66 protein-coding genes, 4 tRNA genes and 1 riboswitch (2 of these 71 only partly in view) are annotated in these 53,670 nt (G+C 58.3%); of the genes, 51 read left to right on the forward strand and 19 right to left on the reverse strand.

Annotated elements, in window-relative coordinates; genetic code table 11:
* From CTT34_RS00785 to typA, 5 genes are all read right to left on the reverse strand, one after another.
* On the reverse strand, positions 1-19 hold the start of the coding sequence (locus CTT34_RS00785; RefSeq protein ID WP_159340648.1) for a branched-chain amino acid ABC transporter permease. Its footprint begins 986 nt before the window's first position; the window shows 19 of its 1,005 coding nt (coding positions 1-19); the start codon lies at positions 17-19; its stop codon lies off the left edge, out of view.
* A 16-nt stretch (positions 20-35) separates the two neighbouring features.
* A complete protein-coding gene (locus tag CTT34_RS00790; protein ID WP_159340649.1) occupies positions 36-764 on the reverse strand; it encodes an ABC transporter ATP-binding protein in 729 nt (242 codons plus the stop codon).
* Between the two features lie 105 nt (positions 765-869).
* Positions 870-1,640 carry an ABC transporter ATP-binding protein gene (locus CTT34_RS00795; protein ID WP_159340650.1) on the reverse strand — a complete coding sequence of 257 codons (771 nt, stop codon included), beginning with the start codon at positions 1,638-1,640 and terminating at the stop codon, positions 870-872.
* 51 nt (positions 1,641-1,691) lie between these two features.
* Entirely contained in the window at positions 1,692-3,131 is a 1,440-nt protein-coding gene (locus CTT34_RS00800; RefSeq protein ID WP_159340651.1) for a sodium-dependent transporter, read from the reverse strand.
* A 283-nt stretch (positions 3,132-3,414) separates the two neighbouring features.
* A complete protein-coding gene (gene typA, locus CTT34_RS00805; protein WP_159340652.1) occupies positions 3,415-5,241 on the reverse strand; it encodes a translational GTPase TypA in 1,827 nt (608 codons plus the stop codon).
* Between the two features lie 163 nt (positions 5,242-5,404).
* Here typA and CTT34_RS00810 point away from each other — a divergent pair, with 163 nt between their 5' ends.
* The 48 genes from CTT34_RS00810 (at position 5,405) to CTT34_RS01045 (ending at position 41,304) form a co-directional block, all read left to right on the forward strand.
* Positions 5,405-6,388, forward strand: coding sequence for a biotin--[acetyl-CoA-carboxylase] ligase (locus CTT34_RS00810; protein ID WP_159340653.1), 984 nt, complete (start codon positions 5,405-5,407; stop codon positions 6,386-6,388).
* Positions 6,385-7,224, forward strand: coding sequence for a type III pantothenate kinase (locus CTT34_RS00815; protein ID WP_159340654.1), 840 nt, complete (start codon positions 6,385-6,387; stop codon positions 7,222-7,224). The genes CTT34_RS00810 and CTT34_RS00815 overlap by 4 nt, the downstream gene beginning before the upstream one ends.
* Positions 7,225-7,350: 126 nt before the next feature.
* Positions 7,351-7,434: transfer RNA gene (locus tag CTT34_RS00820), tRNA-Tyr, on the forward strand.
* A gap of 106 nt (positions 7,435-7,540) precedes the next feature.
* A tRNA-Gly gene (locus CTT34_RS00825) sits at positions 7,541-7,614 on the forward strand.
* A gap of 15 nt (positions 7,615-7,629) precedes the next feature.
* A tRNA-Thr gene (locus CTT34_RS00830) sits at positions 7,630-7,704 on the forward strand.
* Between the two features lie 148 nt (positions 7,705-7,852).
* Positions 7,853-7,928 (forward strand) — tRNA-Trp (locus CTT34_RS00835).
* A 72-nt stretch (positions 7,929-8,000) separates the two neighbouring features.
* Positions 8,001-8,384, forward strand: a complete 384-nt coding sequence (gene secE / locus CTT34_RS00840) for a preprotein translocase subunit SecE (RefSeq protein ID WP_159340655.1) — start codon at positions 8,001-8,003, stop codon at positions 8,382-8,384.
* Positions 8,385-8,392: 8 nt separating this feature from the next.
* Positions 8,393-8,926, forward strand: coding sequence for a transcription termination/antitermination protein NusG (gene nusG, locus CTT34_RS00845; RefSeq protein WP_159340656.1), 534 nt, complete (start codon positions 8,393-8,395; stop codon positions 8,924-8,926).
* A 122-nt stretch (positions 8,927-9,048) separates the two neighbouring features.
* Complete coding sequence (gene rplK, locus CTT34_RS00850) at positions 9,049-9,480, forward strand: 50S ribosomal protein L11 (RefSeq protein WP_139527863.1); 432 nt, start codon at positions 9,049-9,051, stop codon at positions 9,478-9,480.
* A gap of 2 nt (positions 9,481-9,482) precedes the next feature.
* Positions 9,483-10,175 (forward strand): 50S ribosomal protein L1, encoded by a 693-nt coding sequence (gene rplA, locus CTT34_RS00855; protein ID WP_159340657.1) that lies wholly within the window; start codon positions 9,483-9,485, stop codon positions 10,173-10,175.
* A gap of 298 nt (positions 10,176-10,473) precedes the next feature.
* Complete coding sequence (gene rplJ, locus CTT34_RS00860; protein WP_044628843.1) at positions 10,474-10,980, forward strand: 50S ribosomal protein L10; 507 nt, start codon at positions 10,474-10,476, stop codon at positions 10,978-10,980.
* 112 nt (positions 10,981-11,092) lie between these two features.
* Positions 11,093-11,464: a 50S ribosomal protein L7/L12 gene (gene rplL, locus CTT34_RS00865; RefSeq protein WP_139527866.1), complete on the forward strand. Its 372-nt coding sequence runs from the start codon at positions 11,093-11,095 to the stop codon at positions 11,462-11,464.
* A 361-nt stretch (positions 11,465-11,825) separates the two neighbouring features.
* Complete coding sequence (rpoB, locus tag CTT34_RS00870; RefSeq protein WP_159340658.1) at positions 11,826-15,902, forward strand: DNA-directed RNA polymerase subunit beta; 4,077 nt, start codon at positions 11,826-11,828, stop codon at positions 15,900-15,902.
* A 10-nt stretch (positions 15,903-15,912) separates the two neighbouring features.
* A complete protein-coding gene (gene rpoC, locus CTT34_RS00875) occupies positions 15,913-20,127 on the forward strand; it encodes a DNA-directed RNA polymerase subunit beta' (protein ID WP_159340659.1) in 4,215 nt (1,404 codons plus the stop codon).
* A 193-nt stretch (positions 20,128-20,320) separates the two neighbouring features.
* Complete coding sequence (gene rpsL / locus CTT34_RS00880; RefSeq protein ID WP_009098973.1) at positions 20,321-20,695, forward strand: 30S ribosomal protein S12; 375 nt, start codon at positions 20,321-20,323, stop codon at positions 20,693-20,695.
* A 137-nt stretch (positions 20,696-20,832) separates the two neighbouring features.
* A complete protein-coding gene (gene rpsG / locus CTT34_RS00885) occupies positions 20,833-21,303 on the forward strand; it encodes a 30S ribosomal protein S7 (RefSeq protein ID WP_016915771.1) in 471 nt (156 codons plus the stop codon).
* Positions 21,304-21,470: 167 nt separating this feature from the next.
* Entirely contained in the window at positions 21,471-23,594 is a 2,124-nt protein-coding gene (gene fusA, locus CTT34_RS00890; RefSeq protein WP_159340660.1) for an elongation factor G, read from the forward strand.
* Positions 23,595-23,623: 29 nt separating this feature from the next.
* Positions 23,624-24,817: an elongation factor Tu gene (gene tuf, locus CTT34_RS00895; RefSeq protein ID WP_139527870.1), complete on the forward strand. Its 1,194-nt coding sequence runs from the start codon at positions 23,624-23,626 to the stop codon at positions 24,815-24,817.
* A 159-nt stretch (positions 24,818-24,976) separates the two neighbouring features.
* Positions 24,977-25,288: a 30S ribosomal protein S10 gene (gene rpsJ / locus CTT34_RS00900; protein ID WP_009098983.1), complete on the forward strand. Its 312-nt coding sequence runs from the start codon at positions 24,977-24,979 to the stop codon at positions 25,286-25,288.
* A gap of 148 nt (positions 25,289-25,436) precedes the next feature.
* Positions 25,437-26,075 (forward strand): 50S ribosomal protein L3, encoded by a 639-nt coding sequence (gene rplC, locus CTT34_RS00905; protein WP_044628835.1) that lies wholly within the window; start codon positions 25,437-25,439, stop codon positions 26,073-26,075.
* A gap of 15 nt (positions 26,076-26,090) precedes the next feature.
* Positions 26,091-26,696 carry a 50S ribosomal protein L4 gene (rplD, locus tag CTT34_RS00910; RefSeq protein WP_139527871.1) on the forward strand — a complete coding sequence of 202 codons (606 nt, stop codon included), beginning with the start codon at positions 26,091-26,093 and terminating at the stop codon, positions 26,694-26,696.
* The gene (gene rplW, locus CTT34_RS00915; RefSeq protein ID WP_159340661.1) at positions 26,693-26,989 is read left to right on the forward strand and encodes a 50S ribosomal protein L23; all 297 of its coding nucleotides are present in this window, start codon (positions 26,693-26,695) and stop codon (positions 26,987-26,989) included. The genes rplD and rplW overlap by 4 nt, the downstream gene beginning before the upstream one ends.
* A 17-nt stretch (positions 26,990-27,006) precedes the next feature.
* A complete protein-coding gene (rplB, locus tag CTT34_RS00920; protein WP_044628832.1) occupies positions 27,007-27,837 on the forward strand; it encodes a 50S ribosomal protein L2 in 831 nt (276 codons plus the stop codon).
* A 33-nt stretch (positions 27,838-27,870) separates the two neighbouring features.
* Positions 27,871-28,146 carry a 30S ribosomal protein S19 gene (rpsS, locus tag CTT34_RS00925; protein ID WP_009098993.1) on the forward strand — a complete coding sequence of 92 codons (276 nt, stop codon included), beginning with the start codon at positions 27,871-27,873 and terminating at the stop codon, positions 28,144-28,146.
* Between the two features lie 18 nt (positions 28,147-28,164).
* The gene (gene rplV, locus CTT34_RS00930) at positions 28,165-28,497 is read left to right on the forward strand and encodes a 50S ribosomal protein L22 (protein ID WP_044628831.1); all 333 of its coding nucleotides are present in this window, start codon (positions 28,165-28,167) and stop codon (positions 28,495-28,497) included.
* Positions 28,498-28,508: 11 nt separating this feature from the next.
* Entirely contained in the window at positions 28,509-29,213 is a 705-nt protein-coding gene (gene rpsC, locus CTT34_RS00935) for a 30S ribosomal protein S3 (RefSeq protein ID WP_018917731.1), read from the forward strand.
* Between the two features lie 15 nt (positions 29,214-29,228).
* Complete coding sequence (gene rplP, locus CTT34_RS00940; RefSeq protein WP_007112000.1) at positions 29,229-29,642, forward strand: 50S ribosomal protein L16; 414 nt, start codon at positions 29,229-29,231, stop codon at positions 29,640-29,642.
* Positions 29,642-29,833 carry a 50S ribosomal protein L29 gene (gene rpmC, locus CTT34_RS00945; protein WP_027337514.1) on the forward strand — a complete coding sequence of 64 codons (192 nt, stop codon included), beginning with the start codon at positions 29,642-29,644 and terminating at the stop codon, positions 29,831-29,833. Before rplP ends, rpmC begins: the two co-directional genes overlap by 1 nt.
* Before the next feature lies 1 nt (position 29,834).
* On the forward strand, positions 29,835-30,095 hold the full coding sequence (rpsQ, locus tag CTT34_RS00950) for a 30S ribosomal protein S17 (RefSeq protein ID WP_009723897.1): 261 nt from the start codon (positions 29,835-29,837) through the stop codon (positions 30,093-30,095).
* A gap of 50 nt (positions 30,096-30,145) precedes the next feature.
* Positions 30,146-30,517 carry a 50S ribosomal protein L14 gene (rplN, locus tag CTT34_RS00955; protein WP_146803726.1) on the forward strand — a complete coding sequence of 124 codons (372 nt, stop codon included), beginning with the start codon at positions 30,146-30,148 and terminating at the stop codon, positions 30,515-30,517.
* Between the two features lie 14 nt (positions 30,518-30,531).
* Entirely contained in the window at positions 30,532-30,846 is a 315-nt protein-coding gene (gene rplX / locus CTT34_RS00960; RefSeq protein WP_054640903.1) for a 50S ribosomal protein L24, read from the forward strand.
* An 18-nt stretch (positions 30,847-30,864) separates the two neighbouring features.
* Positions 30,865-31,404, forward strand: a complete 540-nt coding sequence (rplE, locus tag CTT34_RS00965; RefSeq protein ID WP_044628828.1) for a 50S ribosomal protein L5 — start codon at positions 30,865-30,867, stop codon at positions 31,402-31,404.
* Positions 31,405-31,414: 10 nt separating this feature from the next.
* Positions 31,415-31,720 carry a 30S ribosomal protein S14 gene (gene rpsN / locus CTT34_RS00970; protein ID WP_044628827.1) on the forward strand — a complete coding sequence of 102 codons (306 nt, stop codon included), beginning with the start codon at positions 31,415-31,417 and terminating at the stop codon, positions 31,718-31,720.
* Positions 31,721-31,752: 32 nt separating this feature from the next.
* Complete coding sequence (gene rpsH, locus CTT34_RS00975) at positions 31,753-32,145, forward strand: 30S ribosomal protein S8 (RefSeq protein ID WP_009723892.1); 393 nt, start codon at positions 31,753-31,755, stop codon at positions 32,143-32,145.
* 9 nt (positions 32,146-32,154) lie between these two features.
* Entirely contained in the window at positions 32,155-32,685 is a 531-nt protein-coding gene (rplF, locus tag CTT34_RS00980) for a 50S ribosomal protein L6 (RefSeq protein ID WP_159340662.1), read from the forward strand.
* A 9-nt stretch (positions 32,686-32,694) separates the two neighbouring features.
* Positions 32,695-33,045 (forward strand): 50S ribosomal protein L18, encoded by a 351-nt coding sequence (gene rplR / locus CTT34_RS00985; RefSeq protein ID WP_044628825.1) that lies wholly within the window; start codon positions 32,695-32,697, stop codon positions 33,043-33,045.
* Between the two features lie 11 nt (positions 33,046-33,056).
* Entirely contained in the window at positions 33,057-33,557 is a 501-nt protein-coding gene (gene rpsE, locus CTT34_RS00990; RefSeq protein WP_044628824.1) for a 30S ribosomal protein S5, read from the forward strand.
* Positions 33,558-33,563: 6 nt separating this feature from the next.
* Positions 33,564-33,746 (forward strand): 50S ribosomal protein L30, encoded by a 183-nt coding sequence (rpmD, locus tag CTT34_RS00995; RefSeq protein ID WP_009723888.1) that lies wholly within the window; start codon positions 33,564-33,566, stop codon positions 33,744-33,746.
* A 3-nt stretch (positions 33,747-33,749) separates the two neighbouring features.
* The gene (gene rplO / locus CTT34_RS01000; RefSeq protein WP_089674586.1) at positions 33,750-34,184 is read left to right on the forward strand and encodes a 50S ribosomal protein L15; all 435 of its coding nucleotides are present in this window, start codon (positions 33,750-33,752) and stop codon (positions 34,182-34,184) included.
* The gene (gene secY / locus CTT34_RS01005) at positions 34,185-35,516 is read left to right on the forward strand and encodes a preprotein translocase subunit SecY (protein WP_159340663.1); all 1,332 of its coding nucleotides are present in this window, start codon (positions 34,185-34,187) and stop codon (positions 35,514-35,516) included. It begins immediately after the preceding gene.
* Between the two features lie 28 nt (positions 35,517-35,544).
* A complete protein-coding gene (rpmJ, locus tag CTT34_RS01010; RefSeq protein ID WP_009099023.1) occupies positions 35,545-35,658 on the forward strand; it encodes a 50S ribosomal protein L36 in 114 nt (37 codons plus the stop codon).
* A 121-nt stretch (positions 35,659-35,779) separates the two neighbouring features.
* Complete coding sequence (gene rpsM / locus CTT34_RS01015; protein WP_159340664.1) at positions 35,780-36,136, forward strand: 30S ribosomal protein S13; 357 nt, start codon at positions 35,780-35,782, stop codon at positions 36,134-36,136.
* 39 nt (positions 36,137-36,175) lie between these two features.
* Positions 36,176-36,562 carry a 30S ribosomal protein S11 gene (rpsK, locus tag CTT34_RS01020; protein WP_009099028.1) on the forward strand — a complete coding sequence of 129 codons (387 nt, stop codon included), beginning with the start codon at positions 36,176-36,178 and terminating at the stop codon, positions 36,560-36,562.
* A gap of 12 nt (positions 36,563-36,574) precedes the next feature.
* Positions 36,575-37,195 carry a 30S ribosomal protein S4 gene (rpsD, locus tag CTT34_RS01025; protein WP_058579838.1) on the forward strand — a complete coding sequence of 207 codons (621 nt, stop codon included), beginning with the start codon at positions 36,575-36,577 and terminating at the stop codon, positions 37,193-37,195.
* Between the two features lie 125 nt (positions 37,196-37,320).
* Positions 37,321-38,316 (forward strand): DNA-directed RNA polymerase subunit alpha, encoded by a 996-nt coding sequence (locus tag CTT34_RS01030; RefSeq protein WP_016915790.1) that lies wholly within the window; start codon positions 37,321-37,323, stop codon positions 38,314-38,316.
* Positions 38,317-38,355: 39 nt separating this feature from the next.
* A complete protein-coding gene (gene rplQ, locus CTT34_RS01035) occupies positions 38,356-38,742 on the forward strand; it encodes a 50S ribosomal protein L17 (protein WP_044628819.1) in 387 nt (128 codons plus the stop codon).
* A gap of 264 nt (positions 38,743-39,006) precedes the next feature.
* On the forward strand, positions 39,007-40,326 hold the full coding sequence (locus tag CTT34_RS01040) for a serine hydrolase (protein ID WP_407071543.1): 1,320 nt from the start codon (positions 39,007-39,009) through the stop codon (positions 40,324-40,326).
* 102 nt (positions 40,327-40,428) lie between these two features.
* Positions 40,429-41,304 (forward strand): DMT family transporter, encoded by an 876-nt coding sequence (locus tag CTT34_RS01045; protein WP_159340666.1) that lies wholly within the window; start codon positions 40,429-40,431, stop codon positions 41,302-41,304.
* Positions 41,305-41,307: 3 nt separating this feature from the next.
* Here CTT34_RS01045 and CTT34_RS01050 read toward each other — a convergent pair whose 3' ends face one another.
* From CTT34_RS01050 to CTT34_RS01080, 7 genes are all read right to left on the reverse strand, one after another.
* Positions 41,308-42,045, reverse strand: a complete 738-nt coding sequence (locus CTT34_RS01050) for a DODA-type extradiol aromatic ring-opening family dioxygenase (protein ID WP_159340667.1) — start codon at positions 42,043-42,045, stop codon at positions 41,308-41,310.
* 56 nt (positions 42,046-42,101) lie between these two features.
* On the reverse strand, positions 42,102-42,509 hold the full coding sequence (locus CTT34_RS01055) for a DoxX family protein (RefSeq protein WP_159340668.1): 408 nt from the start codon (positions 42,507-42,509) through the stop codon (positions 42,102-42,104).
* A 94-nt stretch (positions 42,510-42,603) separates the two neighbouring features.
* Complete coding sequence (locus CTT34_RS01060) at positions 42,604-43,524, reverse strand: LysR family transcriptional regulator (protein ID WP_159340669.1); 921 nt, start codon at positions 43,522-43,524, stop codon at positions 42,604-42,606.
* Positions 43,521-44,135 (reverse strand): thiamine phosphate synthase, encoded by a 615-nt coding sequence (gene thiE, locus CTT34_RS01065; protein ID WP_159340670.1) that lies wholly within the window; start codon positions 44,133-44,135, stop codon positions 43,521-43,523. The genes CTT34_RS01060 and thiE overlap by 4 nt, the downstream gene beginning before the upstream one ends.
* On the reverse strand, positions 44,125-44,934 hold the full coding sequence (thiM, locus tag CTT34_RS01070; protein ID WP_159340671.1) for a hydroxyethylthiazole kinase: 810 nt from the start codon (positions 44,932-44,934) through the stop codon (positions 44,125-44,127). Before thiM ends, thiE begins: the two co-directional genes overlap by 11 nt.
* A 24-nt stretch (positions 44,935-44,958) precedes the next feature.
* Positions 44,959-45,050: riboswitch (TPP riboswitch) on the reverse strand.
* Between the two features lie 49 nt (positions 45,051-45,099).
* A complete protein-coding gene (locus CTT34_RS01075) occupies positions 45,100-45,444 on the reverse strand; it encodes a hypothetical protein (protein WP_159340672.1) in 345 nt (114 codons plus the stop codon).
* A gap of 125 nt (positions 45,445-45,569) precedes the next feature.
* Positions 45,570-45,944: a DUF2237 family protein gene (locus CTT34_RS01080; RefSeq protein ID WP_159340673.1), complete on the reverse strand. Its 375-nt coding sequence runs from the start codon at positions 45,942-45,944 to the stop codon at positions 45,570-45,572.
* Positions 45,945-46,149: 205 nt separating this feature from the next.
* On the opposite strand from CTT34_RS01080, the gene gloA reads away from it, so the two are divergent.
* Positions 46,150-46,683 (forward strand): lactoylglutathione lyase, encoded by a 534-nt coding sequence (gene gloA, locus CTT34_RS01085; RefSeq protein ID WP_159340674.1) that lies wholly within the window; start codon positions 46,150-46,152, stop codon positions 46,681-46,683.
* Position 46,684: 1 nt separating this feature from the next.
* Positions 46,685-47,050: a DUF6164 family protein gene (locus CTT34_RS01090; protein ID WP_159340675.1), complete on the forward strand. Its 366-nt coding sequence runs from the start codon at positions 46,685-46,687 to the stop codon at positions 47,048-47,050.
* On the opposite strand, the gene CTT34_RS01095 is transcribed toward CTT34_RS01090, so the two are convergent.
* The 6 genes from CTT34_RS01095 to CTT34_RS01120 all read right to left on the reverse strand — a co-directional run bounded on the left by CTT34_RS01095 (position 47,047) and on the right by CTT34_RS01120 (position 51,597).
* Positions 47,047-47,721 carry a cupin domain-containing protein gene (locus CTT34_RS01095; protein WP_159340676.1) on the reverse strand — a complete coding sequence of 225 codons (675 nt, stop codon included), beginning with the start codon at positions 47,719-47,721 and terminating at the stop codon, positions 47,047-47,049. The two genes, CTT34_RS01090 and CTT34_RS01095, sit on opposite strands and share 4 nt — an antisense overlap.
* A 147-nt stretch (positions 47,722-47,868) precedes the next feature.
* Complete coding sequence (locus CTT34_RS01100) at positions 47,869-49,050, reverse strand: metal ABC transporter solute-binding protein, Zn/Mn family (protein ID WP_159340677.1); 1,182 nt, start codon at positions 49,048-49,050, stop codon at positions 47,869-47,871.
* 42 nt (positions 49,051-49,092) lie between these two features.
* Complete coding sequence (locus tag CTT34_RS01105) at positions 49,093-49,983, reverse strand: metal ABC transporter permease (RefSeq protein ID WP_159340678.1); 891 nt, start codon at positions 49,981-49,983, stop codon at positions 49,093-49,095.
* Positions 49,967-50,701 (reverse strand): metal ABC transporter ATP-binding protein, encoded by a 735-nt coding sequence (locus CTT34_RS01110; protein ID WP_159340679.1) that lies wholly within the window; start codon positions 50,699-50,701, stop codon positions 49,967-49,969. The genes CTT34_RS01105 and CTT34_RS01110 overlap by 17 nt, the downstream gene beginning before the upstream one ends.
* Positions 50,698-50,853 carry a hypothetical protein gene (locus CTT34_RS01115; protein WP_159340680.1) on the reverse strand — a complete coding sequence of 52 codons (156 nt, stop codon included), beginning with the start codon at positions 50,851-50,853 and terminating at the stop codon, positions 50,698-50,700. Before CTT34_RS01115 ends, CTT34_RS01110 begins: the two co-directional genes overlap by 4 nt.
* A 432-nt stretch (positions 50,854-51,285) precedes the next feature.
* Positions 51,286-51,597, reverse strand: coding sequence for a hypothetical protein (locus tag CTT34_RS01120; protein WP_159340681.1), 312 nt, complete (start codon positions 51,595-51,597; stop codon positions 51,286-51,288).
* A gap of 145 nt (positions 51,598-51,742) precedes the next feature.
* On the opposite strand from CTT34_RS01120, the gene CTT34_RS01125 reads away from it, so the two are divergent.
* Positions 51,743-53,386: a diguanylate cyclase domain-containing protein gene (locus tag CTT34_RS01125; protein ID WP_159340682.1), complete on the forward strand. Its 1,644-nt coding sequence runs from the start codon at positions 51,743-51,745 to the stop codon at positions 53,384-53,386.
* Here CTT34_RS01125 and CTT34_RS01130 read toward each other — a convergent pair.
* Positions 53,335-53,670, reverse strand: partial view of an alpha/beta hydrolase gene (locus CTT34_RS01130; RefSeq protein ID WP_159343674.1) — the 3' portion only. 576 nt of this gene lie beyond the right edge of the window; only the last 336 of its 912 coding nucleotides appear in the window; its start codon lies off the right edge, out of view; it ends in the stop codon at positions 53,335-53,337. The two genes, CTT34_RS01125 and CTT34_RS01130, sit on opposite strands and share 52 nt — an antisense overlap.

A 53,670-nucleotide genomic window follows, 5' to 3' on the forward strand; every position in this document is an offset into this window, starting at 1 on the left:
AAAAAGCCAGTTCGTTCACGCGTTTCTCCCCCGGGCTAGCCGCCCAAAAAGCTTTTGGCGACATCCGGGTCGGCCAGCAGGGCCGCCCCGGTATCCGTAAAGCGGTTCTGGCCTGCCGCCAGGACAAAGCCCTTGTCGGCAATGGCCAGGGCCTGCTTAGCGTTCTGCTCGACCATCAAGATGCCCACGCCTGCGGCGTTGATCTTCTTCACGCGGTCAAAGATCTCATTCATGTAGAGCGGTGATAGGCCCGCCGTGGGCTCGTCCAACAGTAGCAGGCTAGGTTCTGCCATGAGGGCTCGCCCCATGGCGACCATCTGGCGCTGGCCGCCTGAAAGCTCACCGGCAGGCTGGTGACGCTTCTCCACCAGCGGGGGGAAGAATTCGTAGACCTGTTCCAGCATGCGCTTAACGTTTTGCGGCTTCAGGTAGGCGCCCATCTCCAGGTTCTCTTTGACCGAGAGACTGGGGAAGACGTTTTTCTCCTGGGGCACGAAGCCCATACCGCGCTCCACCAGCTGGTTGGGCGGTAAGTTGTGAATCGGCTGGCCGTTAAGCAGGATCTCGCCCTGGTTGACGTTCAAAAGCCCAAATACCGCTTTGAGCATGGTGGACTTGCCCGCGCCGTTGGGGCCGACGATGACGCCGACCTCATCGGCATACAGGGTCATATTGACCCCGTTCAGGATATTCATGCTGCCATAGCCGCCGTGCACGTCGCGTGCTTCAAGCAGTGGCTGGGGTGATGCCTGTGTCGATGACATAAACGCGTCTCAGCAAACGTCGCGCTGGGGTTTCCAGGCGCGATCATGTTGTTATAGCCGTGGGTGGGCTGTTGGTCGTGACAGTGTGAAGCGTATTGCCGGGAGTTAGGCGGCGTCCGAGCCGAAGTAGGCCTCGATGACCGCCGGATCGTTCTGTATCGCTTCGATGTGCCCTTCCACCATGACGCTACCCTGAGCCAGGACGATGACGGGATCGCAAAGTCGCGAAATCATGTCCATGTCGTGCTCGATGACCAGGAAGGTGTAGCCCATTTCGCGGTTGAGCCGCTCGATATTGCCCATCAAATCACCCAGCAGGGTACGGTTCACCCCAGCGGCGATTTCATCGAGCAGAACGATCTTGGCATCGGTCATCATGGTGCGGCCAAGCTCCAAGAGCTTTTTCTGGCCGCCGGACAGATTACCCGCCAGCTCGTTGCGCACGTGGTGTAGCCCGACAAAGTCGATCACCTCCAGCGCGCGGCGGCGCACTTCGGCCTCCTGTTCGCGCACCAGCGATGGCTTGAACCAGGTATTGAACAGGCTTTCGCCGGCCTGCTGAGGGGGCACCATCATCAAGTTTTCCAGCGCGCTCATCTGGCTGAACTCGTGGGCAATCTGGAAGGTGCGCAGCAGCCCTTTATGAAAGCGCTGGTCGGCGCTTAACGAGGTGATGTCTTCGCCATCCAGCAGAATGTGGCCGCTGTCGGGCATCAGCGCGCCGGCGATCAGGTTGAACAGCGTCGACTTGCCGGCCCCGTTGGGGCCGATCATGCCGGTGATCGATCCTTTCTCCACCCGGATGGAGCAATCGTTGATGACGTGTAGCCCACCGAACGCTTTATTAACGTGTTGTACTTCGATAAGCGGTTGCATGGTGTCCTCGTAAGGCAGGCGGCCTCGTCGCCGCCTGCTGTATGGGTATTATTATGAGGGGTTAGAGTGCCGCAGGCGCTGGCCAATCGCAAAAGCCGCCACGATGATCAGCGAGCCGAGTGTCGGAATCAGATACCCCTCGACCTGGGGGATTGTGCGCAGGAACACGAACGATACCGCCGCCGGGCCAACGAAACGCACTAGAAAGCGCCAGAGAGCGAACCAAGTGGGGTGAGTGCCCAGCTCTTTCATGACTTCGCTCTGGGTCAGCGCCCATCCGGCAAACAGGGCAATCATCAGGCCGCCCAGCGGCATGAAGATATTGGTCAGCAGTTCGATGAACTCAAAGGCGCTGCGCCCAAACAGGCTGTGGAAGATCGTGCCTTCCGCCCATACGTTGAAACTCACCACGGTCAGCAGACCCATGGCCCAGGCGGCGACGACCATGATGGTTACGGCCTGGGGGCGGGTCATGTCGAAACGCTCCACCAGGAACGCCGCGACGGGCTCGATCAGTGAGATCGACGAGCTGAGCGCCGCGCCGAGCACCAGGATGAAGAAGACGCCGCCCACCAGCGCGCCAAACGGCATGTCGGCAAACGCCAGCGGCAGCGTCACGAACATCAGCCCAGGGCCTTGGCCCGTTTCCAGCCCTGCGCCAAACACTAGCGAGAAAATCGCCAGGCCTGCGACCATGGCCACGGCCGTATCTACGAACGCCACGGCAATAGCGGTGCGCGTCAGCGAGGCGTCGCTGGACATGTAAGCGCCGTAGGCCATGATCGCGCCCATGCCGAGACTCAAGGTGAAGAACGACTGCCCCATGGCCTGCAGCCAGCCTTCCAAGCTGAGATCGCCAATGTTGAAGGTGAACAGGAAGCTGGCCGCAGCGCCCACATCACCGTTGATGATGCCGTAGATCAGCACCACGATCAGAATGACGAACAGCGCAGGCATCATGATGCGTAGGCCCGATTCGATGCCTTTATGGATGCCCATGCCAACGATTAGCGCAGACCCCGCGATGAACAGCGTATGGTACATCGTCATCAGCCCGGGGGAGGCGAGGAGGGCGTTGAAGCCGTCGCTGATGGTTTGGGCATCGGCGCCGACCAGCGAGCCGGTGAGCATCAGCCAGGTGTAGTGCAGCGCCCAGCCCGCGATCACCGAGTAGAAACTCAAAATCAAAAAGGCAGAGGCGGCGCCCAGCCAACCAATCGACTCCCACGCCCGTGAGGTGCGATGCGTTTTGGTCAAATGCCGCATGCCCATGATCGGGCTTCGACGACTGGTGCGTCCCAGCATGGTTTCGGCGATGAGGATGGGAATGCCTACGGCAAAGATGGTCAGCGCATAGATGAGGATGAACGCACCGCCCCCGTTTTCACCGGTGAGATAGGGAAAGCGCCAGAGATTACCAAGACCGACGGCAGAACCAACCGCTGCCAGCAGAAACGTGCCTTTATGCGTCCAGACGTTATGACCGCTCATGTGAAGGAGTGTCCGTATTAAGGGTGTAAGGATGGGGGTAGGTATCCAAACACTTGTATGAATTATGGCGTGTCAGCAGCCCTAGGGCGCGCTGAGAATAGCGCTACTTTGCGATAGAACGCTGGCGCTTTCCAGCGTGATAGCGTTTAGGTTGCGTTAATGGGCTGGCTTGGCGACGGCGCAGGCCACGCGGCCATAGGCGCTGAAGAAGCAAAAAGAGCGCCACGCTGCGAACTTACACAAAAAAGCCCGCACGGTGGCGGGCTTTGAGGCGGCGGTCAGCTTATTTTTTGCTGGAACGCTTGCGCTCGTTCTCTTTGAGCAGCTTCTTACGCAGGCGGATGAAGCTCGGCGTCACCTCGACCAGCTCATCGGAGTCGAGGAACTCGATGGCTTGTTCCAGGGTGAACTTCACTGGCGGCGTCAGCACGATGTTTTCGTCGTTACCCGAGGCGCGCATGTTGTCCAGCTTCTTACCTTTGGTGGGGTTGACCACCAGATCGTTGGCACGGCTATGGATACCGATCAGCATGCCTTCGTACACTTCGGTACCGTGATCGACGATCAGCTTACCGCGCTCTTGCAGCGTATAAAGCGCGTACGCCAGCGCTTTACCGTCGACCATGGAGACCATGACGCCGTTACGACGCTCGATGGCGGCGTCGGGCTTCAGCGGGCCGTAGTGGTCAAAGCGGCTGGTCAGAATGCCGGTGCCGGAGGTCAGGGTCAGGAACTGGCCACGGAAACCGATCAAGCCACGGGCGGGGATGATGAAGTCCAAACGAACGCGGCCTTTGCCGTCCGGGTTCATGTTGGTCATTTCGCCCTTACGGTAGCCGAGCTCTTCCATGATCGAGCCCTGGTGCTGCTCTTCACAGTCGATGATGACTTCTTCGTAGGGCTCTTGCTTGACGCCGTCGATCTCTTTGATGATGACTTCCGGGCGGCCCACGGCCAGCTCGAAGCCTTCACGACGCATGGTTTCGATCAGCACCGACAGGTGCAGTTCACCACGGCCTGATACCTTGAATTTCTCGGGCGTTTCGCCCTGCTCAACGCGCAGCGCCACGTTGTGGATCAGCTCCTGATCCAGACGGTCTTTAATGTTACGGCTGGTGACGAACTTACCGTCTTTGCCGGCGAACGGCGAGTCGTTGACCTGGAAGGTCATGGAAACGGTCGGCTCGTCGACGGTCAGCGGCGGCAGCGCTTCGACGTTGTTCACGTCGCACAGCGTGTCGGAGATCGCCAGATCTTCGATGCCGGTGATGCAGACGATATCGCCAGCGGTGGCTTCGTCGGTTTGCACACGTTCGAGGCCCATGTGTGTCATCACCTGGCCGACCTTACCCTTACGGGTCTTGCCTTCCTTGGTGATCACGCTGATTTGCTGGTTCGGCTTGACGCTGCCGCGGGTGATGCGGCCTAGGCCGATAACGCCGACGTAGCTGTTGTAGTCCAGGGCAGAGATCTGCATTTGGAAGGGACCGTCGACTTCGACCTTCGGCGGCTCGACGATGTCCACGATGGCTTGGAACATCGGGTCCATGTTGTCGGACAGCTCTTCCGGGTCCATACCGGCAATCCCGTTCAGCGCCGAGCAGTAGATGATCGGGAAGTCGAGCTGCTCGTCGGTGGCACCCAGGTTGTCGAACAGATCGAAAATCTGATCGATGACCCAGTCAGGGCGCGCGCCAGGGCGGTCGATCTTGTTGACGACGACGATCGGCTTCAGGCCTTGAGAGAAGGCTTTCTGGGTCACGAAGCGGGTCTGCGGCATCGGGCCGTCGACGGCGTCGACCAGCAGCAGTACCGAGTCCACCATGGACATGACGCGCTCGACCTCACCACCGAAGTCAGCGTGCCCAGGGGTGTCCACGATATTGATGTGGTAGCCCTTACCATTCCCATCCTGCCACTGAATAGCGGTGTTTTTGGCCAGGATGGTAATACCGCGCTCCTTCTCCTGGTCATTAGAGTCCATGATACGCTCTTGGCCTTCGGCCTTGCGGTCGAGCGTGCCGGACTGGCTTAACAGTTTGTCTACCAAGGTAGTTTTACCGTGGTCAACGTGGGCGATGATGGCAATGTTGCGAAGATTCTCGATCACGACGCGATCCTGCTGGAAAAATAGGGCGGCATTATAGGGTCTGGGGGCGGTCCACTACCAGCGCTGTCTTAAATAAAGCAGCAAGTCAATAACCTAAACGCGGCAGTTTTCGCTGTTGTGACGCTTCCGTTAAGATAGGCGTTTTCCCAGTTGGGGCAAGCACATGACCATCGGTAACCTGATGCGTTTGTTGAGCGATGGCGAGGTTCATTCCGGTGAACAATTAGGCGAAGCGCTGGGCGTTTCCCGAGCCGCCGTGTGGAAACAGCTAAAGAAATTAGAGGCGCTGGGCGTGGAGCTGGTGGCCGTCAAAGGGCGCGGCTATCGGCTCGCGTACCCGCTGGAGCCCCTAGAAGGTGCCAAGATCGTCGAGCGGCTGCCCGCCGAGGCGCGTCATCTACTGACGCGGCTGTTCGTAGAGGATCAGCTGCCTTCCAGCAACGAATATCTGCGCGAGCGCTTCTCCCAAGGGGCTGGGCATGGCGAAGTTTGCTTCGTCGAGTTGCAAACCGCTGGGCGTGGCCGTCGTGGACGCGTGTGGTCGACCCCGTGGGGCCAGAGCTTGATGGTCTCGATGGGCTGGCGCTTCGAGTCTGGCATCAATGCGCTGGAGGGGTTGAGTCTGGCGGTGGGGGTGGTGGTTTCCCAGGTGCTTGAGCAGTATGGCGTATCGCCCAAGCTGAAGTGGCCTAACGACGTGTTGCTGGCTGAAAAGGGGGATGAGCTGGGTAAGTTGGCCGGCATTCTGATCGAGGTGACCGGTGATGCGGCAGGCCCTTGCGAAGTGGTCATCGGTATCGGTATGAATCTCTCGCTACCGGATAGCCTGCGTGCCACCATCGACCAGCCAGTGGCGGCGCTGTTCGATGCGCAGCCGGGTATCTCTCGCAATCAACTGGCCGCGAATATGGTGTCGGGGCTGCTCAACATGTTGGCGGGGTTCGAAGCTGACGGCTTTGCACCCTGGTTGGAGGCTTGGAACCAGCGTCATGCTTATGCGGGGCTGCCGATCCGCGTGATTCAAGGCGAGCGTTTCAGCGACGCCGTCGCCGGAGATGTCGATGAAAGTGGTAACCTCTGGGTTACTGAAAACGGTCACTCGCGACGCCTGTCGGGCGGTGAGATCAGCGTACGTAGGCGCCTATGATTTTGGATTTGGATATCGGCAACACGCTGTCGAAATGGCGGCTAAAGGATGCCGAGAGTAGTGAGATCCGCTCGCGAGGTGCCGTGTGGACGCGGGAAGAGTGGCGTCCCGGGGCAGACATTCCCGACTTGGATGTCGTGGAGGCAGTGCGTATCTCCAGCGTGGCCAGGGCCGCCGTGCTCGAAGAGACTGTTGCGCTGTTACGCCGCCAAGTACGACACGTCTATGTGGCCCGCTCAACGCCGGAAGCGCTTGGCGTCGTCAACGGGTACGACGAGCCAGGGCGTCTAGGGGTCGACCGCTGGATGGGCGCGCTAGCGGGCTATCAGTTGGCGGGAGGGTGTTGCGCGGTGGATTGCGGCAGCGCCATCACCATCGACTTCGTCCTGCCGGGCGGTGTGCACTTGGGTGGCTTTATCATTCCAGGACTGCGGCTGATGAAAGAGAGCCTGAAGCTGGGAACGCGCAATGTCGCCATCGATCCTGAAAGCGAGGCTGATGCGCTGCTGGAACCTGGGCGACGCACGGTGGATGCGGTGAACCACGGCATTTACATGGCGGCCGTCAGTGCCATCAACCGCATTTATAGTGAGGTATGCGATCAGCAGGGCGTGGCGCTGCCGGTGCTGTTGACCGGCGGCGATGCGCGCGTGGTTTCCCGTGGTGTTCAAGTGCCTCACGCGGTGTGGCCCGATATGGTATACGGCGGGTTGGAAGCCTGCTATCCGCTTACGTTTGCCGAGCGGGCGGGAAAGATGTCGGGAGCACCGCGAGTGCCCGAGCCAGTATCGTTAGAAAAAATTCGCGCAGGCCTTGCATTCTCCATGCTGCTTTGACAGAATGCAGCGCGTTCCAGAGCGGAAGCAGCGTTTTAGAAGCGCCGCCTCCAGCAAGCTTTGATAAATAAAGAGTTTGCAGGCTTGACACCGCTTTGGAGGCTGGCATAATGTGCCGCCACAGCTGGAGAGGTTCCCGAGTGGCCAAAGGGAGCAGACTGTAAATCTGCCGCGAAAGCTTCGAAGGTTCGAATCCTTCCCTCTCCACCAGATTGAGCAAGCGTTGAGCTAGTCAGCGTTTGGGAATGAAACGCCGGTAAGCGGGCATTAGCTACTGTTACTCGTGCAGCGGATTGTCATTCTATAGGCAAGTTCGGCGGGCGTAGTTCAATGGTAGAACCTCAGCCTTCCAAGCTGATGGTGCGGGTTCGATTCCCGCCGCCCGCTCCAGTTTGATGTGTTTTGGCTCATGTAGCTCAGGGGTAGAGCACACCCTTGGTAAGGGTGAGGTCGACGGTTCAATTCCGTCCATGAGCTCCATATTGCGAAGAAAGCGAGCGAAGCTCGCTTTTTTTGTCTTTGCCCTCCAATTGAGTGGGGGTGGAAGTAGGGGTTGTCAGGTGGAGGTTTCTCCGCTATCATGGCGCCCGCTGTTGCGTAGGCGTTTGGCTTGCGCACATGACGATACAGGCCAGTAGCTCAATTGGCAGAGCAGCGGTCTCCAAAACCGCAGGTTGGGGGTTCGATTCCCTCCTGGCCTGCCAACCTTCCCCAGGTTGGTATGTCTTTTCTAGAATTCCTTTGTCGCTCGCTGCACCCTTAGGAGTCTCGTTTTTATGAAGCCTAGTTCCGTAAAACATGGCGCAGAGGTGCAACAGACGCGCCATGACGGGCTCAAGTGGGCGGCGGTTGTGGCGCTGCTTGTCGTTGCAGTCGTTGGTAATACCTATTTCGCCGATGTTGGCCTGCTCTACCGCGTCTTGGGTGTGGTGGTGTTGTGTGCGCTTGCGGGTTTGATCGCCTTAACAACCACCAAAGGTCGCGACTTAGTCGAGCTGGCCATCAGCGCCAAGAAAGAGATTCAGCGCGTTGTATGGCCGACCCGTCCTGAAACCATTCAGACCACCGCTATTGTGCTGGTGGCTGTGTTGGTGGTGGGTCTGATGCTGTGGTTGATCGATACTCTTCTTGGCTGGGCGATGTCCGGCGTCATTGGTTAGGAGCATTCATGTCCAAACGTTGGTACGTCGTCCACGCTTATTCCGGCTTTGAAAAGCATGTCATGCGCTCGCTGATCGAGCGTGTGAAGATGTACGGCATGGAAGATCGCTTTGGCGAAATCCTGGTGCCGACGGAAGAAGTGGTCGAGATGCGCGACGGCAAGCGCCGCAAGAGTGAGCGTAAGTTCTATCCCGGCTATGTATTGGTCGAGATGGAAATGGTGGATGAAACCTGGCACTTGGTGAATGAAACGCCGCGAGTGATGGGTTTTATCGGTGGCACCAAAGAGAAGCCCGCCGCAATTACTACTCGCGAAGCCGAAGCAATCTTGCGTCGCGTGAAAGACGGTACCGACAAGCCGCGGCCTAAAACGATGTTTGAGCCGGGTCAGTCTGTCCGCGTTATTGATGGTCCGTTTGCTGACTTCAACGGTGTTGTTGAAGAAGTGAACTACGACAAGAGCCGTCTGCAGGTCAGTGTGCTGATCTTTGGGCGTGCGACGCCTGTTGAGCTTGAGTTCTCACAGGTAGAAAAAGAGTAATTTTAAGATGTTGCAGGGTGGTGCGCAGTGCGTGCCACCCTGGATTCATGTAAAGCAGCCCAGCGCTGCTTTACGCGTACCGGGGAGCCGTCAGGCGCTATCACCCAACTGGAGTATTTACCATGGCCAAGAAAGTACAGGCTTACATCAAACTGCAGGTTGCTGCAGGTAAAGCCAACCCGAGTCCGCCCGTAGGCCCCGCGCTGGGTCAGCACGGCGTGAACATCATGGAATTCTGTAAGGCGTTTAACGCTGCCACTCAAGAAATTGAGCCGGGTCTGCCGACGCCTGTCGTGATCACTGTTTACTCTGACCGCAGCTTCACGTTCGTCACCAAGACGCCGCCTGCTGCCGTGCTGCTGAAAAAAGCAGCGGGCATCAAGTCAGGTTCTGGTGAGCCGAACAAGAAGAAAGTTGGTACCGTGACTCGCGAGCAGCTCGAAGAGATCGCTAAAACCAAAGAGCCGGATATGACGGCTGCTGATCTCGATGCCGCAGTGCGCACCATCGCTGGTAGCGCTCGTAGCATGGGCTTAAACGTGGAGGGTCTCTGATCATGGCTAAACTGTCTAAGCGCGCGAAAGTCATTCGCGAGAAAGTAGACCCGAATAAAGCATACTCTTTGGAAGAAGCCGTTGCGCTGCTGTCCGAGCTGTCGACTGTCAAATTCAAAGAGTCTCTGGACGTTGCGATCAACCTGGGTGTCGATCCGCGTAAATCTGACCAGGTTGTACGTGGTGCCACCGTTATGCCTAACGGTACTGGCAAAGACGTACGCGTAGCGGTCTTCACCCAGGGTGCTAACGCTGATGCTGCTAAAGAAGCCGGCGCTGACATCGTGGGTATGGACGATCTGGCTGAGCAAGTCAAAAAAGGCGTGATGGATTTCGACGTCGTTATCGCTTCTCCGGATGCGATGCGCGTTGTGGGTCAGCTGGGCCAAATTCTTGGCCCGCGCGGCCTGATGCCGAACCCGAAAGTAGGCACTGTAACGCCTGACGTGGCGACTGCGGTCAAGAACGCCAAAGCGGGTCAGGTGCGTTTCCGTACCGACAAGAACGGCATCATCCACACTACCCTGGGTAAAGTGGACTTTGACGCAGCTTCCGTTCAGGGCAACCTGGAAGCGCTGGTAGCTGACCTGAAGAAGCTCAAGCCGAGCTCCTCTAAAGGTATCTACTTTAAGAAAATCACCCTGTCCACTACCATGGGCCCGGGTCTGACCATCGACCACTCTGCGCTGGTATAAGCGAGTCGTCGGCAGGTTTTTAGTAAGTACCGAGCAAGAACTTTGCGGTCCCTCGTCTGGCTCAGCCGGTCGAGGCGCCGTCAAAGACCGCAGGTGCCGCCAGATCTACTGAAGATTGGGCGGCTTAATCGCCTTAGAGCGCCTGCGCAGATGGTGTGGCCGCCAGTTGGTTAACGCTTTTCGCAAGCCGCTTTCTGGTGAGCACCATCCCCTAAGGCTTCCAAGGTGAGCAGTATGTCTTGGAAGAGATGGTAACCACCGGAGCCTTTATGGGTTCCGGCACGAAGGAGTGATCACTGTGCCACTAGCACTTGAAGGCAAGAAAGCGATTGTTGCCGAGGTCAGTGAAGCGGCCAAGGGCGCACTCTCCGTCGTAGTTGCCGATTCTCGTGGCGTTACGGTCAGCAAGATGACCGATCTGCGTAAGCAGGCCCGTGAGAACGGTGTTGAGCTTCGTGTTGTTCGTAACACGCTGGCTCGCCGCGCACTCGAAGGCACTCAGTGGGAGTGTCTGAACGAGAGCTTTGTTGGTCCTACTCTGTTGGCTTTCTCTACCGAACACCCGGGCGCTGCCGCTCGTCTGTTCAAAGAGTTCGCTAAAGACGAGAAGAACTTCGAAGTCAAAGCGCTGGCCTACGAAGGTGAGCTGATTCCGGCTGCTGACATCGATCGTCTAGCAACCCTGCCGACTTACGACGAGGCCATTGCCAAGTTGATGTCGGTCATGAAAGAAGCCTCCGCTGGCAAGCTGGTTCGTACTCTGGCCGCCCTGCGCGACCAGAAGCAAGAAGCCGAAGCTGCCTAAGCAGCGTTTCTTGCAGGCGGCGTGAACGATGTGATCGCAACGCTGCCTGAACCAAGCAATGAACCCTGAGTTCTCGGTCGACCGAGACTCCCGCAAAGTTAGGAATGAAACAATGGCACTGACCAAAGACGATATCATCAATGCTGTAGCCGACATGTCCGTAATGGAAGTTGTCGAGCTGATCGAAGCGATGGAAGAGAAGTTCGGCGTTTCTGCAGCGGCGGCCGTTATGGCTGGCCCGGCTGCTGGCGGCGAAGCAGCTGCTGAAGAGCAGACCGAGTTTGACCTGGTACTGGCATCTGCTGGTGACAAGAAAGTTAACGTCATCAAAGCCGTTCGTGAAATCACCGGTCTTGGCCTGAAAGAAGCCAAAGGTGCCGTTGACGGCGCGCCGGCGACCATCAAAGAAGCCATGTCTAAAGAAGACGCTGAAGCAGCTAAGAAGAAGCTGGAAGAAGCGGGCGCAACCGTCGAGCTCAAGTAATCCTTGTGCTGATGGCTTTACGCGCTGCGTAAGCTTCCACGGCTGGCGGCGGGCTATCCCGCTGCCGGCCTTTTTCTGTTGTAATATGCTGCAAGGCAACAGCAGAAGCGCTGCGGTAAAAAGCAGCAAAACAGTAAGACCGTTGTTGTGAAGCGTACGTTGTTGTAACGCGTAAGTTGTGAAGCGCGAGTGATGTTAGCAAGCGACAGCAAAGCGCGAACAGCACTACTGTAACACTGTTATCTATCAAGATTTTTGACGGCGAGCTACCGATTTAGGAGCTTGCTGTCTGCGTCTGAAACGCCCGCGGGGCAGATGACCACGCATCGGTCACCCATGGTGAACAAGCTGGGGAATACAGATGGCTTACTCATATACTGAGAAAAAACGCATCCGCAAGGATTTCGGCAAACTGCCCCAAGTGATGGATGTGCCTTACTTGCTGGCCATCCAGCTTGATTCCTACTACGACTTTCTCCAGCAGGATCGTTCGCCCGACGAGCGCCACGAGGTTGGCCTGCACGCGGCGTTCAAGTCCGTGTTCCCGATCGAGAGCTTCTCAGGTAATGCGGCCCTGGAGTACGTCAGCTACCGTTTCGGTACGCCGGCATTCGATGTCAAAGAGTGTCAGCTGCGTGGCGTGACCTATTCCGCTCCGCTGCGTGTCAAGGTTCGCTTGATCATCTATGATCGCGACTCTTCGAACAAGGCCATCAAGGATATCAAAGAGCAGGAAGTCTACATGGGGGAAATCCCCCTGATGACCGAGAACGGTACCTTCGTGATCAACGGTACTGAGCGGGTTATCGTTTCCCAGCTCCACCGCTCGCCCGGTGTGTTCTTCGATCACGACAAAGGCAAGAGCCACTCTTCTGGTAAGTTGCTCTACTCTGCTCGCGTGATTCCTTACCGTGGTTCTTGGCTCGACTTCGAGTTCGACCCGAAAGACAACGTCTTCGTTCGTATCGACCGTCGCCGCAAACTGCCGGCGTCAGTATTGATGCGTGCGCTGGGCATGAGCACCGAAGAGATCCTGACGGAGTTCTTTGAAACCAGCAAATTCCACATCGAGAAGACCGGTTTCTCTGTGGAGCTGGTACCGTCACGCCTGCGCGGCGAAACGGCCACCTTCGACATCAAAGATGGCGAAGGCAACGTGATTGTGGAAGAAGGGCGCCGCATTACCCAGAAGCACATTCGTCAGCTTGAAAAAGCGGGTCTTGAGCGTCTGGAAGTGCCGATGGAGTACCTGTTCGGCAAAACGCTGGCCAAAGACCAGATCGATACCAAAACCGGTGAGCTGATCTGTCCGTGTAATACGGAAATCACTCCGGAAGTCCTGGAGCGTATGGCGCAGGGCGGTATCACGCATATCGAAACCCTCTACACCAACGACCTCGACTGTGGTTCGTTCATTTCCGACACCCTGAAGCTGGATACGACCGGCTCACAGTTGGAAGCGCTGGTTGAAATTTACCGCATGATGCGCCCCGGTGAGCCGCCCACCAAAGAGGCTGCCGAGACGCTGTTCCACAACCTGTTCTTCACCGAAGACCGCTACGACCTGTCGGGCGTTGGTCGGATGAAGTTCAACCGTCGTCTGCGTCGTGAAAGCGACACGGGCTCTGGCGTATTGGATCGTAAAGACATCCTCGATGTGCTACGCGAGCTGATCAATATTCGTAACGGCTTCGGCGACGTGGACGATATCGATCACCTGGGTAACCGTCGTATTCGCTGTGTGGGCGAAATGGCCGAGAACCAGTTCCGCGTCGGTCTGGTGCGTGTCGAGCGCGCAGTGAAAGAGCGTCTTTCCATGGCGGAAAGCGAAGGCCTGATGCCGCAAGACCTGATCAACGCCAAGCCCGTTGCGGCGGCGGTGAAAGAGTTCTTTGGCTCCAGCCAGCTGTCTCAGTTCATGGACCAGAACAACCCGCTCTCCGAGGTGACTCACAAGCGTCGTGTGTCCGCACTCGGCCCGGGTGGCCTGACCCGTGAGCGTGCAGGCTTCGAAGTGCGCGACGTACACGCCACGCACTATGGCCGTCTATGCCCGATCGAAACGCCGGAAGGCCCGAACATCGGTCTGATCAACTCGCTGGCGACGTACAGCCACACCAACAGCTACGGCTTCCTGGAAACGCCTTACCGTAAAGTCATCAACAGCCAGGTGACCGATGAGGTGGTGCATCTCTCCGCGATCGAGGAGGGCGATTTCGTTATCGCGCAGGCCTCTGCCGCCGTGGATGAGTCTGGCAAGCTGAGCGATGACCTGGTGCAGGTACGTCACCGTGGCGAGACGACCTTTATGCGTCCCGAGCAAGTGACGCTGATGGACGTGTCTCCGCGTCAGGTCGTCTCCGTGGCCGCCGCGCTGATTCCGTTCCTCGAGCACGACGATGCTAACCGCGCCTTGATGGGTGCGAACATGCAGCGTCAGGCCGTGCCGACCCTGCGCGCCGACAAGCCGCTGGTCGGTACCGGCATGGAGCGTTTCGTGGCACGCGACTCCGGCGTGTGTGCCGTGGCGCGCCGTGGCGGCGTCATTGACTCCGTCGACGCGCGTCGTGTCGTGGTGCGGGTCAACGAAGATGAAATCATCGGCGGTGAAGCCGGTGTCGACATCTACAACCTGACCAAGTACACCCGTTCTAACCAGAACACCTGCATGAACCAACGTCCCATCGTGCGTCCTGGTGACAACGTGGCACGTGGCGATATCCTCGCCGACGGTCCGTCCGTCGACATGGGGGATCTGGCGCTGGGTCAGAACATGCGTATCGCGTTCATGCCCTGGAACGGCTACAACTTCGAGGACTCCATTCTGCTCTCCGAGCGGGTCGTTCAAGAAGACCGTTTCACCACGATCCACATTCAGGAACTGACCTGTGTGTCCCGCGACACAAAGTTGGGGCCGGAAGAGATCACCTCCGATATTCCCAACGTCGGTGAGTCCGCGCTGGGCAAATTGGATGAAGCAGGCGTCGTCTACATCGGTGCCGAAGTCGGCCCTGGTGACATTCTGGTCGGTAAGGTTACGCCCAAAGGCGAAACCCAGCTGACGCCCGAAGAGAAGCTGCTGCGCGCCATCTTCGGTGAGAAAGCGTCCGACGTAAAAGATACCTCCTTGCGTGCCCCGACCGGCATGAAAGGGACGGTCATCGACGTTCAGGTCTTCACCCGTGACGGCGTCGAAAAAGACTCCCGTGCGCTCTCCATCGAGCAGATGCAACTGGACGAAGTGCGTAAGGATCTTCAAGAGACCTACCGCATCGCCGAAGATGCCACCTTCGAGCGTCTGAAGCGCACGCTGGCCGGTCAAGCCGTCAACGGTGGACCGCAGCTGAAGAAAGGCGACGTGCTGGACGAAGCGTACCTGGACGAACTGCCCCGTCAGCAGTGGTTCAAGCTGCGCATGCAGGATGAGTCGTACAACGAGCTGCTGGCCCAGGCCGACGAACAGCTCGAAAACCGTCGTAAAGAGATGGACGAGCGTTTCGAAGACAAGAAGCGCAAACTGACCCAGGGCGACGATCTCGCGCCGGGCGTGCTGAAAATCGTCAAGGTCTACATGGCGGTGAAGCGTCGTATCCAGCCCGGTGACAAGATGGCCGGTCGTCACGGTAACAAAGGTGTTATCTCCGCGATCATGCCCATCGAAGACATGCCGTTCGACGAGAAGGGCGAGCCGGTGGACGTGGTGCTGAACCCGCTGGGTGTACCGTCGCGTATGAACGTTGGTCAGATCCTGGAAACCCACCTGGGTATGGCGGCACGTGGTCTCGGGGTCAAGATTGACGCCATGCTGCGTGATGCTCGCGGCCAGCAGGTTGCTGAAATTCGCGACTTCCTGGGCCAGGTGTATAACACGCCGGGTACCCGCGTCGAGGACATCGACTCCCTGACCGATGACGAAGTCATCGCGCTGGCGAAGAACCTCAAAGGCGGTGTGCCGATGGCTACGCCGGTGTTTGACGGTGCCAAAGAGCACGAAATCAAGCACCTGCTGAAGCTGGCGGACATTCCGGAGTCGGGCCAAATGACGCTGTATGACGGTCGTACCGGCGATGCGTTTGACCGTCCGGTGACCGTTGGCTACATGTACATGCTGAAGCTCAACCACCTGGTAGACGACAAGATGCACGCGCGTTCTACCGGCTCTTACTCGCTTGTTACGCAGCAGCCGCTGGGTGGTAAGGCGCAGTTCGGTGGTCAGCGCTTTGGTGAGATGGAAGTGTGGGCGCTGGAAGCCTATGGCGCCGCGTACACGCTGCAAGAGATGCTCACCGTCAAGTCGGACGACGTCGAAGGCCGCACCAAGATGTACAAGAACATCGTGGATGGCGACCACACCATGCAGGCAGGCATGCCGGAATCCTTCAACGTACTCGTGAAGGAAATCCGCTCGCTGGGCATCGATATCGAGTTAGAGAGCTAGGAGCCGTCCAATGAAAGATTTGGTGAAAGTACTCAAATCGCAATCTCAGTCCGAAGAGTTTGACGCGATCAAGATTACCCTGGCGTCGCCGGACATGATTCGCTCCTGGTCCTTCGGCGAGGTGAAGAAGCCTGAGACCATCAACTACCGTACCTTTAAGCCGGAACGGGATGGTTTGTTCTGCGCCAAGATTTTCGGCCCGGTCAAAGACTACGAGTGCTTGTGCGGCAAATATAAGCGCATGAAGCACCGCGGTATTATCTGTGAGAAGTGTGGCGTCGAAGTCACCAAAGCAGCCGTGCGCCGTGAGCGCATGGGCCACATCGAGCTGGCATCGCCGGTCGCTCACATTTGGTTCCTGAAGTCTCTGCCGTCGCGTATCGGCATGTTCCTCGATATGACCCTGCGTGATATCGAGCGCGTGCTCTATTTCGAAAGCTTCGTGGTCATCGACCCCGGCATGACCACGCTGGAGCGTGGTCAGCTGCTCAACGACGAGCAGTACTTCGAAGCGCTGGAAGAGTTCGGCGATGACTTCGACGCCCGCATGGGTGCCGAAGCGGTCCAAGAGCTGCTGAAAGACATCGATCTGGAAGAAGAGATCAACCATCTGCGTGAAGAAATTCCGCAGACGAACTCTGAAACCAAGATCAAGAAGCTGTCTAAGCGCCTGAAGCTGCTGGAAGCGTTCTACCACTCCGGCAATGCGCCGGCGTGGATGGTCATGGAAGTGCTGCCCGTGCTACCGCCGGATCTGCGTCCGCTGGTACCGCTGGACGGTGGCCGCTTCGCGACATCGGATCTCAACGACCTTTACCGTCGTGTGATTAACCGTAACAACCGCCTGAAGCGTCTGCTGGACCTCAACGCGCCGGACATCATCGTGCGCAACGAGAAGCGTATGCTCCAGGAAGCGGTCGACGCGCTGCTGGACAACGGCCGCCGTGGCCGTGCGATTACCGGTTCCAACAAGCGCCCGCTGAAATCCCTGGCCGACATGATCAAGGGTAAGCAGGGTCGCTTCCGTCAGAACTTGCTCGGTAAGCGCGTGGACTACTCTGGCCGTTCGGTCATCACCGTCGGTCCGACCCTGCGTCTGCACCAGTGTGGTCTGCCGAAGAAAATGGCGCTCGAGCTGTTCAAGCCGTTCATCTACTCCAAGCTGCAGTCGCTGGGCCATGCGTCCACGATCAAAGCGGCGAAGAAGATGGTCGAGCGCGAGCTGCCGGAAGTGTGGGACATCCTGGCCGACGTTATTCGCGAACACCCGGTACTGCTCAACCGTGCGCCAACGCTGCACCGTCTGGGTATCCAGGCGTTCGAACCGCTGCTGATCGAAGGTAAGGCTATCCAACTGCACCCGCTCGTCTGTGCGGCCTACAACGCCGACTTCGACGGTGACCAGATGGCGGTCCACGTACCGCTGACCCTGGAAGCACAGCTCGAAGCACGTGCGCTGATGATGGCGACCAACAACGTGCTGTCGCCTGCTAACGGCGAGCCGATCATCGTCCCGTCGCAGGACGTTGTTCTGGGTCTGTACTACATGACCCGTGAGAAGATCAACGCCAAAGGCGAAGGCATGGTGTTCTCTGACCTCAACGAGGTGGAGCGTGCGTTCGGCACTCAGTCCGTGTCGCTGCATGCCCGCGTCAAGGTGCGTCTGGATGAAGTGGATGTCGACGAAGAGACCGGTGAGCGTTCCGAGCATCGTCGCCTTTACGACACCACCGTGGGTCGTGCGCTGCTATTCCGCATTCTGCCGGAAGGCGTGCCGTTCGCGCTGATCGATCAGCCGATGAAGAAGAAGGCGATCTCCAGCCTGATCAACGAGGTATACCGTCGTGCGGGCCTGAAGCCCACGGTCATCTTCGCAGACCAGCTGATGTACACCGGCTTCCGTCTGGCGACCTGGTCCGGTGCCTCGATCGGTGTGAACGACTTCGTTATCCCCGAAGCCAAAACCGAAATCGTCGACGCGGCAGAAGCAGAAGTTAAAGAGATCGAAGATCAGTTCTCTTCCGGTCTGGTAACGGCAGGCGAGAAGTACAACAAGGTCATCGATATCTGGTCCAAGGCCAACGATAAAGTGGCCAAGGCGATGATGGTTGGCATCTCGAAAGAGACGGTCGTCGATCGTGACGGTAATGAAGTCGAGCAAGACTCCTTCAACAGCGTCTTCATCATGGCCGACTCCGGTGCCCGTGGTAGTGCCGCCCAGATCCGCCAGCTGGCGGGTATGCGTGGCCTGATGGCCAAGCCGGATGGCTCGATCATCGAAACGCCGATCGTGGCCAACTTCCGTGAAGGTCTGAACGTACTGCAGTACTTCATCTCGACCCACGGTGCACGTAAAGGTCTGGCGGATACGGCTCTGAAAACGGCTAACTCCGGTTACCTGACCCGTCGTCTGGTCGACGTGGCGCAGGATCTGGTCATTACCGAGACTGACTGTGGCACCGAAAACGGCCTGACGCTGCACCCGATCATCGAGGGTGGCGACATCATCGTACCGCTGTCTCAGCGCGTACTGGGCCGTGTCGTCGCGCAGGACGTGGTCGATCCGAGCACGGAAGAAGTGCTGATTCCGCGCAACACGCTGCTGGACGAGAAGTGGTGTGCGTCGCTGGACACCATGGGCGTGGACGAGATCGTCGTACGCTCCACGATTACCTGTGACACCGCGCACGGCGTGTGTTCGTCCTGTTACGGTCGTGACCTTGCCCGTGGCCACCAGGTCAACATCGGTGAGTCTGTCGGTGTTATCGCCGCCCAGTCGATCGGTGAGCCGGGTACCCAGCTGACCATGCGTACGTTCCACATCGGTGGTGCGGCATCGCGTTCTTCTGCGGTGGATAGCGTTCAGGTCAAGCACGGCGGTAAAGTGCGCCTGCACAACATCAAGCACGTTGAGCGTGCCGACGGCAAACTGGTCGTGGTGTCTCGTTCGAGCGCCCTGGCGGTCGCCGACGATCACGGTCGTGAGCGTGAGTACTATAAGCTGCCCTACGGTGCTGAGCTCTCCGTACGCGACGGTGACGTGGTCGATGCCGGTGCGGTCGTGGCCAAGTGGGATCCGCACACGCACCCGATCATTGCCGAGGTAGAAGGTAAGGCGCAGTTCATCGATCTCGACGAGGGTGTCACCATGCACCGCAGCGTCGATGAGATGACCGGTCTATCGTCTATCGAAGTCATCGAATCGGCCGCACGCCCGATGGCAGGTCGTGACAAGCGTCCGATGGTGATGCTGAAAGACGCTGCTGGCGAGTACGTTTCTGTATCCGGCTCCAACACGCCGGTTCAGTACCTGCTGCCGGGCAACTCGATTATCTCCGTAGATGATGGCGCGACCATCGGCGTCGGTGAAGTCGTTGCTCGTATTCCGGTCGAGGCGTCTGGTAACAAGGACATCACCGGTGGTCTGCCGCGCGTGGCCGACCTGTTCGAAGCGCGTAAACCGAAAGAGTCTGCCATTCTGGCGGAAATCAGCGGTGTGGTGAGCTTCGGCAAAGAGACCAAAGGTAAGCGTCGTCTGACGATTACCCCGGAATCTGGCGATCCGTTCGAAGCGCTGATCCCGAAATGGCGTCAAATCGCCGTGTTCGAAGGTGAAGCGGTCGAGAAGGGTGAAGTGATCTCCGATGGCCCCAGTAACCCGCACGATATCCTGCGTCTGCTGGGTGTTGCGGAACTGGCCAAGTACATCACGGCTGAAGTCCAGGACGTTTATCGTCTGCAGGGTGTTGGCATCAACGACAAGCATATCGAAGTGATCGTGCGTCAGATGCTGCGTAAGGTAGAGATCACCGACTCCGGCGACTCTGACTTCATCACCGGCGACCAGGCCGAGCTCGTGCGCGTCCTCGAACAGAACGCACGACTCGAGAAAGAAGGTAAGTTCCCGGCCAAGTATCAACGCTTGCTGCTGGGTATCACTAAGGCCAGCTTGGCCACTGAATCGTTCATCTCCGCCGCGTCGTTCCAGGAAACGACCCGCGTACTGACCGAAGCAGCGGTCACCGGCAAGCGCGACTACCTGCGCGGCCTGAAAGAGAACGTGGTGGTTGGACGTCTGATTCCGGCAGGTACCGGTCTGACCCACCACGCAGAGCGTCGTCGCAAGCGCGAAGACGTAGAGCGTCTGTTCAACCCCTCGGCGACCGAGGTAGAGCAGGAGCTTGGTGCTCAGTTGACCGCCCTGGATTCAGACGACGATCTGTAACCACCGGTACAACGAGCAACACGAGTGGCTGGCCCAAAGAGCACGGTCTTGGCGGCGAATCCGTCGGCAAGACTTGACGCCACCTAGGGTCAGCCTTTAGAATGCGCAGCCTTTAACAGTGGGGCGGGTGCGCCCGCATCCGCTGCTAGTACTTGTTAAAGGCTAAGGCAACCATTGGAGTCAGCTAAACACCATGGCAACGATTAATCAGCTAGTGCGCAAGCCGCGCAAGCGCCCCGTCACCAAGAGTGACGTGCCTGCGCTTCAGGCATGCCCGCAAAAACGTGGCGTATGTACGCGCGTTTACACCACTACCCCTAAGAAGCCGAACTCGGCCCTGCGTAAGGTCTGCCGTGTGCGCCTGACCAACGGCTTTGAAGTGTCTTCTTACATCGGTGGTGAAGGTCACAACCTGCAAGAGCACTCTGTTGTTCTGATCCGCGGCGGTCGTGTAAAGGATTTGCCGGGTGTGCGTTATCACACCGTTCGTGGCGCCCTGGACACCTCTGGCGTACAGAACCGTAAGCAGGGTCGTTCTAAGTACGGTACTAAGCGTCCGAAGTCCTAAGACGGCTTATCGCAGCGTGCAGCGCTGCGGCGTTACCTTTCACACGAATATGACGGTCTGATAAGAGTAAGGTCGGGCGGCGCAAAAGCGACGTGAGTCCCGGGTTTACCTGAAGGATCCTTAATTGAGGGCTTATCATGCCTAGAAGAAGAGTTGTAGCTAAACGCGAAATCCTGCCGGATCCCAAGTTCGGAAGTGAGCGTCTGGCGAAGTTCATGAACCACCTGATGGTCAGTGGCAAGAAGTCCGTAGCTGAGCGCATCGTATACGGTGCGTTGGACAAGGTTGCCGAGCGTAGTAAAGAAGAGCCGCTGGAAATCTTCGACAAGGCGCTGGAAACCATCCAGCCGATGGTCGAAGTGAAGTCTCGCCGCGTAGGTGGTGCGACCTATCAGGTGCCGGTTGAAGTTCGTCCGTCACGCCGTCAAGCGCTAGCCATGCGCTGGCTGGTAGACGCTGCGCGTCGTCGCGGTGAAAAAACGATGGTTCAGCGTCTGGCAGGTGAAATGCTGGATGCCGCTGAAGGTAAAGGTTCTGCCGTTAAGAAGCGTGAAGACGTTCACCGCATGGCAGAAGCCAACAAGGCCTTCTCTCACTATCGTTTCTAAGCTCGGCGCTTCTAAGTTTGTGTCGCTTTTTGCCAGTTGTGGTGTGGTGGGAAAGATTTTCGTCATGTTGCAACACGCCGCCGCTATCGTTGTCGATGGCGGCGGTGGCATAAGCAAAAAGTACACCGCTGGATTAACGAGCATCGCCAACTAACGGGAGTTTCACCGTGGCACGCAAGACTCCACTTAAGCGTTATCGCAATATCGGTATCGTGGCACACGTTGATGCGGGTAAAACCACAACAACCGAGCGCGTACTGTTTTACACCGGCCTTTCCCACAAAGTGGGTGAAGTGCACGATGGTGCGGCGACCATGGACTGGATGGAGCAGGAGCAGGAGCGTGGTATCACTATCACCTCAGCTGCGACGACCTGTTTCTGGCAGGGCATGAGTAAGCAGTTCGACGAGCACCGCATCAACATCATCGATACCCCCGGGCACGTTGACTTCACCATCGAAGTTGAGCGTTCTCTGCGTGTTCTCGATGGCGCGGTCGTCGTACTGTGCGGTTCCTCCGGCGTTCAGCCGCAGACCGAGACCGTATGGCGTCAGGCCAACAAATACGAAGTTCCGCGTATGGTTTTCGTCAACAAGATGGACCGTACCGGCGCTGATTTCTTCATGGTGGTCAACCAGCTCAAAGAGCGTCTGGGTGCCAACGCCGTGCCGATCCAGATCAACTGGGGCACGGAAGAAGACTTCAAAGGCGTTATCGACCTGATCGAGATGAAAGCCATCTTGTGGGACGAAGAGAGCCTGGGCATGAACTTCGAGCTCGTGGACATTCCGGCGGAGCTGCAAGAGACCGCTGAAGAGTACCGTGAGCAGATGGTCGAAGCCGCTGCCGAAGCTTCCGAAGAGCTGATGGACAAGTACCTTGAAGAAGGCGAGCTGACCGTCGCTGAAATCAAGGCGGGTCTGCGTGCTCGTACGTTGGCTAACGAAATCGTCCTGGTTACCTGTGGTTCTGCCTTCAAGAACAAAGGTGTTCAGGCGGTGCTGGACGGCGTTATCGAGTACATGCCTTCGCCGACAGAAGTTAAGGCCATCGAGGGTGAGCTGGACGATAAAGACGGCACCGTCGCGACGCGTGAAGCAGACGATAGCGCTCCGTTCGCCGCTCTGGCGTTCAAGATTGCCACCGACCCCTTCGTTGGTACGCTGACCTTCATCCGCGTCTACTCGGGTGTTCTGAAATCTGGTGATGGCGTCTACAACTCCGTCAAACAGAAGAAAGAGCGTGTTGGTCGTATCGTTCAGATGCACGCCAACTCTCGCGAAGAGATCAAAGAAGTACTCGCAGGCGACATCGCTGCTTGTATCGGTCTGAAGGACGTCACGACAGGTGACACCCTGTGCGACATCGATAACAAAATCGTTCTCGAGCGCATGGAGTTCCCGGATCCGGTAATCTCGGTTGCCGTTGAGCCGAAGTCCAAGGCCGACCAAGAGAAGATGGGCGTTGCACTGGGTAAACTGGCCCAGGAAGACCCCTCTTTCCAGGTCAAGACCGACGAAGAGACCGGCCAGACCATCATTTCTGGTATGGGCGAGCTGCACCTGGACATCATCGTTGACCGTATGCGTCGCGAGTTCAAGGTAGAAGCGAACATCGGTAAGCCGCAGGTTGCCTACCGTGAAACGATTCGTGGCAGCGTCGAGCAGGAAGGTAAGTTCGTACGTCAGTCCGGTGGTCGTGGTCAGTACGGTCACGTGTGGCTGCGTATCGAGCCGCTGACTGCAGAAGAGAAGGGTGAAGGCGAAGAAGAGATCTTCTTCAAGTTCAACTCCGAGATCGTAGGTGGTGTGGTTCCGAAGGAATACGTACCTGCGGTTGAGAAAGGTGCTTTCGAGCAGTTGCAAAACGGTGTCATCGCGGGCTACCCGATGATCGACGTTAAAGTATCGCTGTTCGATGGTTCCTACCATGACGTGGACTCCAACGAGACTGCGTTCAAGATTGCTTCTTCTATGGCAGTGAAAGAAGGTGCCAGGAAGGCCAAGGCCGTGCTGCTGGAGCCGGTGATGAAGGTCGAAGTCGTGACCCCCGAAGAGTTTATGGGTGACGTCATGGGCGACCTGAACCGTCGTCGCGGCCTGGTGCAGGGCATGGATGACTCCTCTTCTGGTAAAGTCATTCGTGCAACGGTGCCACTGGGTGAGATGTTCGGTTATGCAACCGATCTGCGCTCACAAACCCAGGGCCGTGCGAGCTACTCTATGGAGTTCGCGAAGTACGAGGAGGCGCCCTCCAGCGTCGTTGAAGCCGTCATCAACCAAAACGGTTAACCGTTAGCTAACGTAAAGAGGTTATAGCAGTGGCTAAGGAAAAATTTGAACGTTCCAAACCGCACGTCAACGTCGGCACCATCGGTCACGTCGACCACGGTAAAACGACTCTGACAGCGGCCCTGACCCGCGTGTCTGCTGAGGTTTTCGGCGGCGACTGGCGTGAATTCGATACCATCGATAACGCTCCGGAAGAGCGTGAGCGTGGTATCACCATCGCGACATCTCACGTTGAATACCAGTCTGAAGTGCGTCACTACGCGCACGTTGACTGCCCGGGACACGCTGACTACGTCAAGAACATGATCACCGGTGCTGCCCAGATGGACGGCGCGATCCTGGTATGTTCTGCCGCTGACGGCCCCATGCCGCAGACTCGTGAGCACATCCTGCTGTCTCGTCAGGTTGGCGTTCCGTTCATCGTTGTGTTCCTGAACAAAGCGGACATGGTCGATGACGAAGAGCTGCTCGAGCTGGTCGAGATGGAAGTTCGTGAACTTCTGTCCGAGTACGACTTCCCGGGTGACGACACGCCGATCATCACTGGTTCTGCCCTGATGGCACTGAACGGTGAAGACGAGAACGGCATGGGTACTACTGCGGTAGCTAACCTGATCAAAGCTCTCGATGACTACATCCCTGAGCCGGAGCGTGCTATCGACCAGCCGTTCCTGATGCCGATCGAAGACGTATTCTCTATCTCTGGCCGTGGTACCGTTGTTACCGGTCGTGTAGAGCGCGGTATCGTTAAAGCCGGTGAAGAAGTGGAAATCGTGGGTATCCGCGACACCACCAAAACCACTGTTACTGGCGTAGAAATGTTCCGTAAGCTGCTCGACGAAGGTCGTGCAGGTGAGAACGTTGGTGCGCTGCTGCGTGGTACTAAGCGTGATGACGTTGAGCGTGGTCAGGTACTGGCGAAGCCGGGCACCATCAACCCGCACACTGTCTTCGAAGCCGAAGTATACGTGCTGTCCAAAGAAGAAGGTGGTCGTCACACCCCGTTCTTCAAAGGCTACCGTCCGCAGTTCTACTTCCGTACCACTGACGTTACCGGTACTTGTGAACTGCCGGAAGGCGTTGAAATGGTCATGCCGGGCGACAACGTGAAAATGGTTGTTACCCTGATCGCTCCGATCGCTATGGACGACGGTCTGCGCTTCGCGATCCGCGAAGGTGGTCGTACCGTTGGTGCTGGCGTTGTGGCCAAAATCGTTAAGTAATCTGATTACTTGATGATAAGAGGGGGCTCTTGTGAGCCCCCTTTTCTGCGCACCAATCGCAAATGTTTGACATGTGCTGTTGGCGTGCCTATAATGCGCATCCTTTGAATGCGTGGGTAGACGGCTCGCGCCGTCGACATCCATTGGAGTTTAGGGCAAATGCAGAACCAAAAGATTCGCATTCGGTTGAAAGCGTTCGACCATCGCCTGATCGATCAGTCCACAGCGGAGATCGTTGAAACCGCTAAGCGTACTGGTGCTCAGGTTCGTGGTCCGATCCCGCTGCCGACCAACCGCGAGCGCTATACCATCCTGATTTCACCGCACGTCAACAAAGATGCGCGTGATCAGTATGAGATTCGTACTCACAAGCGTGTGCTCGACATCGTTGAGCCGACCGAGAAAACCGTTGATGCGCTGATGAAGCTCGACCTCGCCGCTGGCGTAGACGTGCAAATCAAGCTCGACTAATACACTAGACACTTTGCGGCCCAGCGCTCATTGAACATGTTTGAGCAGCAGCCGCCGCGCCGTGAGGCGCCACACAATGTGCTAGTGGAATGCTCTGGAAAGGGCAGCCATAGCGGGTGATAGCCCCGTACACTATAGGAGACTGAGTATGACTATCGGTTTAGTCGGTAAAAAGGCCGGGATGACCCGTGTCTTTACCGAAGATGGCGCATCCGTGCCCGTGACCGTTATTGAAGTTGATCCTAACCGTGTAACACGCGTCAAGACCATCGAGTCTGACGGTTACGCAGCGGTTCAGGTGACTACAGGTTCTCGTAAAGCCAAGCACCTCACCAAAGCGCAAGCTGGACAGTTTGCCAAGGCGGGTGTTGAGGCTGGTCGTTCACTGATGGAATTCCGCCTTGCAGAAGGCGAAGAAGCTCCTGAAGTGGGTGGCGAACTCACCGTATCCCTCTTCGAAGCTGGTCAAATGATTGACGTGACCGGCACCTCTAAGGGTAAAGGCTTCCAGGGTGCTGTTAAGCGCTGGAACTTCCGTACCCAAGACAACAGCCATGGTAACTCCCTGTCGCACCGTGCGCCGGGTTCTATCGGCATGTGTCAGACACCGGGTCGCGTATTTAAAGGCAAGAAAATGGCCGGTCAAATGGGTAACACCCGTTGCACCGTACAGAGCCTTGAGATCGTCCGTGTCGACGCCGAGCGTAACCTGCTGCTGATCAAGGGCGCAGTACCGGGTGCTACCGGTAGCGACGTTATCGTTCGCAGCGCCGTGAAAGCTGGCTGAAGGGGATAATTACCAATGAATCTGAATCTTGCTGCAGGCACGGGTACCGTTGAAGTAGCCGACGCCACTTTTGGCAAAGAATTCAACGAAGCGCTGGTGCACCAGGTCGTTACTGCCTACTTGGCTGGTGGCCGTCAGGGTACGCGCGCTCAAAAGAACCGTTCCGACGTACGTGGTGGTGGTAAAAAGCCGTGGCGTCAGAAGGGTACCGGTCGTGCACGTGCCGGTACTATCCGCTCTCCGCTGTGGCGCAGCGGCGGTGTGACTTTCGCGGCGCGTCCTCAGGACTACACCCAGAAAGTTAACCGCAAAATGTACCGCGCGGCGATGCGTTCCATCCTGTCTGAGCTGGTACGTCAAGAGCGCTTGGTCGCTGTTGAAGAGTTCAGCGTAGAAGCGCCGAAGACCAAGCAGGTCGCTGCCAAGCTGAAAGAGCTCAACCTTGAGAAAGTGTTGATCGTCACTGAAGAAGTCGACGAAACGCTCTATCTGGCCGCACGCAACCTTCCCCACGTTGACGTGGTGGATGTCGCTGCAGCTGATCCGGTGAGCCTGGTTGCCTTTGATAAGGTCCTGGTCACCGTCTCCGCCCTGCGTAAATTCGAGGAGAAGCTGGCATGAACCAGGAACGCGTATTCAAGGTTCTGCTTGGACCGCACGTGACCGAAAAGGCCGCGATGGCAGCCGAGCGCAACCAGTACGTTTTCAAGGTGGCAAGCGATGCTACCAAGCCCGAGATCAAGAAAGCCGTTGAAGCACTGTTCGGCAAGATGGTCGGCAGCGTTCAGGTGCTGAACGTCAAGGGTAAAACTAAGCGTACTGCTCACGGCGTTGGCCTGCGTAAGGGTTACCGCAAAGCGTATGTGACCCTGGCTGCGGGTGAAACGCTCGAAGACTTCTCTGGCGCCGAATAAGGGCAGGAGTACGGATAATGGCAATCGTCAAGACCAAACCCACATCCGCCGGTCGTCGCCACGTCGTCAAGATCGTTGGTGAGGAACTGTACAAAGGCCGTGCTTATGCGCCGCTTTTGGAAAAACAGTCCAAGTCCGGTGGCCGTAACAACTACGGTCGCATCACCACCCGCCACGTGGGCGGTGGTCACCGTCATCACTATCGGTTGATCGACTTCAAACGCACCAAAGATGGCATCCCGGCCACCGTTGAGCGTCTGGAGCACGACCCGAACCGCAGTGCGCACATTGCACTGCTGAAGTATGCCGATGGCGAGCGTCGTTACATCATTGCACCGAAAGGTGTCAGCGCGGGTGACGTGCTGGAATCTGGTGTTAACGCGCCCATCAAGAAAGGCAATGCCTTGCCGCTGCGCAACATCCCGCTGGGTTCTACCGTTCACGGTATCGAGCTGAAGCCGGGTAAAGGCGCGCAGATTGCTCGCAGTGCCGGTACTAGCGCTCAGCTGGTTGCTCGTGAAGGTAACTACGCCACGCTGCGTCTTCGCTCTGGCGAAATGCGCAAAGTGTTGGCAGAGTGCCGCGCAACGTTGGGTGAAGTGAGCAACTCCGAGCACAGCCTGCGTCAACTTGGCAAGGCCGGTGCGAAGCGCTGGAGAGGTGTGCGTCCGACTGTTCGTGGTGTCGCGATGAACCCGGTGGATCACCCGCACGGTGGTGGTGAAGGCCGCACCAGTGGTGGTCGTCACCCGGTATCCCCGTGGGGCGTACCGACTAAGGGTCACAAGACGCGTAAGAACAAGCGCACCGACAAGCTGATCGTTCGTCGTCGTAATAAGACACGTTGATCTAAATTGCCAAGACATTAAGAGGTAACGGCTGTGCCACGTTCACTAAAGAAAGGTCCCTTCATTGACCTTCATCTTTTGAAGAAGGTAGAGGCTGCAGTGGAGAAGAACGACCGTAAACCGATCAAGACTTGGTCGCGTCGTTCGATGATCCTGCCAAACATGGTAGGCCTCACAATCGCTGTCCATAATGGTCGCCAACACGTCCCGGTGCATGTTTCCGAGGAAATGGTTGGCCACAAGCTGGGCGAATTCGCTGCCACTCGCACGTATCGCGGGCATGCGGCGGACAAGAAAGCCAAACGGTAAGCCAGAGAGGATTAAGAGATGGAAGTCACAGCTAAGCTGAGTGGCGCTGCTTTATCCGCACAGAAGGCCCGTTTGGTGGCTGACCAGGTGCGCGGTAAACCGGTCGCCGAAGCGCTTGACCTGCTGACCTTCTCCCCGAAGAAGGCTGCCAAACTGGTCAAGAAAGTGCTTCAGTCCGCCATCGCGAATGCGGAAGAAAACAACGGCATGGACATCGACGAGCTGCGTGTCTCGACCATCTGCGTCGATGAGGGCATGACGCTCAAGCGTATCAAGCCGCGCGCCAAAGGCCGTGCGGATCGTATCTTGAAGCGCACCTGCCACATCACCGTCAAGGTAGCCGAGAAGTAGGAGTCGACCAGATGGGTCAGAAAGTCAATCCAACAGGCATTCGACTGGGCATCGTCAAAGACCATGCTTCTGTCTGGTATGCCGAGCGCGGCGCCTATGCCGATAAGCTCAACAACGATCTCGAAGTGCGCAGCTTCCTGGAAGAGCGTCTTAAAAACGCTTCCGTAAGCCGCATCCACATCGAGCGTCCGGCGAACAATGCCCGCATCACCATCCACACTGCCCGTCCGGGTATCGTGATTGGTAAAAAAGGTGAAGATGTCGACCGTCTGCGTCGTGATCTGACCGAGATGATGGGTGTACCGGTTCATGTGAACATCGAAGAAGTTCGCAAGCCGGAGCTGGATGCCAAGCTGGTCGCTGCCAACGTAGCCGGTCAGCTTGAGCGTCGCGTGATGTTCCGTCGTGCCATGAAGCGCGCGGTACAGAACGCAATGCGTCTTGGCGCTGGCGGCATCAAGATTCAGCTGTCAGGTCGTCTGGGTGGTGCCGAAATCGCACGTACCGAATGGTACCGCGAAGGTCGCGTTCCGCTGCACACTCTGCGTGCGGACATCGACTACGCCACTTACGAAGCTCACACCACCTACGGCGTCATCGGCGTCAAAGTGTGGATCTTCAAGGGCGAAATCCTCGGCGGTATCGAGGAAGTACGTGCCAAGGCTAAGCAACAGCAGCCTGCCGGCAACGCGCCCAAGAAGAAAGGTTCCAGGTAAGGGGAGAGCGAGTCGATGTTACAGCCCAAGCGTATGAAATTCCGCAAGATGATGAAAGGCCGCAACCGTGGCCTGGCGCATCGCGGAAGCAAGATCAGCTTCGGGGAGTACGGTCTCAAAGCAACCGGTCGTGGCCGCATCACTGCGCGTCAGATCGAAGCCGGCCGTCGTGCGATCACACGTCACGTCAAACGTGGCGGTAAGATTTGGATCCGCGTATTCCCTGACAAGCCGATCTCCAAGAAGCCGCTCGAAGTTCGTATGGGTAAGGGTAAAGGTTCAGTTGAGTACTGGGTAGCCCAGATCCAGCCGGGTCGGGTCCTGTACGAAATTGAAGGTGTATCCGAAGAGCTGGCCCGTGAAGCATTTGAACTGGCCGCCCAGAAGATGCCCCTGTCCACCACCTTTGCGAAACGGACGGTGATGTGATGAAAGCCCAGGAAATTCGTGAAAAGTCCGCAGGAGAGCTCAAAGAGCAGCTCCTCGAGCTCCTCCGCGAGCAGTTTAACCTGCGCATGCAGAAGGCCACTGGCCAACTGAGCCAGACTCATCTGCTCAAGCAGGTCCGTCGGGATATCGCCCGCGTTAAGACTGTGCTCAACGAGAAGGCAGGTGATTGAGATGGCCGAAGAGAAGAAAACACGTACGCTGACCGGCAAGGTGGTCAGCGACAAGATGGATAAGTCCATCGTCGTTATGATCGAGCGTCGTGAGCGTCACCCGATCTACGGAAAATACGTTAAGCGCTCCACCAAGCTGCACGCCCATGATGAGGCGAACCAGGCAAAGGCAGGCGATACGGTTTCCATTCAGGAGTGCCGTCCGCTTTCCAAGAAGAAAGCCTGGACGCTGGTCGAGGTGGTCGAGCAGGCCAAAGGTTAACCCCTGCGTCTGTCCAACCAGTGCAGTCAGATTAGGTTTGGAGAAAACCGATGATTCAGACTCAGACAATGCTGGATGTCGCCGACAACAGCGGAGCGCGCCGGGTGCAATGCATCAAGGTGCTAGGCGGTTCACACCGTCGTTACGCCCGCGTTGGTGACGTCATTAAAGTAACGGTGAAAGAAGCGATTCCGCGCGGTAAGGTCAAAAAAGGCCAAGTGCTGAAAGCGGTAGTCGTTCGTACCCGTAGTGGCGTCCGTCGTAGTGACGGTTCGCTGATCCGTTTCGATGGAAATGCGGCAGTTTTGTTGAACAACACCAACGAACAGCCGATCGGCACGCGTATCTTCGGGCCGGTAACTCGTGAACTTCGTACTGAGAAGTTCATGAAGATCATTTCCCTAGCGCCTGAAGTGCTGTAAGGAGCGAGGCGGATATGCAAAAGATCAAACGTGACGATGAAGTCATCGTCATCGCCGGGAAGGATAAGGGCAAGCGCGGCACCGTTAAGCGGGTGTTAGACAACCGCTTCGTGGTGTCCGGTGTGAACATGATTAAACGTCACACCAAGCCCAATCCCATGGCGGGAAATCAGGGCGGTATCGTCGAGCGTGAGGCTCCGATTCACGCGTCCAACGTAGCCATCTTCAATTCGGAGACCGGTAAGGCGGATCGCGTCGGCTTCCAAGTTAAGGAAGACGGTACCAAGGTACGTATCTACAAGTCGACGCAGACGCAGATCGACGCCTAACGCGAGTCGGGTAGCAAAATGGCGAACTTGAAAGAACGTTATCAAAACGAGGTGGTGGCTCAACTCAAAGAGCAGTTCAGCTACGCCAACGTAATGCAGGTACCCCGGATCACGAAAGTGACTCTGAACATGGGTATCGGCGAAGCGGTCAGCGATAAAAAGCTGATCGACAACGCCATCGGCGACCTGGAGAAGCTCTCTGGTCAAAAGCCGCTGGTGACCAAGGCACGCAAGTCCATCGCGGGCTTCAAGGTGCGCGAAGGTTGGCCGATCGGTATCAAAGTGACACTGCGCTCTGAGCGTATGTGGGACTTCCTGGACCGCCTGGTAAACATTGCGATTCCCCGCGTGCGTGACTTCCGTGGTCTTAACCCGAAGTCTTTTGACGGTCGCGGCAATTACTCTATGGGTGTGCGTGAGCAGATCATCTTCCCGGAGATCGAGTATGATAAAATCGATCGCGTTCGGGGGCTGGACGTCACTATCACTACTACCGCCAACACCGACGAGGAAGGTCGTGCGCTGCTAGCTGCACTGAACTTCCCGTTCAAGAAATAAGGGTTGGATCATGGCTAAGAAAAGTATGGTAGAGCGTGAGCTCAAGCGTACTCAGCTAGTCGAGAAGTATGCGGCTAAGCGCGCAGAGCTCAAGAAAATCATCTCGGACGTGAACGCTTCTGAAGAAGATCGTTTCGAGGCGACGCTGAAGCTGCAGCAACTGCCGCGCGACTCAAGCCCGGTGCGTCAGCGTAACCGCTGCCGCGTGACTGGCCGTCCGCACGGTTTTTACAACAAGTTCGGTCTCGGCCGTAACAAGCTGCGTGAAGCCGCCATGCGTGGCGACGTCCCTGGTCTGAAGAAGTCCAGCTGGTAACGCCACGTAGAATCATCAGGAGCGCACATTAAATGAGCATGCAAGACACTCTGGCGGATATGTTCACCCGTATCCGCAATGCGCAGATGGCCACCAAGGAGACGGCTACCATGCCGTCCTCCAAGCTGAAAGTCGAAGTGGCCCGCGTGCTAAAGGAAGAAGGCTACATTACCGACTTTACGGTGGCTGAAGGCGTTAAACCCGAGCTGACCGTTACTCTCAAGTACTTTGAGGGTAAGCCGGTTATTGAGCACATTCAGCGGGTTTCCAAGCCGTCTCTGCGCCAGTACAAGGGCAAGGACAACCTGCCTAAGGTCGCCGATGGTCTGGGTATCGCGATTGTCACCACCTCTAATGGTGTCATGACCGATCGTGCCGCGCGCCAAGCAGGCGTCGGTGGCGAAGTCATCTGCACCGTATTCTAGGAGGCTGGAATGTCCCGCATAGCGAAATATCCGGTTAAAGTGCCTGCTGGTGTCGATATCAAAATCGACGCTGGCCAGCTGACCGCCAAAGGCGGCCAGGGCACGCTGTCTATGACCATTCACCAGGACGTGGTGATCGGTCAAGAAGATGGCCAGCTGACCTTCGCCCCGAGTGAGTCTGCCAAGAGCTGGGCAATGGCCGGTACTACCCGCGCCTTGGTTCAGAACCTGGTAACGGGCGTATCTGAGGGTTTCACAAAAACTCTCGAAATTGTTGGCGTCGGTTATCGTGCCCAAGCTAAGGGCCAGACGCTCAATCTTTCACTGGGCTTCTCGCACCCGGTCGACTACGAACTGCCTAAGGGTGTTACAGCGGAAACGCCGAAAAACACCGTGATCGTGCTGAAAAGCGCGGACAAGCAGATGCTCGGTCAGTGCGCCGCGGAAATCCGCGCCTTCCGTCCGCCTGAGCCGTACAAAGGCAAGGGTGTTCGGTACGCCGACGAGCAGGTGCGTCGCAAAGAAGCCAAGAAGAAGTAAGGCAGGGTTATGAACGCGAAGAAAGAATCTCGTCTCCGTCGTGCCCGCCGCGCTCGCGCCAAGATCCGCGAGCTGGGCGTGTATCGCCTGTGCGTCAACCGTACCCCGCGTCACATCTACGCGCAGATTATCTCGCCGGATGGTGGCAAAGTGCTAGCCAGTGCTTCTACGCTGGACAAAGCACTGCGCGAGGGTGCGACCGGCAACACAGACGCGGCCTCTAAGGTCGGTGCTCTGATTGCCGAGCGCGCTAAAGAAGCAGGCATCACCCAGGTGGCCTTCGACCGTGCTGGCTTTAAGTATCACGGTCGCGTCAAGGCTCTGGCCGACGCCGCTCGTGAAGGCGGCCTGGAATTCTAAAGGGTTTTACGATGGCGAAGAACGAACAGCAAAGCGGCGATCTGCAAGAGAAGTTAGTGCAGGTCAACCGCGTCGCCAAGGTGGTCAAAGGTGGTCGTATTTTCGGCTTCACCGCACTGACCGTCGTTGGTGATGGTAAAGGTCGTGTCGGTTTCGGTCGTGGCAAGGCGCGTGAAGTGCCGGTCGCAATCCAGAAAGCGATGGACCAAGCTCGTCGCAACATGGTCAAGGTCAACCTTGCAGGCAACACGCTGCAGTATCCGGTAAAAGCCCGTCACGGTGCTTCCAAGGTGTACATGCAGCCGGCCTCTGAAGGTACCGGTATCATCGCCGGTGGCGCCATGCGCTCTGTACTAGAGCTGGCCGGTGTCCACGATGTATTGGCCAAGTGCTACGGTTCCACCAACCCGGTTAACGTGGTACGGGCGACTGTCAAAGGTCTCTCCTCCATGCAAGCACCGGAAGACGTGGCCGCCAAGCGCGGTCTGTCTGTCGAAGCGATCACGGGGTAAGGCACCATGGCAGCAACGATCAAGGTTACCCAGATCCGCAGCACCATCGGCGTTTTGCCCAAGCACAAGGCTACTATGAAAGGCCTGGGCCTGCGTCGCATCGGTCATACGGTTGAGCTGGAAGACACCCCTGCCGTACGCGGCATGATCCACAAGGTTAACTACCTTGTGCGCGTTGAGGGAGAGTAATCCATGAAACTCAATACCCTGAGCCCGGCACCGGGCTCCAAACACGCTGAAAAGCGCGTTGGTCGTGGTATCGGTTCCGGTCTTGGTAAGACCGGTGGCCGTGGCCACAAAGGTCAGAAATCTCGCAGTGGCGGTAGCGTCAAGCCTGGTTTCGAAGGCGGTCAGATGCCGCTGCAGCGTCGTCTGCCGAAGTTCGGCTTCACGTCTGCCAAGTCGCTAGTATCTGAAGAAGTCCGTCTGGCCGAGCTTGCCAAGGTAGCCGGTGACGAAGTCACCATGGAAACCCTTAAGCAAGCCAACGTGCTGAAGGATGCAACGCAACACGCGAAGATCATCCTTTCTGGCGAACTGAACAAGGCGGTTACCGTTCGTGGTATCAAGGTCACCAAAGGTGCCCGTGAAGCGATCGAAGCCGCTGGCGGCAAGGTAGAGGACTAAATGGCCAAGTCAGGAAATATGCCGGCGATGGGCAGCGGTCTGAGTGAACTGTGGGCGCGTTTGCGCTTCGTGCTCCTCGCCATCGTGGTGTACCGTATCGGTGCCCACATTCCCGTTCCCGGTATCAATCCTGACCAGCTTGCTGCCTTGTTTAGGGAGCAACAGGGCACCATCCTAGGCATGTTCAACATGTTCTCGGGTGGCGCCCTGGAGCGCATGAGCGTCCTCGCCCTGGGCATTATGCCCTATATCTCGGCGTCGATTATCATGCAGCTTATGACTGCGGTCTCCCCTCATCTTGAGCAGCTCAAGAAAGAGGGCGAGGCTGGCCGCCGCAAGATCAGCCAGTACACCCGCTACGGCACGGTGATACTGGCACTTGTCCAGGCTACCGGCATGTCCGTGGGTCTGGCTAGCCAAGGCATCGCTTACAGCGCTGACTTCAGCTTCTATTTCACTGCGATCATCACGTTTGTGTCGGGCGCGGTGTTTATGATGTGGCTAGGTGAGCAGATCACCGAGAAGGGCATTGGCAACGGTATTTCGCTGCTGATCTTCGCGGGGATCGTCGCTGGGCTGCCCAGTGCCGTGGGGCAAGCGTTCGAGCTTGCTCGCAATGAAGGGGCCTGGAATGTTCTTCCGCTGTTAGCGCTGTCAGTGCTAGGTATTGCCACCGTTGCGTTCGTGGTGTTCATCGAGCGCGGCCAACGCCGCCTCAAAGTGAACTATCCGCGACGCCAGGTCGGCAATAAGATGTATGCAGGCCAAAGCAGCTACTTGCCTTTGAAGGTGAACATGGCCGGTGTTATTCCAGCCATCTTTGCTTCCAGCATCCTCCTCTTTCCGGCTTCGATCGGTCAGTGGGTAGGAGCTGGCGAAGGAATGGAGTGGTTGCAGCGTGCATCGCAAGCGTTAGGCCCTGGCCAACCGCTTTACATCTTGCTTTTCGCGGCGGCAGTGGTATTCTTCTGCTTCTTTTACACAGCGCTGGTCTTCAACCCCAAGGATGTGGCTGACAATTTGAAAAAGTCAGGCGCCTTCCTGCCGGGCATTCGCCCCGGCGAGCAGACCGCTCGCTATATCGACAAAGTGATGACTCGTCTCACTCTGTTCGGTGCCTTGTATATCACTGCGGTTTCCCTGATGCCCCAGTTCTTGATCGTAGCGTGGAACGTTCCGTTCTTCTTTGGCGGTACGTCGCTTCTGATCGTGGTGGTGGTCATCATGGACTTCATGGCCCAGGTGCAGTCGCATCTCATGTCGCATCAATATGACTCAGTGATGAAGAAGTCCAACCTGAAAGGCTACGGTAGCGGCGGCATCACGCGCTGAGGCGCGCCGTTGCGAATTGGAGAGAACGATGAAAGTTCGAGCTTCCGTAAAGAAGATGTGCCGTAACTGCAAGATCATTCGTCGCAATGGCGCTGTTCGCGTCATTTGCATCGAACCGCGGCACAAACAGCGCCAGGGCTAAACCTGGGCTGTATTAAGCGGGTGCCGGCATACCCCTTGCCTTAGGGCTTATAAAGGGGTATGCTGTTGCGCCTTTTGTAGATGAATAAACGAGCAAGCCGCTCAAATTTCGGAGTAAGCTGATGGCCCGTATTGCAGGCGTCAATATCCCGGACAACAAGCATGCGGCGATCTCGCTGACCTATATCTTCGGGATTGGCCGTACTCGCGCTCAGCACATCTGTGCTGCTGCCGGTATCGCGCCGACTGCCAAGATCCAGGACCTGTCTAGCGACGAGCTGGACACCCTGCGTTCTGAAGTTGGTAAGTTCACCGTAGAAGGCGACCTTCGTCGTGATGTCACGCTTAACATCAAGCGTCTCATGGACTTAGGCTGCTACCGTGGTCTGCGTCATCGTCGTAGTCTTCCGCTGCGTGGTCAGCGGACCAAGACTAACGCGCGTACCCGTAAGGGCCCGCGTAAGCCGATCCGCAAATAACACGCACGTTCTGGCGTAAAGACAGGAATAGACATCAACATGGCTAACCCGCGTAGTAACCGTAAAAAGGTTAAAAAGCAGGTAGTGGACGCCGTTGCGCATATCCACGCCTCTTTTAACAACACGATCGTGACGATCACAGACCGCCAGGGCAATGCTCTCTCTTGGGCAACTGCCGGTGGTTCGGGTTTTCGTGGTTCTCGTAAGAGCACCCCGTTCGCTGCGCAAGTTGCAAGCGAACGTGCAGCGACTGCTGCAGCCGAGTATGGTGTGAAAAACGTAGACGTGCTGGTCAAAGGCCCCGGTCCCGGCCGTGAATCCGCCGTGCGCGCACTGAATGCCGCCGGCTTCCGCGTGCAAAGCATCGTAGACGCGACGCCCATTCCCCATAATGGCTGCCGTCCGCCTAAGAAACGCCGCGTTTAAGGAGACAGATTCATGGCTCGTTATATTGGACCTAAGTGCAAATTGTCTCGTCGTGAAGGCACCGACCTCTTCCTGAAGAGTGGCGTGACTCCCTTCGAGAAAAAGTGTAAATCCGAGCAAATCCCGGGTGTACACGGCCAGCGTCGTCAGCGTCTTTCCGACTACGGCTTGCAGCTTCGTGAGAAGCAGAAAGTACGCCGTATGTATGGCGTACTCGAAAAGCAGTTCCGCAACTACTACAAAGAAGCCGCTCGCCTGAAAGGTGCGACCGGTGAAGTGTTGTTGCAGCTGCTCGAATCCCGACTGGACAACGTCGTCTACCGCATGGGCTTCGGCTCGACTCGCTCTGAAGCGCGTCAGCTGGTCAGCCACAAGGCGATTTCCGTGAATGGCCGTACCGTTAACGTTGCTTCCTACCAAGTGAAGCCCGGTGACGTAGTGGCTATCCGTGAAAAGGCGAAGAACCAAGCCCGTATTCAAAACGCGTTGACCATTGCGGCCAACCGTGGCGACATCGCTTGGATCGAAATCGACGCCAAGAAGATGGAAGGCACTTTCAAGGCTCTGCCTGAACGCGGTGACCTGACTGCCGACATCAACGAAAACCTGATCGTCGAGCTGTACTCCAAGTAAGCAGTTTGATTTACGTTTCTGCTTCTTGAGGCCTGGGCGGGATAGCAAAGCTAACCGCCCAGATGCTCTTGAGTATTGTGCTTTAGAGTACTCAGTATCCGTTTGGCAGCCTGAAAGGTGTTCATATGCAGCGTTCAGTGACAGAGTTTCTTCGTCCTCGCGACATCAAGGTCGAAGAAATCAGCGCACATCATGCCAAAATCGTCCTCGAACCGTTCGAGCGCGGATTTGGTCACACCCTGGGGAATGCACTTCGTCGCATTCTGCTTTCATCCATGCCCGGCGCAGCCGTGGTAGAGGCTGAAATTGCCGGTGTAGAGCACGAATACAGTGCGCTCGAAGGGGTGCAGGAAGATGTCATCGAAATCCTCCTGAACTTGAAAGATGTTGCGATCAAGATGCACAGCCGCGATGAGGCGGTGCTCTCGCTGAACAAGCAGGGCCCAGCCGTCGTCACCGCTGGCGACATTGCGCTTGATCATAGCGTCGAAATCGTCAACCCGGACCACGTCATTGCACACGTCAATGAAGGTGCCGAGCTGAAAATTCAGCTTAAGGTCGCGCTGGGTCGTGGTTACGAACCGGCTGACGCTCGTGGCTCTGATGAAGAGACCCGTGCTATTGGCCGCCTGCAGCTGGATGCCACCTTCAGCCCTGTTCGCCGCGTTTCCTACTCGGTCGAAGCCGCTCGTGTCGAGCAGCGTACCGACCTCGATAAGCTGATTATCGATCTGGAAACTGACGGTACCCTGGATCCGGAAGAGGCTATCCGTCGCAGTGCGACCATTCTGCAAGAGCAGCTGGCCGCCTTCGTCGACCTGGAAGCTGACAAAGAGCAGGAAGTCGAAGAGGAAGAGGATCACGTCGATCCGATCCTATTGCGCCCCGTAGACGATCTTGAGTTGACCGTACGCAGCGCGAACTGCCTAAAAGCCGAGAATATTTACTACATCGGTGATCTGATTCAGCGCACAGAAGTGGAGCTGTTGAAGACCCCGAACCTCGGTAAGAAGTCTTTGAATGAAATCAAAGACGTATTGGCAGCGCGTGGCTTGTCTCTCGGTATGCGGTTGGAAAATTGGCCACCCGCTAGCCTGAAGGACGACAAGGCCTCCGCGTGAGTGTCGACTCGAGTCCCAGTTTGGTAAGGAATCACAACCATGCGTCATCGTAAGAGTGGTCGTCATCTGAATCGTACCAGCTCGCACCGTCAGGCCATGTTCAAGAACATGTCTGTCTCGCTGGTCGAACATGAAGTCATCAAGACAACCCTGCCTAAGGCCAAGGAACTGCGTCGCGTCATCGAGCCGCTGATCACCCTGGCCAAGCAGGACAGCGTTGCAAACCGCCGTTTGGCGTTTGCCCGCACGCGCTCCAAAGAAGCCGTCGGCAAACTGTTCAACGAGCTGGGTCCGCGTTACGCAGAGCGTCCGGGTGGTTACATCCGTATTCTCAAGTGCGGTTACCGCACAGGCGACAACGCGCCCATGGCATACGTTGAGCTCGTAGACCGTCCGGTTGCCGAAGAAGAAGCCGTCGCTGAGTAAGCGCTGCTCCTTCTGATAGGCACAATGAAAACCGACCCCAAGGGGTCGGTTTTTTTATGCGCGTATAGTGCTGCGCTGGATTATCCTATGAATACACCGAGGGAAGATCAATTTATCGACAAGGCATGCTAGGCTAATGCAGCGGTCGTGAGAGCGACCGAGCGTCGGTGCGTGATCAATCAGCGAGAGGTCGGTATGGCAACAACTCGGGGAGTGGGCTCTGCGGTGTGGGTGGCGAATTGGCTGTGGGTGGCGCTGCTCTTGATGCTGCTCGGCAGTGCCGCTGCCCAGGCGAACCCTCGCTATGCAGGCATCGTGGTGGACCTGGAAAACGGTGAAGTACTGTATGCCGAGAATGCCGATGAACCTCGCTATCCAGCCTCGCTGACCAAGATGATGACGCTCTATCTCACATTCGAAGCGCTGGAAAACGGCACGTTGAGCCTCGATCAGCCGCTGCCCGTGTCTGCGCAGGCAGCGGCCATGCCGGCGACCAAGCTGTGGCTCTCGGCAGGAAGTTCTATTCCGGTAGATACGGCGATTCGCGCCCTGGCCGTCCGCTCGGCCAACGATGTTGCCGTCGTCGTCGCCGAAGTCTTGGGAGGGAGCGAGCAGCGCTTTGCCAATCTAATGACCGTGAAAGCCCGCGAGCTGGGCATGAACGCCACCACCTTTCGTAACGCTTCTGGTTTGCCCGATGACCAGCAGATGACGACCGCGCGCGACATGCTGACACTTTCGGTACGGGTGATGCAGGATTTTCCGCAGTACTACCACTATTTTGGACTGCAGGAGTTTACCTATCGCGGCACACGGCACACCAGCCATAATCGTCTCGTGCGCGACTACCCCGGTGCCGATGGGTTGAAAACCGGGTTTATCCGAGCCTCGGGATTCAACGTGGCGACGACCGCCGTGCACGATGGTCGACGCATGGTCGCCGTCGTCATGGGGGGATTTAGCTCCTCCTCCCGCGATACGCACATGGCCGATCTGTTGGATCGCAGCTTCATGCGGGCATCACTCAGGGATCAACGCACGTGGTTGGCCAGTACTCGTTTTTCCAGTGAGTTCATGGGTTTCACCGGATCCGCTCAGCCGTTGAGACAGCCAGCGCCGACGCGTCCCATGACGCAGCCGATGGTGGCCAGCGTCTCGGCGACGTCACTATCCCCCACGCCGCCCGCTGCGCGCAGCACGCTTGCACAAACGGTCGAGGACCAGCTCGTCGAAGCAGAGGCGGCCCGTGGGGATGCTCCTGCCTCTCCAGATCCGCTACAGGCATTCATCGAGCGAGAGCGGGTCTTGGCTGACGCCTCGCCGGGCGCGCAAGCAGCCTCGGCGGGATGGGGCATTCAGGTGGGCGCGTTCAGCCAAGCCGCGCAGGCAGAGCAGCTGGCCCGCCAGGCCGTGCAGCGCCTGCCGAACAGCGTGGGGGGGCGTGTCGCCATTGACCCGCTTCAGGGGGCAACCACGGTATTTCGAGCACGTGTCGTTTCGTTGAACGAGTCCCAGGCACGACAAGCGTGTCAAACGCTCCAGGCGCAGGGGATGGACTGCATGGTGGTCAACGCGAGTCTTTGAAAGCATGACATCGCTGCCCCGCCAATCGCAGGTTGGCGGGGCTTTTTTATGCAGTGCTACCGGTGCTGTGAAGACAATAATAATCGTCGTAGGAGGTGACGGATGACACCCTCGCTAAAAGGCATTTTATGCATGTGTTTAGGCGTGCTGTTTTTGGCCCTGGGTGATGCAGTGTCCAAATGGTTGGGCGCCGTGCACTCCCCGCTACAGATCATCTTTTTCCGCACCTTGGTATCGCTGCCGTTGATTGCTCTACTGGCTCATTTTAGTGGCGGATTGCGCAAGCTGCGTACCCGGCGTCCAGGCGTGCATCTGCTGCGGGGGGTGATTTACACCGCCACGATGGTCTGTTTCGTATGGGGCCTGACCCTGCTGCCGTTGGCCGAGGCCACGGCGATTGCCTTCGTAGCGCCGCTGTTCGTGACGCTACTCTCCTTACCGCTGCTGGGTGAGCGTATCGACCCGCCGGTGCTGGTGGCGTCGCTTTTAGGCTTTGTGGGGGTGCTGATCGTCGTGCGTCCCGGCGGCGATGCGTTTCAACTGGGCGCGATGATCGTTCTCGCAGCGGCGGTGTTCTATGCTCTGATGATGGTGACGGCGCGACGTTATGGTGCCAACGAGCATCTGTGGGCGATGGTGTTCTATATGACCATGGTGCCGCTGGCAGTCACCGCGGTGAGCCTGCCGTGGGTATGGCAAACGCCACAGCCATGGCATTGGCTCGGATTTTTGGTATCGGGCGTGTTGGGAGTGGGGGCGACGGCGTTTATTACCTTGGCTTTTCGCTATGCGCCTGCCGCCATTGCCGCGCCCTTTGATTACACCGCCATGCTGTGGGCGGTGCTGTTGGGCTGGTGGTTCTGGGGAGAATTGCCGGACCTTTGGGTCTGGGTAGGCAGTGCGCTGATTATGCTAAGTGGTTTGGCCATTGCTTATCATGACCGACGCACCACCTTGAAACGCCGCCCCACGGCGTAGACGTTAGGCAAACTGATAGGCATCCATCGCTAGCACGCCGTGCTCGACGCTATGGTGTCGTTGTGTTGCGCGGCCGCCCGCCCCCATCGCCACCAACAGCGGCTGAAAGTGCTCCGGTGTGGGGTGATTGCGCTGGGCATCGGGCGCGTTTTGCCAGTGGACGAGCGCGTCGCGATCATCCTCTCGCAGCCGTGCATGCACCCACTCGGCGAAACGGTCGACCCAGGTCGGCACCTGGCTACCTTGAGGCTGTAGCTCGTAGAGGTTATGGGTCAAGCTGCCCGAACCGATCACCAGTATCCCTTCTTGGCGCAGCGGCGCTAGCTGTTCACCTAACGTTAGCAACGCCTCAGCTCCCCAGCGGCTGGGTAGTGAGAGCGATACCACTGGTACGTCGGCGTCAGGATACATCAGTGACAGCGGCACCCAGGCCCCATGATCCAGACCGCGCTCCACCTCTGTGGCCCCTAGTTGCTCGGCCAGTCGGCTTGCCAAGGCGGGGTCACCGGGCGCTGGGTACTGCACGGCAAACAGCGCGTCGGGAAAACCGCCAAAATCATGGAGGGTCGCAGGCGCGGCGCTGCGGCTGACCTGTAGGTGGTCCGTCTCCCAATGTGCAGAGACCACCAAAACGGCTTTGGGGCGAAGGTGGCGGCCCAGTGCCCGTAAGAAGTGATGGGCAGGGGTGGGGATGAGGGCCAGCATGGGAGAGCCGTGGGAGATGAAGAGACTCGGTAACATGGAACGCACTCCAGTCGATTGGCCTGCCGAGACGAGGGGCTCGGCAGGCCATTGGATCATGCCAGTCGGCGGCTGATGACGAGGCTACCGCTGCCTAGGCCTGCCTGTACCAGGAGAGCCACGGCCCAGAACACTGGGAACTCCCAGCCGCCGCCGGGGTTGGAGAATACCCAGCCGTTACCCAGGTGTACCCAGGCGGCGCCGAGCAGCACCGGCACTAGCGCAAGGCTCACCCAGCGGGTGTATAAGCCCAGTACCAAAGCCAGGCCGCCGCCGACTTCGGCCGCAATGGTCAAGTAAGCCATGAAACCGGGCAGGCCGAGCGATTCGAAGTAGCCCACCGTGCCAGGAAGCGTAAACACGAACACTTTCATTAAGCCGTGGGCCAGGGCCATCACGCCCAGGCTAATGCGCAGTAAGGCGGTGGCATGGAGGGTTGCAGCAGGGGTCGTTAAGGTTGTCATAGCTCTCTCTCTCGCTGTGTGTGTGCATCACCGTGGATGCGATGAGACAACTGTACGTCAGCAGAGCGAGATGATAATCCCGCCGATTGGCACTTCACTGTTGCGAAATGCGCGACAATCCTAGTCCCTGTTCCCATACCGGTGGGTCTCCCCAGGCATCGGCCAACTGGTCGATGAAGCGCGTCACCTTGGCGGGCAGAAAGCGCCGCGCGGGGTAGATGGCGTGTATGTCTAGGTAGGTCGGCGGAAGGTCTAACAGAAGCGGCACCAAGTGCCCCCGTTGGATGCTCTCATGAATCAGAAAGCTGGGCTGCTGGGCAATGCCTAACCCCGCTTCGGCGGCATACGTCAGCATGTCGCCATTATTGCTCTCTAGTGGCCCCGTGACGCTGACGTGCTGCTGATTGAAGCGCCAGTCGCCGCTGTTCTGCCCGCTGCGATAGCGCAGGCAGTGGTGCTGGGTCAGATCCTCGATGCGCTGAGGGGTGCCATGCTGTGCCAAGTAGCCGGGGGACGCGCACAGCACCAGCTGGCAGCGGGTCAGACGCTTGGCGATCAGGCTGGAATCCGGCAGGCTGCCGATGCGAATCGCGACATCGTAGCCCTCTTCCAGCAAATCCACGCGACGGTCGTTCAGGTCCAAGCGTACGTCTAACGCCGGGTGTGCCTGCATGAAGTGCGCTACCTGTGGGGCAAGGTAGCGGGTACCAAAACTCATCGGACCATTGATGCGCAGGCGTCCACTGACGGTGCTGGTGCCGCTACCGACATCGGCAGCGGCCTCGTCCAAGGCCAGCAGAATGGCTTGAGCGCGAGCCAGATAGCGCTCTCCGGCATCGGTGAGATGCAGCCGCCGAGTCGTTCGCTGAATCAAGCGAGCGCCCAGCGTCTCCTCCAGCGCCATGACCTGCCGCGAGACGCGTGTGCGTGAGAGGTCCAAGGCCTCGGCGGCACGGGTGTAGCTGCCGAGCTCGGCCACTTTGACGAAGGCGGTGAGCTGATCGAGCTGGCTCATGGGGCGCGAAACGCCAGCGCCGCCTGATAAGGGTCAGGCTGGCCGCAGATGGCGGAAATCACCGCTAAACCGTTGGCACCGGCGGCCCTGACTTGGGCGGCGTGCTGCGCCTTCAAGCCGCCGATCGCCACGTTGGGCAGCGGGCAGGCGCAGACGAGTTCGGCCAAACCATCGAAGCCTATCGGCTGAGCGTGATCCTGCTTGCTGGCGGTGGCGAAAATGGGGCCTAGCCCGACATAGTCCAACAGCGCGATGGGCGCGTTACGAAGCTGCGCGACGGTGTTGATCGACAGCCCCAAAATGGCATGCGGTCCCAGCACCTCACGCGCCTCTTGTACGGCGGTATCGCTTTGCCCGACGTGCAGGCCATCGGCGCCGCTGGCGATGGCCACGGCTAGCCGGTCGTTGATGATCAGCGGCACGCTGGTGCCCGCCAGCAGCGCTTTGAGCCGCTTGGCTTGGGCGACCATCGCCGCATCACTGGCGTGTTTGTCGCGCAGCTGTACCACGGTGACACCGCCTTTGACGGCGGCCTCCACCGTCGCCTCAAGGCCAGTGTCCGCGCACAGGGTGGCATCGGTGACTAGATAGAGCGAGAGATCACACTGCATGGAGCGCCTCCACCTGGCTGAGCGACGAGAGATCATCCGGGGTGAGCTGGTACAGAGCATCCAAGAGGGCAACCTGAAAGCTGCCCGGCCCATCGGCCCGTTGGCCAGCACGATGCCCGGCGATGCTAAAGCACGCCAGGGCGGCCAGCGTTGCCGTCAGCGGGTGCTCGCGGTTAGCGGCGACGAACCCGGCCACCAGCGCACTCAATCCACAGCCCAGCGTCGTGACGCGGGGCATCATCGGGTGGCCCCCGGTCAGCCGGAAATGGTGGGTACCGTCGGTCAAAAAGTCGGTCTCGCCGGTCATGGCGACGATGCAGTGCTGCCGTTGCGCGAGCGATATGGCTGCTTGAGCGGCGTCATCGGTGGATGCCGTTGCATCGACTCCGCGTCCTTGGCTTGCCAAGCCGGTGAGCGCCATCACTTCAGAGGCATTGGCGCGAATGACGCTGGGCCGGTGGGGCAGCAGCGCCTGGCACACCTGCTGGCGAAAGGCGGTTGCCCCGACCGCCACCGGGTCTAGCACCCACGGCGTTTGGCTTGCGTTGGCCGTGCGAGCCGCCAGCTGCATCGATTCGGCCCAGGGCGTAGAGAGCGTGCCGATATTGATAGAAAGCGCACCTGCCAGCGCGGTAAATTCGGCGACCTCTTCGGGGGCGTGCAGCATCGCGGGCGATGCCCCCGTGGCCAGCAGCAGGTTGGCCGTGCTGTTCATGGCCACGTAATTGGTCATGCAGTGGACGAGCGGCGTGGTTTCGCGCAGAGCGGCGAGCATATCGCCAAGCGGGGGGTAGGTCATAGTATCCTCCCGGCCAGGGAGGTGGTGAGAGGCACCACGACTCCCTACGCCGGCGTTATCCGGTTCAGGTTCGAAGGGTGCTTCTCAGCCGCTGGGCGGCGCCCCTGTCGTTGGTGGCTACTATCCTAGCCTTGGACGGAGCTGTAAAGCCCCGCCGGAAGAGACTTAACGAAACGCGATGCGCGTGCCGTAGGTAAGCATTTCATCAGGGGTGATGGCACGGCCCGACACGCCAATCATCTCATCGCCGCACTGGTCGGCGAAAGTCAGCACGCCGTGGGTCAGACCGAGCTGGCCCAGGGTGTCACGGATTTCACCGGTTCCCAAAAAGGTACTGACGCGGCCTTCGGCGTCGCTCAGGTCCGATACACCGTTGGCATGGTGAAAGCGCACCTTGTAGATACCGTCCATGGACTCGACTTCGACAATGGGGGAAAAGCCGTTTTGAATCGCATGGCTCAGCTGCTTCAGAGTCAGGCGATCGCCAAGGGTCATATCGATGGCTGTCATGACGCTCTCCTATCTGACGCCATTCGCAGGGCATCACGGTTGAATTTGTAAAACTGTCGAGATAGAAGTGTAGAAGGTCTGCATCGTTTTTCCAGGCGCATTCGATCAGAGCGCGTGCCGAGAGGTCAGTGCACGGCATCCAGCGCGTGTTGCTGAAGTTTGGTCAGAGGGATGATCTCCAGCGTGCGCTCGTTCGTGCCCGAGAGAATCACCGGTGGTGCAAGCCCCACTTGGGCTGCTTCGGCCCAGCGGTGGGCGCACAGGCACCAGCGGTCGCCGGGCTTCAAGCCGGGAAAGCCGAAGGCCGGGCGCGGGGTTACCAGATCGTTACCTTGAGCCTTGGAGAAAGCCAGAAACTCCTCGGTCACCATGGCGCACACCGAATGGATGCCGACATCGTCAGGCCCGACGCGACAAAAGCCGTCGCGGTAGAAGCCGGTTTTTGGGGCATGGCAGCAGGGCGTGAGTGGCTCACCCAGTACGTTTCGATCACGGGACATAGAGACTCCTTCGGGCCGGGCTGGAATTCCAAGCGCCTTGCCCTCATAACTAGACATTAAACGCGCCATCGCACGTTATGACCGATGCGCTGGAGCGATGGTCAAATGGCGGGCGCTTAGCAGCCTAAGCCTTGTACAAAGTACTACGTTCGTCAAAGAATTTGCACCGTATCCACGAAAGCGTCACCCCCATAAGGAGAGTCTCATGTCGTATCAAGGTGAACAGCATCCAGGTGTTGCCCCAGTCGCCCCGCAAACACAGGGTTTTCGCTTAAACCACACCATGCTGCGGGTCAAAGACCCCGAGCGCGCGCTGGCGTTCTACTCCAAGGTGTTTGGAATGCAGGTACTGCGGCGCTTGGACTTCGAGGAGATGCAGTTCTCGCTCTACTTCCTGGCTAACGTAGAGGCCGGTGATAGCGTGCCGGAAGAGACCCAAGCGCGCACCGCGTGGACCTTTAGCCAGAAAGGTCTATTGGAGCTGACCCACAACTGGGGTACCGAAAACGAGCAGGACTTTGCCTACCATGACGGCAATGCAGAGCCGCAGGGCTTCGGGCATATCTGTTTTAGCGTACCGGATTTGGAAGCCGCGCAGGCGTGGTTCGATGAGCATGACGTGACCTTCGTCAAGCGCGCCGACCAGGGCAAGATGAAGGACGTGATCTTCGTCAAGGACGCCGACGGCTACTGGATCGAAGTGATTCAAGCAGACCGTATGGCCGCCATGGGCGATTGATATGGCGCATCTGCTGTTTCGGTTGCGTCACGTGACCGACGAAGAGGCCATGGAGGTTCGCCAGCTGCTGGAGGCGCATGGTTTCGATGTGTACGAAACCCAGGCGGGCTTTTTTCGCCTGGGAGTCGATGCCATTTGGCTGCGCAACCCTGCCCAGCGAGACGATGCCGAAACGGTGCTGGCGCACTATCAGGCCGAGCGGCAAGCAAAGGCGCGCAAAGCGCATGAAAACGCGTTGGCCCGCGATGAGGCGCCGACGTTGTGGCGACGTTTCGTGGCGCACCCGCTGCAGGTCACGCTAGTGATCGTTGCGGTGCTCATGATCGCTCTGCTCACCCTGCTGCCGTTTATTGGGCTAGCTCGCTAGTCGTCAGAAGCGTCAGACAGATGCCCGCGCTTGACGTACATCATTACCCCGGCCTGGCCTGCGCGAAGCCGTGGCGCAGCCCCCGGCGGGTAGCGGCACCAGCTCCCTTCCGGGTACTCGGTGTCCGCATCGCACAGCGACCCTTCCAGCACGAACAGCTCCAATCCGCCCGGTAGGGCAGGATAGTCGGTGACGATGTCACGCTCCCAGCGCTCCAGGCTGATACGCTCGCTTTGATAGGTATGCAGCATTTTGTACGTGATGCCGGGCCGACGATCAGGCTGCCAGGGCAAACGGTGGGCGGGAATGGCGAGTTGGAGCAGATCGTTCTCATCGAACTGGTGGAGCTTCACGAGAATCAGCGCGCCCTCATCGCCAATGTGGGGCGTATGGCCCGTGCCGATGGGGTTGCGCAGGTAGCTGCCCGCCGGGTAGCGGCCATGTTCGTCGGCAAACACGCCCTCGAGCACGAGAATCTCTTCACCGCCGCCGTGGGTGTGGCGGCTGAACTGACTATTTGGCGCATAGCGTACCAGGCTCGTGGCGCGGGCCACCTCATCGCCAATGCGGTCCAGCATCATTCGTTCTACGCCTGCGCTGGGCGAGGCGACCCAGCGATACTGCTCCGGCGTGACAAAGGCAAAGTGGCTAAAGTCGGCGTTTAGGCGCATGGTAGTGGCTCTTTGCAGGGGTTTAAACAACGTTAGCGGCGCATGGTGGAGCCAGTCTCCCCATCCTCACGACAAAATGCAACGCAAAAAAATACCGCCTGGCGCAGGCGGTATTCGATTCTTTACGGCACGTCTTTACGACATGGCTCAGTGATCATGACCATGATCGTCGTGGTCGTGGTCGTGGTCGTGGTCGTGGTCGTGGTCGTGGTCGTGGTCGTGGTCGTGGTCGTGGTCGTGGTCGTGGTCGTGGTCGTGGTCGTCATGACCAGGATCATCATGACCCGGCGCTGCCAGAGCATCGTGGAGCACCTGGGCGTTGTGGCGCATCATGCCCAGGTAGGTGTTGGCATCGCCTTCACTGGCCAGCGCATCCGCGTACAGCGTGCCGGCGATGGGAAGGCCAGTCTCTTCTGCCAACTGCGTAATGATTGCCTGGTTGGTCATGTTCTCGTGGAACAGCGCCTGTACGTTCTCTTGCTCGATCACATCGATCAGGGCGGCCATGCTGGCACCGCTGGGATCGGCTTCGGTCGAGAGACCGACCGGCGAGAGGAAATTCACGCCGTAGGCGCTGGAGAAGTAGCCAAACGAATCGTGCCCGGTGATCACGCTGGCCGACGCAGGAATCTCGCTGAGCAGCTCACGAATCTCGGCATCAACGCTATCCAGCTCTGCCAGGTAGCGCTCGGCATTGGCTTGGTAGCTCTGCGCGTTGGCACCATCGGCCTCGATCAGGCCATCACGAATATTGGTGACGTAGACCCTCGCCTGCTGCAGATCTTGCCATGCATGAGGGTCGTCATCGCCATGGGCGTGCTCGCTGTGATCGTCCTCTGCATGCTCGTCGTGATGCGCGTCATCACCATGCTCGTCATGATGCGCCTCATGAGCGTGCGCGTCGTGGTCGTGGTCGTGGTCGTGTTCATCGTGCGCTTCATGATCGTCGTGGTCACCATGCCCGTGTTCGTCATGCGCTGCGAACGCGCGTGGGGCGATGCCATCCGTCGCCGTCACCAGCGCGCCGCGGTAGTCGCTGGAGTCGATCAGCCGCTCCATCCAGCCTTCGAACAGCAGGCCGTTGAAAACCACCAAATCGGCGCCGGCCAGCGCGCGGGCATCGCCAGGGCTCGGGGAGTAAACGTGGGCATCGCCATCCGGACCGACCAGGGAGCTGACGTCCACATGCTCTCCACCGACGTTCTCGACCATATCCGCCAAGATGGAGAAACTGGTGACGACCTGAACCCGCTCGTTCGCCATGGCTGCGGGCAGTGCCAACATGGCCGAGACGCCGACTAACCAGCGCGATGAAGAGATAAGCGACATAACATGCTCCTGATGATGAAATAAACGTGAGACGATCATCCGCTAATGCGACTGCTCCATCGCCAGCGGCGTGGTTTTACGCCGTAACTTCGCGGCCAAGCTGTGGTAGCGGCCAAACAGCGCCGAGAACAAGTACGCTCCCCCGGCCAGTAAGATAATGCTCGGGCCAGATGGCGTGTCCAAATGGAACGACAGCAGCAGCCCGCCGGTACTGGCCAGCATCGCTAACACCACGGCGATGCCCATCAAGCCTTCTAACCGCTTGCTCCAAAACCGCGCTGCCGTGGCGGGCAACATCATTAAGCCAACGGCCATCAGCGTGCCCAGGGTTTGGAAGCCCGCCGTTAAGTTCAGTACCAGCAGCCCTAAAAAGACGCTATGTACCCAACCGCTGCGGCGGTTTTGGCCGCGTAGAAACAGCGGGTCTAAACACTCCACCACCAAGGCGCGGAAAATAACCGCCAGGGTGATGACGATCAGCGTGCTGATCGAGGCGATCAGCAGCAGCGCCGTGGAGTTAATCGCCAAAATGGAGCCGAACAGCACGTGGGTAAGATCCACACTGCTGCCACCCATGGAGATCAGCATGACCCCGGCGGCCAACGAAATGATAAAAAAGCTCGCCATGGCCGCATCTTCACGCTGGCCGCCCATCTTCGAGACCGCCCCCGCCAGCAACGCCACCATGACCCCAAACAGCACGCCACCGACACTCATCACCGGCAGCGAAAAGCCCGCTAGCAAAAAGCCCAGCGCCACGCCGGGTAAGATCGCGTGGGCCATGGCATCGCCAATCAGGCTCATGCCGCGCAGCACCAAAAATACCCCAAGGGGCGGAGCGGCTAGTGAAAGCGCTAGCCCGCCGACCACGGCACGGCGCATAAAGCCGTAATCGAACGGCGCGATCAGCCACGCATCAAGCAGTGCCAGCATGGCGGCCTCCTAAGGTAAACGGCACCACTTGAGCAGGCGCGTGCTGCTGGTTCAGCGCGCTGGGCGCGACCCAACGGCCATGACCACCGCTTAGCATCAGCACTTCGTCGGCCAAGCGGCGCAGGTGATCCATGTCATGCAGCACGATGATGATCGTCACGCCCTCATCGGCCATTTGGCGAAAAATACGAATCAAGATATCGACGGTGTCGCTGTCCACGTTGGCAAACGGCTCATCCAGTAGCAGCAGCTCGGCCTCTTGCATCAACGTTCGGCCAATTAGCGCCCGCTGGCGCTGGCCCCCAGACAGCTCGCCCAGCGGGCGGTGAGCCAAGTGAGAAATGCCCAGGCGTGCCATGATGTCACGGCCTTTGCGGTAGTGGGCCGCACAGTAACCTTTCATGGCCCCGTGGCTAGGCCAGCTGCCGGTCATCACCAGCTCTTCCACGCTCATTGGGAAGGTCAGGTCGAGCGCCAGCTGCTGAGGCAGCCAAGCGCGGCGGGCGTTATCTACCGTGCATATCACCTTGCCACTAATGGGCCTGAGTTCGCCCATGATGGCCTGAATCAGCGTGCTCTTACCGGCGCCATTCGCGCCAATGAGTGCGGTAATCGCACCGGATTTGATATCGCCATCCACATGTTCGAGCACCGTGCGGCGACCCTGCGCTAGGTGCAGATCGTGGAGCTGCAAGCGCGAAGAGGAACGTTCGCTCATAGCGGCCACCCGCCAGCGCCAGCCCACACCACAAGGCCCCATAGCGCAAACAGCGGCAGTGCCACCAATCCCAGCCGCTTACGGGCCGACAGCGACATCAGCGAAAAATGACAAGGACCTTCCTTGTTATGGCGATGCATGTGCTCACTCATCGAGCGACCTCGCTAACGGATAAATAAGTTATAACATAACATTCGGTAAAACCAAAAAAGTGGCGGATATTTTACGCGCTCACAGCGCGCTGACAACGGTGAGCGCGCTAATCTTTGAGCTGCGTAATAAGCGCTCTTCCCAACGCTATCACTAGCGAGTGAGGAGAAGGGCGGGCAAACGAAGAGGCGAGGGCTGGTGGGTGCCATCAGTCGCGTTGGGACGTTTCCCTTCGAGAGACCCCTTGCGCGCCTCATCTCCGGCGCTTTCACTCGGCTTGGGTCTGCCACCCATTCGACTGGTTCAGCAGCAACATTGCTGCTGCCGCTGATATTGCTTAAAGGGAACGATGTAGTGGCGTGGAGAGATGCGAACACTCACTGGAGAAGGCATCGTCATCTGCGATTTTTAAAAAGTAGTTCGCCGCACGGTGATTACTCCTTCTCCTCATCCTCTTCCCAGCGTTCCATGGCGCGTTTGTCGTCAGGTAGGCGGACCATGTCGCCGACAGTGAGCTTGTGATGCGATTTAAAGCGGTGGCCGTGCTGGTCGAGAATGGCGGCGACGCTGCCGATGCTCACGGCGTCTTCTTCCCGGTAGGCTTCGACCTTGACCCGTACGATACGGCCTTGATAACGGGCAGAGAGAATAGCGCCGGGGTAAGGGGGCGTGTGGTCGGGGTCGTTTTTGAAGAAGGCGGCGACGCTGGCGCTGCCGGGGTCATCCCATTCGACGTGTTGATGCATGGTCAGTGTCCTTACATAAGTCGTTAGAAAACAAGCAGACGCTTTCAGTGTAGTGTGCGTTGGCGGCACTCGGCCAATGTGCATAGACAGCTGTGGCCTATGCGCTTAACTTACGAGTTTAAGGGAACCTGGGGGAGAGGCCGCGATGCATCCGTACCGAGCGCTATTCGAGCAGTCGGGCACACCGCTTTTCGTCGTCGAGCGTTCAGCCCCTGATGCAATGAACGTGTACGCGAACGCAGCCTTTCGGCGCGTGGTGGGATGGGCCGATAACAGCGAGATGGCGCTGGCCAACTGCTTTCCCCTCGACGTAACTAACGTGCTGGCCGCCGTACAGGCTTGTGACCAGCAGCAGGCCGTTCAGGAACTGATGGTGACCTGGGCAGACGCCTCACGGCGCTGGCAACTGCAGCTCTCGCCCGTGGTGGACGGCGAGTATCGCGCCGTCTATGGGGCGTTGCATCAGCCCGCGCTGCCGTTTGGCGAGTCGTTGGATGCGTTGCTCTCGCAGCTACCGGGCTTCATTTACCAGTTGCACTACTCGCGCACGGGCAGCTGGCGTTACACCTATGTGGGGCAGCGGGTCGAGGAGATGTTTGGGGTGAGCGTGGAAGAAGCGCTGGCCGATGCGCAGACGCTGCTAGCCAACATTCACCCTGGGGATCGCGATGCGGTCATCGAAAGTTCGCTGGAGAGCGCACGCACGATGACGCCGTGGAAACAGGAATTTCGAATGTTCCACCGTCGTGGCGAAATGCTGTGGGTGGAAGCCAGTGACCAACCCCGACGCGAGCCGGATGGCAGCGTGCTGTGGACGGGGTACGCCAACGATATTACCCAGCGCAAAGCGCTGGAATCGGCACTGAAATCCAGCGAGCAGCGTTTTCGCCAGTTGGTGGAGCAGGCGAACGACATCATCTACACGCTCAGCGCGGACGGCACGATGACCTATATCTCTCCTAACTGGCAGCGCATTTTAGGCCACGAAGTGAGCGATGTGCTCGGCCGTAATATGAGTGCCGTGCTGCACCCGGAGGATTTGGAAGCGTGCCGCCGCTATATCGAGAAAGTGTTCGTGACGGCCGAGCCGCAGGGGCTGATCGAGTACCGCGTACAGCATGCCAATGGCGAGTGGCGTTGGCACTTCACCAACGGTGCGCCACTGTTGGATGACCAGGGCAATGTGACCAGCTTTCTCGGTATTTCCCACGATATTACCCCGCGGCGCGAGATGGAGCAGCGAGTACTGCATCTCGCCCAGCACGACACCCTGACCGACCTGCCCAATCGGGCGATGTTCTTTGATGAGCTGGGGCAGGCGCTGGCCAAGGCGCTGCGCTCGGGTGGTCAGTTGGCGTTCTTGTTCATCGATTTGGATAACTTCAAGCCGGTGAATGACCGCTGGGGACACGGTGTGGGGGATCAATTGCTGAAAGATGTTGCCCAGCGTATGCGATGTCGGCTGCGCGGCACGGATATGGTGGGGCGGATTGGCGGTGATGAGTTTGTGGCGCTGTTGGGCGGCCCGGTCATGGAAGAGGAGGCGCTGGCCGTCGCCAACCAGCTCTGCCGTGCGCTGGCCGAGCCGTTTGCTCTGACGGTGGGCGACGTGCGCGTCTCCGCCAGTATCGGCGTGGCGCTCTTTCCGCAGCATGCCCGGGATGAAGCCTCCTTGGTTCACTGTGCGGATCAGGCGATGTACCACGCCAAAGCCCAAGGTCGCAATCGCGCGGTTCTCTACTCCGCTGGCGCCTCGGATAGGGCCGTTTGCGGCGAGCCGACGTACTGAAACATGAACGTCAGTGCTGCGGGCAGGCTGGCTCGCCAAACACGCCAGGTATGGCCACCGGGATACAGGTCGAGCCGCACCGCGCCGGGCTGTATACGCTCCATGGCCTGACGAAGCTGGCGGGCATGGAACTCGGCATCGTACACATCGCTGCGACCAGCGCTGATATAGAGCGGCACCGGGGGTGTGTCGCTTCGTTCGGCTTCCGGGCGCGGCGTCACGCGCAGTCGGTAGCTTTCCAAATGGGCAGTGTAATTGAGCCGCTCCCAGAGCGTCTGATCGAA

This window comes from Halomonas meridiana, from assembly GCF_009846525.1.
Classification (GTDB): Bacteria; Pseudomonadota; Gammaproteobacteria; order Pseudomonadales; family Halomonadaceae; genus Vreelandella.

What these genes read in the sequence shown, in the direction of transcription:
- CTT34_RS00790 (WP_159340649.1), bottom strand. Translation starts at nt 764, where the DNA reads ATGTCATCGACACAGGCATCACCCCAGCCACTGCTTGAAGCACGCGAC.
- CTT34_RS00795 (WP_159340650.1), bottom strand. Translation starts at nt 1,640, where the DNA reads ATGCAACCGCTTATCGAAGTACAACACGTTAATAAAGCGTTCGGTGGG.
- CTT34_RS00800 (WP_159340651.1), bottom strand. Translation starts at nt 3,131, where the DNA reads ATGAGCGGTCATAACGTCTGGACGCATAAAGGCACGTTTCTGCTGGCA.
- CTT34_RS00810 (WP_159340653.1), top strand. Translation starts at nt 5,405, where the DNA reads ATGACCATCGGTAACCTGATGCGTTTGTTGAGCGATGGCGAGGTTCAT.
- CTT34_RS00815 (WP_159340654.1), top strand. Translation starts at nt 6,385, where the DNA reads ATGATTTTGGATTTGGATATCGGCAACACGCTGTCGAAATGGCGGCTA.
- secE (WP_159340655.1), top strand. Translation starts at nt 8,001, where the DNA reads ATGAAGCCTAGTTCCGTAAAACATGGCGCAGAGGTGCAACAGACGCGC.
- nusG (WP_159340656.1), top strand. Translation starts at nt 8,393, where the DNA reads ATGTCCAAACGTTGGTACGTCGTCCACGCTTATTCCGGCTTTGAAAAG.
- rplK (WP_139527863.1), top strand. Translation starts at nt 9,049, where the DNA reads ATGGCCAAGAAAGTACAGGCTTACATCAAACTGCAGGTTGCTGCAGGT.
- rplA (WP_159340657.1), top strand. Translation starts at nt 9,483, where the DNA reads ATGGCTAAACTGTCTAAGCGCGCGAAAGTCATTCGCGAGAAAGTAGAC.
- rplL (WP_139527866.1), top strand. Translation starts at nt 11,093, where the DNA reads ATGGCACTGACCAAAGACGATATCATCAATGCTGTAGCCGACATGTCC.
- rpoB (WP_159340658.1), top strand. Translation starts at nt 11,826, where the DNA reads ATGGCTTACTCATATACTGAGAAAAAACGCATCCGCAAGGATTTCGGC.
- rpoC (WP_159340659.1), top strand. Translation starts at nt 15,913, where the DNA reads ATGAAAGATTTGGTGAAAGTACTCAAATCGCAATCTCAGTCCGAAGAG.
- rpsL (WP_009098973.1), top strand. Translation starts at nt 20,321, where the DNA reads ATGGCAACGATTAATCAGCTAGTGCGCAAGCCGCGCAAGCGCCCCGTC.
- rpsG (WP_016915771.1), top strand. Translation starts at nt 20,833, where the DNA reads ATGCCTAGAAGAAGAGTTGTAGCTAAACGCGAAATCCTGCCGGATCCC.
- rpsJ (WP_009098983.1), top strand. Translation starts at nt 24,977, where the DNA reads ATGCAGAACCAAAAGATTCGCATTCGGTTGAAAGCGTTCGACCATCGC.
- rplC (WP_044628835.1), top strand. Translation starts at nt 25,437, where the DNA reads ATGACTATCGGTTTAGTCGGTAAAAAGGCCGGGATGACCCGTGTCTTT.
- rplD (WP_139527871.1), top strand. Translation starts at nt 26,091, where the DNA reads ATGAATCTGAATCTTGCTGCAGGCACGGGTACCGTTGAAGTAGCCGAC.
- rplW (WP_159340661.1), top strand. Translation starts at nt 26,693, where the DNA reads ATGAACCAGGAACGCGTATTCAAGGTTCTGCTTGGACCGCACGTGACC.
- rplB (WP_044628832.1), top strand. Translation starts at nt 27,007, where the DNA reads ATGGCAATCGTCAAGACCAAACCCACATCCGCCGGTCGTCGCCACGTC.
- rplV (WP_044628831.1), top strand. Translation starts at nt 28,165, where the DNA reads ATGGAAGTCACAGCTAAGCTGAGTGGCGCTGCTTTATCCGCACAGAAG.
- rpsC (WP_018917731.1), top strand. Translation starts at nt 28,509, where the DNA reads ATGGGTCAGAAAGTCAATCCAACAGGCATTCGACTGGGCATCGTCAAA.
- rplP (WP_007112000.1), top strand. Translation starts at nt 29,229, where the DNA reads ATGTTACAGCCCAAGCGTATGAAATTCCGCAAGATGATGAAAGGCCGC.
- rpmC (WP_027337514.1), top strand. Translation starts at nt 29,642, where the DNA reads ATGAAAGCCCAGGAAATTCGTGAAAAGTCCGCAGGAGAGCTCAAAGAG.
- rpsQ (WP_009723897.1), top strand. Translation starts at nt 29,835, where the DNA reads ATGGCCGAAGAGAAGAAAACACGTACGCTGACCGGCAAGGTGGTCAGC.
- rplN (WP_146803726.1), top strand. Translation starts at nt 30,146, where the DNA reads ATGATTCAGACTCAGACAATGCTGGATGTCGCCGACAACAGCGGAGCG.
- rplX (WP_054640903.1), top strand. Translation starts at nt 30,532, where the DNA reads ATGCAAAAGATCAAACGTGACGATGAAGTCATCGTCATCGCCGGGAAG.
- rplE (WP_044628828.1), top strand. Translation starts at nt 30,865, where the DNA reads ATGGCGAACTTGAAAGAACGTTATCAAAACGAGGTGGTGGCTCAACTC.
- rpsN (WP_044628827.1), top strand. Translation starts at nt 31,415, where the DNA reads ATGGCTAAGAAAAGTATGGTAGAGCGTGAGCTCAAGCGTACTCAGCTA.
- rpsH (WP_009723892.1), top strand. Translation starts at nt 31,753, where the DNA reads ATGAGCATGCAAGACACTCTGGCGGATATGTTCACCCGTATCCGCAAT.
- rplF (WP_159340662.1), top strand. Translation starts at nt 32,155, where the DNA reads ATGTCCCGCATAGCGAAATATCCGGTTAAAGTGCCTGCTGGTGTCGAT.
- rplR (WP_044628825.1), top strand. Translation starts at nt 32,695, where the DNA reads ATGAACGCGAAGAAAGAATCTCGTCTCCGTCGTGCCCGCCGCGCTCGC.
- rpsE (WP_044628824.1), top strand. Translation starts at nt 33,057, where the DNA reads ATGGCGAAGAACGAACAGCAAAGCGGCGATCTGCAAGAGAAGTTAGTG.
- rpmD (WP_009723888.1), top strand. Translation starts at nt 33,564, where the DNA reads ATGGCAGCAACGATCAAGGTTACCCAGATCCGCAGCACCATCGGCGTT.
- rplO (WP_089674586.1), top strand. Translation starts at nt 33,750, where the DNA reads ATGAAACTCAATACCCTGAGCCCGGCACCGGGCTCCAAACACGCTGAA.
- secY (WP_159340663.1), top strand. Translation starts at nt 34,185, where the DNA reads ATGGCCAAGTCAGGAAATATGCCGGCGATGGGCAGCGGTCTGAGTGAA.
- rpmJ (WP_009099023.1), top strand. Translation starts at nt 35,545, where the DNA reads ATGAAAGTTCGAGCTTCCGTAAAGAAGATGTGCCGTAACTGCAAGATC.
- rpsM (WP_159340664.1), top strand. Translation starts at nt 35,780, where the DNA reads ATGGCCCGTATTGCAGGCGTCAATATCCCGGACAACAAGCATGCGGCG.
- rpsK (WP_009099028.1), top strand. Translation starts at nt 36,176, where the DNA reads ATGGCTAACCCGCGTAGTAACCGTAAAAAGGTTAAAAAGCAGGTAGTG.
- rpsD (WP_058579838.1), top strand. Translation starts at nt 36,575, where the DNA reads ATGGCTCGTTATATTGGACCTAAGTGCAAATTGTCTCGTCGTGAAGGC.
- CTT34_RS01030 (WP_016915790.1), top strand. Translation starts at nt 37,321, where the DNA reads ATGCAGCGTTCAGTGACAGAGTTTCTTCGTCCTCGCGACATCAAGGTC.
- rplQ (WP_044628819.1), top strand. Translation starts at nt 38,356, where the DNA reads ATGCGTCATCGTAAGAGTGGTCGTCATCTGAATCGTACCAGCTCGCAC.
- CTT34_RS01040 (WP_407071543.1), top strand. Translation starts at nt 39,007, where the DNA reads ATGCTGCTCGGCAGTGCCGCTGCCCAGGCGAACCCTCGCTATGCAGGC.
- CTT34_RS01045 (WP_159340666.1), top strand. Translation starts at nt 40,429, where the DNA reads ATGACACCCTCGCTAAAAGGCATTTTATGCATGTGTTTAGGCGTGCTG.
- CTT34_RS01050 (WP_159340667.1), bottom strand. Translation starts at nt 42,045, where the DNA reads ATGTTACCGAGTCTCTTCATCTCCCACGGCTCTCCCATGCTGGCCCTC.
- CTT34_RS01055 (WP_159340668.1), bottom strand. Translation starts at nt 42,509, where the DNA reads ATGACAACCTTAACGACCCCTGCTGCAACCCTCCATGCCACCGCCTTA.
- CTT34_RS01060 (WP_159340669.1), bottom strand. Translation starts at nt 43,524, where the DNA reads ATGAGCCAGCTCGATCAGCTCACCGCCTTCGTCAAAGTGGCCGAGCTC.
- thiE (WP_159340670.1), bottom strand. Translation starts at nt 44,135, where the DNA reads ATGCAGTGTGATCTCTCGCTCTATCTAGTCACCGATGCCACCCTGTGC.
- thiM (WP_159340671.1), bottom strand. Translation starts at nt 44,934, where the DNA reads ATGACCTACCCCCCGCTTGGCGATATGCTCGCCGCTCTGCGCGAAACC.
- CTT34_RS01075 (WP_159340672.1), bottom strand. Translation starts at nt 45,444, where the DNA reads ATGACAGCCATCGATATGACCCTTGGCGATCGCCTGACTCTGAAGCAG.
- CTT34_RS01080 (WP_159340673.1), bottom strand. Translation starts at nt 45,944, where the DNA reads ATGTCCCGTGATCGAAACGTACTGGGTGAGCCACTCACGCCCTGCTGC.
- gloA (WP_159340674.1), top strand. Translation starts at nt 46,150, where the DNA reads ATGTCGTATCAAGGTGAACAGCATCCAGGTGTTGCCCCAGTCGCCCCG.
- CTT34_RS01090 (WP_159340675.1), top strand. Translation starts at nt 46,685, where the DNA reads ATGGCGCATCTGCTGTTTCGGTTGCGTCACGTGACCGACGAAGAGGCC.
- CTT34_RS01095 (WP_159340676.1), bottom strand. Translation starts at nt 47,721, where the DNA reads ATGCGCCTAAACGCCGACTTTAGCCACTTTGCCTTTGTCACGCCGGAG.
- CTT34_RS01100 (WP_159340677.1), bottom strand. Translation starts at nt 49,050, where the DNA reads ATGTCGCTTATCTCTTCATCGCGCTGGTTAGTCGGCGTCTCGGCCATG.
- CTT34_RS01105 (WP_159340678.1), bottom strand. Translation starts at nt 49,983, where the DNA reads ATGCTGGCACTGCTTGATGCGTGGCTGATCGCGCCGTTCGATTACGGC.
- CTT34_RS01110 (WP_159340679.1), bottom strand. Translation starts at nt 50,701, where the DNA reads ATGAGCGAACGTTCCTCTTCGCGCTTGCAGCTCCACGATCTGCACCTA.
- CTT34_RS01115 (WP_159340680.1), bottom strand. Translation starts at nt 50,853, where the DNA reads ATGAGTGAGCACATGCATCGCCATAACAAGGAAGGTCCTTGTCATTTT.
- CTT34_RS01120 (WP_159340681.1), bottom strand. Translation starts at nt 51,597, where the DNA reads ATGCATCAACACGTCGAATGGGATGACCCCGGCAGCGCCAGCGTCGCC.
- CTT34_RS01125 (WP_159340682.1), top strand. Translation starts at nt 51,743, where the DNA reads ATGCATCCGTACCGAGCGCTATTCGAGCAGTCGGGCACACCGCTTTTC.